This window comes from Nostoc sp. TCL26-01 (genome assembly GCF_013393945.1).
GTDB lineage: Bacteria > Cyanobacteriota > Cyanobacteriia > Cyanobacteriales > Nostocaceae > Trichormus.
The window spans coordinates 1,863,429-1,921,099 of record NZ_CP040297.1 but is presented as its reverse complement, the minus strand read 5'-3'; the positions used below and the strand labels follow the sequence as shown (position 1 = coordinate 1,921,099).

General features: G+C 42.3%; 49 protein-coding genes and 1 pseudogene (2 of these 50 cut by a window edge). 21 read left to right on the top strand and 29 right to left on the bottom strand.

All coding sequences use genetic code 11. From position 1 onward, the window contains the following. Window positions 1–937, top strand: partial view of an anthranilate synthase component I gene (gene trpE / locus FD725_RS08175; protein ID WP_179047662.1) — the 3' portion only. The gene continues 629 nt to the left of window position 1, outside the view; only the last 937 of its 1,566 coding nucleotides appear in the window; its start codon lies beyond the left edge, outside the window; it ends in the stop codon at window positions 935–937. Window positions 938–1,055: 118 nt separating this feature from the next. Here trpE and FD725_RS08170 read toward each other — a convergent pair whose 3' ends face one another. The 12 genes from FD725_RS08170 to FD725_RS08115 all read right to left on the bottom strand — a co-directional run bounded on the left by FD725_RS08170 (window position 1,056) and on the right by FD725_RS08115 (window position 17,835). Then, on the bottom strand, window positions 1,056–1,379 hold the full coding sequence (locus tag FD725_RS08170) for a hypothetical protein (protein ID WP_179047661.1): 324 nt from the start codon (window positions 1,377–1,379) through the stop codon (window positions 1,056–1,058). Between the two features lie 134 nt (window positions 1,380–1,513). Next, window positions 1,514–2,407 carry an alpha/beta fold hydrolase gene (locus FD725_RS08165; protein WP_179047660.1) on the bottom strand — a complete coding sequence of 298 codons (894 nt, stop codon included), beginning with the start codon at window positions 2,405–2,407 and terminating at the stop codon, window positions 1,514–1,516. A gap of 249 nt (window positions 2,408–2,656) precedes the next feature. Further along, complete coding sequence (locus tag FD725_RS08160) at window positions 2,657–2,920, bottom strand: hypothetical protein (RefSeq protein WP_179047659.1); 264 nt, start codon at window positions 2,918–2,920, stop codon at window positions 2,657–2,659. Between the two features lie 207 nt (window positions 2,921–3,127). Then, window positions 3,128–4,111, bottom strand: coding sequence for an SDR family NAD(P)-dependent oxidoreductase (locus tag FD725_RS08155; RefSeq protein ID WP_179051476.1), 984 nt, complete (start codon window positions 4,109–4,111; stop codon window positions 3,128–3,130). A 251-nt stretch (window positions 4,112–4,362) separates the two neighbouring features. After that, entirely contained in the window at window positions 4,363–5,178 is an 816-nt protein-coding gene (locus FD725_RS08150) for a DUF1838 domain-containing protein (protein WP_179047658.1), read from the bottom strand. Between the two features lie 100 nt (window positions 5,179–5,278). Continuing rightward, window positions 5,279–11,218, bottom strand: coding sequence for a choice-of-anchor I family protein (locus FD725_RS32380; protein WP_179047657.1), 5,940 nt, complete (start codon window positions 11,216–11,218; stop codon window positions 5,279–5,281). A gap of 1,357 nt (window positions 11,219–12,575) precedes the next feature. Next, complete coding sequence (locus tag FD725_RS08140; protein ID WP_179047656.1) at window positions 12,576–13,094, bottom strand: hypothetical protein; 519 nt, start codon at window positions 13,092–13,094, stop codon at window positions 12,576–12,578. Between the two features lie 138 nt (window positions 13,095–13,232). Continuing rightward, window positions 13,233–13,679, bottom strand: coding sequence for a hypothetical protein (locus FD725_RS08135; protein ID WP_179051475.1), 447 nt, complete (start codon window positions 13,677–13,679; stop codon window positions 13,233–13,235). Window positions 13,680–13,892: 213 nt separating this feature from the next. Continuing rightward, window positions 13,893–14,075 carry a CsbD family protein gene (locus tag FD725_RS08130; protein WP_179047655.1) on the bottom strand — a complete coding sequence of 61 codons (183 nt, stop codon included), beginning with the start codon at window positions 14,073–14,075 and terminating at the stop codon, window positions 13,893–13,895. A gap of 445 nt (window positions 14,076–14,520) precedes the next feature. Beyond that, window positions 14,521–15,414, bottom strand: coding sequence for an ABC transporter ATP-binding protein (locus tag FD725_RS08125; protein WP_179047654.1), 894 nt, complete (start codon window positions 15,412–15,414; stop codon window positions 14,521–14,523). A gap of 170 nt (window positions 15,415–15,584) precedes the next feature. Next, a complete protein-coding gene (locus tag FD725_RS08120; protein ID WP_179047653.1) occupies window positions 15,585–16,358 on the bottom strand; it encodes an ABC transporter permease in 774 nt (257 codons plus the stop codon). A gap of 1 nt (window position 16,359) precedes the next feature. After that, complete coding sequence (locus FD725_RS08115) at window positions 16,360–17,835, bottom strand: BamA/TamA family outer membrane protein (RefSeq protein WP_179047652.1); 1,476 nt, start codon at window positions 17,833–17,835, stop codon at window positions 16,360–16,362. 359 nt (window positions 17,836–18,194) lie between these two features. Between FD725_RS08115 and FD725_RS08110 the strand changes: the two genes are divergently transcribed. From FD725_RS08110 to FD725_RS08100, 3 genes are read left to right on the top strand one after another with little or no spacing between them, the layout of a single operon-like run. Then, the gene (locus FD725_RS08110; protein WP_179047651.1) at window positions 18,195–18,449 is read left to right on the top strand and encodes a hypothetical protein; all 255 of its coding nucleotides are present in this window, start codon (window positions 18,195–18,197) and stop codon (window positions 18,447–18,449) included. A 3-nt stretch (window positions 18,450–18,452) separates the two neighbouring features. Continuing rightward, window positions 18,453–19,685, top strand: coding sequence for a murein transglycosylase A (locus FD725_RS08105; RefSeq protein WP_179051474.1), 1,233 nt, complete (start codon window positions 18,453–18,455; stop codon window positions 19,683–19,685). Between the two features lie 53 nt (window positions 19,686–19,738). After that, the gene (locus FD725_RS08100) at window positions 19,739–19,993 is read left to right on the top strand and encodes a hypothetical protein (RefSeq protein ID WP_179047650.1); all 255 of its coding nucleotides are present in this window, start codon (window positions 19,739–19,741) and stop codon (window positions 19,991–19,993) included. A gap of 63 nt (window positions 19,994–20,056) precedes the next feature. Here the strand turns inward: FD725_RS08100 and FD725_RS08095 are convergent, their stop codons facing one another. Continuing rightward, window positions 20,057–20,800: a helix-turn-helix transcriptional regulator gene (locus tag FD725_RS08095; RefSeq protein WP_179047649.1), complete on the bottom strand. Its 744-nt coding sequence runs from the start codon at window positions 20,798–20,800 to the stop codon at window positions 20,057–20,059. Between the two features lie 88 nt (window positions 20,801–20,888). Between FD725_RS08095 and FD725_RS08090 the strand changes: the two genes are divergently transcribed. The 3 genes from FD725_RS08090 to FD725_RS08080 all read left to right on the top strand — a co-directional run bounded on the left by FD725_RS08090 (window position 20,889) and on the right by FD725_RS08080 (window position 26,309). Then, window positions 20,889–21,587 (top strand): DJ-1/PfpI family protein, encoded by a 699-nt coding sequence (locus FD725_RS08090; RefSeq protein ID WP_179047648.1) that lies wholly within the window; start codon window positions 20,889–20,891, stop codon window positions 21,585–21,587. Between the two features lie 352 nt (window positions 21,588–21,939). Beyond that, on the top strand, window positions 21,940–22,617 hold the full coding sequence (locus FD725_RS08085) for a DUF305 domain-containing protein (protein WP_179047647.1): 678 nt from the start codon (window positions 21,940–21,942) through the stop codon (window positions 22,615–22,617). Window positions 22,618–22,787: 170 nt separating this feature from the next. Beyond that, entirely contained in the window at window positions 22,788–26,309 is a 3,522-nt protein-coding gene (locus FD725_RS08080; RefSeq protein WP_218653158.1) for a filamentous hemagglutinin N-terminal domain-containing protein, read from the top strand. Between the two features lie 13 nt (window positions 26,310–26,322). Here the strand turns inward: FD725_RS08080 and FD725_RS08075 are convergent, their stop codons facing one another. The 3 genes from FD725_RS08075 to leuB form a co-directional block, all read right to left on the bottom strand. Then, window positions 26,323–27,129, bottom strand: coding sequence for an A24 family peptidase (locus FD725_RS08075; protein WP_179051473.1), 807 nt, complete (start codon window positions 27,127–27,129; stop codon window positions 26,323–26,325). A 148-nt stretch (window positions 27,130–27,277) separates the two neighbouring features. Beyond that, window positions 27,278–27,544, bottom strand: a complete 267-nt coding sequence (locus tag FD725_RS08070) for a hypothetical protein (protein WP_179047645.1) — start codon at window positions 27,542–27,544, stop codon at window positions 27,278–27,280. An 88-nt stretch (window positions 27,545–27,632) separates the two neighbouring features. Then, complete coding sequence (leuB, locus tag FD725_RS08065; RefSeq protein ID WP_179047644.1) at window positions 27,633–28,721, bottom strand: 3-isopropylmalate dehydrogenase; 1,089 nt, start codon at window positions 28,719–28,721, stop codon at window positions 27,633–27,635. Window positions 28,722–28,819: 98 nt separating this feature from the next. Here leuB and FD725_RS08060 point away from each other — a divergent pair, with 98 nt between their 5' ends. Then, complete coding sequence (locus FD725_RS08060; protein ID WP_179047643.1) at window positions 28,820–29,041, top strand: hypothetical protein; 222 nt, start codon at window positions 28,820–28,822, stop codon at window positions 29,039–29,041. A gap of 63 nt (window positions 29,042–29,104) precedes the next feature. Here the strand turns inward: FD725_RS08060 and FD725_RS08055 are convergent, their stop codons facing one another. Continuing rightward, the gene (locus FD725_RS08055) at window positions 29,105–29,743 is read right to left on the bottom strand and encodes a Uma2 family endonuclease (protein ID WP_179047642.1); all 639 of its coding nucleotides are present in this window, start codon (window positions 29,741–29,743) and stop codon (window positions 29,105–29,107) included. Next, window positions 29,740–30,381, bottom strand: a complete 642-nt coding sequence (locus FD725_RS08050) for a Uma2 family endonuclease (protein ID WP_179047641.1) — start codon at window positions 30,379–30,381, stop codon at window positions 29,740–29,742. Before FD725_RS08050 ends, FD725_RS08055 begins: the two co-directional genes overlap by 4 nt. Before the next feature lie 216 nt (window positions 30,382–30,597). Here FD725_RS08050 and FD725_RS08045 point away from each other — a divergent pair, with 216 nt between their 5' ends. Then, on the top strand, window positions 30,598–31,446 hold the full coding sequence (locus tag FD725_RS08045) for a mechanosensitive ion channel family protein (protein WP_179047640.1): 849 nt from the start codon (window positions 30,598–30,600) through the stop codon (window positions 31,444–31,446). Between the two features lie 275 nt (window positions 31,447–31,721). Here the strand turns inward: FD725_RS08045 and gatB are convergent, their stop codons facing one another. Continuing rightward, complete coding sequence (gene gatB, locus FD725_RS08040) at window positions 31,722–33,197, bottom strand: Asp-tRNA(Asn)/Glu-tRNA(Gln) amidotransferase subunit GatB (RefSeq protein WP_179047639.1); 1,476 nt, start codon at window positions 33,195–33,197, stop codon at window positions 31,722–31,724. Window positions 33,198–33,288: 91 nt separating this feature from the next. Between gatB and FD725_RS08035 the strand changes: the two genes are divergently transcribed. From FD725_RS08035 to FD725_RS08010, 6 genes are all read left to right on the top strand, one after another. Further along, window positions 33,289–33,474, top strand: coding sequence for a hypothetical protein (locus tag FD725_RS08035; protein ID WP_179047638.1), 186 nt, complete (start codon window positions 33,289–33,291; stop codon window positions 33,472–33,474). Between the two features lie 207 nt (window positions 33,475–33,681). Further along, window positions 33,682–34,689 (top strand): DUF2235 domain-containing protein, encoded by a 1,008-nt coding sequence (locus tag FD725_RS08030; protein ID WP_179047637.1) that lies wholly within the window; start codon window positions 33,682–33,684, stop codon window positions 34,687–34,689. A gap of 532 nt (window positions 34,690–35,221) precedes the next feature. Then, on the top strand, window positions 35,222–37,228 hold the full coding sequence (locus FD725_RS08025; RefSeq protein WP_179047636.1) for a lipoxygenase family protein: 2,007 nt from the start codon (window positions 35,222–35,224) through the stop codon (window positions 37,226–37,228). A gap of 238 nt (window positions 37,229–37,466) precedes the next feature. Next, on the top strand, window positions 37,467–38,744 hold the full coding sequence (locus tag FD725_RS08020; RefSeq protein ID WP_179047635.1) for a hypothetical protein: 1,278 nt from the start codon (window positions 37,467–37,469) through the stop codon (window positions 38,742–38,744). A gap of 297 nt (window positions 38,745–39,041) precedes the next feature. After that, window positions 39,042–39,560 carry a DNA topology modulation protein gene (locus FD725_RS08015; RefSeq protein WP_179047634.1) on the top strand — a complete coding sequence of 173 codons (519 nt, stop codon included), beginning with the start codon at window positions 39,042–39,044 and terminating at the stop codon, window positions 39,558–39,560. A gap of 138 nt (window positions 39,561–39,698) precedes the next feature. Further along, window positions 39,699–39,983: a hypothetical protein gene (locus FD725_RS08010; protein WP_179047633.1), complete on the top strand. Its 285-nt coding sequence runs from the start codon at window positions 39,699–39,701 to the stop codon at window positions 39,981–39,983. Window positions 39,984–40,040: 57 nt separating this feature from the next. Here the strand turns inward: FD725_RS08010 and FD725_RS08005 are convergent. Then, window positions 40,041–40,256, bottom strand: a pseudogene (locus FD725_RS08005) (ABC transporter ATP-binding protein); the annotation flags it as partial. Between the two features lie 636 nt (window positions 40,257–40,892). Next, entirely contained in the window at window positions 40,893–42,803 is a 1,911-nt protein-coding gene (gene shc, locus FD725_RS08000; protein ID WP_179047632.1) for a squalene--hopene cyclase, read from the bottom strand. 210 nt (window positions 42,804–43,013) lie between these two features. Here shc and FD725_RS07995 point away from each other — a divergent pair, with 210 nt between their 5' ends. After that, the gene (locus FD725_RS07995) at window positions 43,014–44,309 is read left to right on the top strand and encodes a glycosyltransferase (RefSeq protein ID WP_179047631.1); all 1,296 of its coding nucleotides are present in this window, start codon (window positions 43,014–43,016) and stop codon (window positions 44,307–44,309) included. 235 nt (window positions 44,310–44,544) lie between these two features. On the opposite strand, the gene FD725_RS07990 is transcribed toward FD725_RS07995, so the two are convergent. Beyond that, on the bottom strand, window positions 44,545–45,450 hold the full coding sequence (locus FD725_RS07990) for a CoB--CoM heterodisulfide reductase iron-sulfur subunit B family protein (protein ID WP_179047630.1): 906 nt from the start codon (window positions 45,448–45,450) through the stop codon (window positions 44,545–44,547). A gap of 264 nt (window positions 45,451–45,714) precedes the next feature. Between FD725_RS07990 and acpP the strand changes: the two genes are divergently transcribed. From acpP to tkt, 3 genes are all read left to right on the top strand, one after another. Beyond that, window positions 45,715–45,966 carry an acyl carrier protein gene (gene acpP / locus FD725_RS07985; RefSeq protein ID WP_179047629.1) on the top strand — a complete coding sequence of 84 codons (252 nt, stop codon included), beginning with the start codon at window positions 45,715–45,717 and terminating at the stop codon, window positions 45,964–45,966. Window positions 45,967–46,135: 169 nt separating this feature from the next. Continuing rightward, a complete protein-coding gene (fabF, locus tag FD725_RS07980; RefSeq protein ID WP_179047628.1) occupies window positions 46,136–47,386 on the top strand; it encodes a beta-ketoacyl-ACP synthase II in 1,251 nt (416 codons plus the stop codon). A 363-nt stretch (window positions 47,387–47,749) separates the two neighbouring features. Next, complete coding sequence (gene tkt / locus FD725_RS07975) at window positions 47,750–49,762, top strand: transketolase (protein ID WP_179047627.1); 2,013 nt, start codon at window positions 47,750–47,752, stop codon at window positions 49,760–49,762. A 504-nt stretch (window positions 49,763–50,266) separates the two neighbouring features. Here the strand turns inward: tkt and FD725_RS07970 are convergent. The 4 genes from FD725_RS07970 to FD725_RS07955 form a co-directional block, all read right to left on the bottom strand. Continuing rightward, window positions 50,267–50,719, bottom strand: a complete 453-nt coding sequence (locus FD725_RS07970; protein WP_218653157.1) for a response regulator transcription factor — start codon at window positions 50,717–50,719, stop codon at window positions 50,267–50,269. A 626-nt stretch (window positions 50,720–51,345) separates the two neighbouring features. Then, window positions 51,346–52,104: an amidohydrolase family protein gene (locus FD725_RS07965; protein WP_179047626.1), complete on the bottom strand. Its 759-nt coding sequence runs from the start codon at window positions 52,102–52,104 to the stop codon at window positions 51,346–51,348. Continuing rightward, window positions 52,101–53,540, bottom strand: a complete 1,440-nt coding sequence (locus tag FD725_RS07960) for a dipeptidase (protein ID WP_179047625.1) — start codon at window positions 53,538–53,540, stop codon at window positions 52,101–52,103. Before FD725_RS07960 ends, FD725_RS07965 begins: the two co-directional genes overlap by 4 nt. Before the next feature lie 87 nt (window positions 53,541–53,627). Next, the gene (locus FD725_RS07955; protein ID WP_179047624.1) at window positions 53,628–54,062 is read right to left on the bottom strand and encodes a hypothetical protein; all 435 of its coding nucleotides are present in this window, start codon (window positions 54,060–54,062) and stop codon (window positions 53,628–53,630) included. A gap of 102 nt (window positions 54,063–54,164) precedes the next feature. Between FD725_RS07955 and FD725_RS07950 the strand changes: the two genes are divergently transcribed. Further along, on the top strand, window positions 54,165–54,797 hold the full coding sequence (locus FD725_RS07950) for a Uma2 family endonuclease (RefSeq protein WP_179047623.1): 633 nt from the start codon (window positions 54,165–54,167) through the stop codon (window positions 54,795–54,797). Between the two features lie 21 nt (window positions 54,798–54,818). Here the strand turns inward: FD725_RS07950 and FD725_RS07945 are convergent, their stop codons facing one another. Both FD725_RS07945 and FD725_RS07940 read right to left on the bottom strand, forming a co-directional pair. Then, window positions 54,819–55,382 carry a Uma2 family endonuclease gene (locus tag FD725_RS07945; RefSeq protein ID WP_179047622.1) on the bottom strand — a complete coding sequence of 188 codons (564 nt, stop codon included), beginning with the start codon at window positions 55,380–55,382 and terminating at the stop codon, window positions 54,819–54,821. A gap of 22 nt (window positions 55,383–55,404) precedes the next feature. After that, the gene (locus FD725_RS07940) at window positions 55,405–56,040 is read right to left on the bottom strand and encodes a Uma2 family endonuclease (RefSeq protein WP_179051471.1); all 636 of its coding nucleotides are present in this window, start codon (window positions 56,038–56,040) and stop codon (window positions 55,405–55,407) included. A 130-nt stretch (window positions 56,041–56,170) separates the two neighbouring features. Between FD725_RS07940 and FD725_RS07935 the strand changes: the two genes are divergently transcribed. Then, a complete protein-coding gene (locus tag FD725_RS07935) occupies window positions 56,171–56,809 on the top strand; it encodes a type I restriction endonuclease subunit R (RefSeq protein ID WP_179047621.1) in 639 nt (212 codons plus the stop codon). A gap of 32 nt (window positions 56,810–56,841) precedes the next feature. Here FD725_RS07935 and FD725_RS07930 read toward each other — a convergent pair whose 3' ends face one another. Next, window positions 56,842–57,671 carry the 3' portion of a hypothetical protein gene (locus tag FD725_RS07930; protein ID WP_179047620.1) on the bottom strand. Its footprint extends 307 nt past the window's final position, so the window shows 830 of its 1,137 coding nt (coding positions 308–1,137); its start codon lies beyond the right edge, outside the window — the gene reads right to left on this strand; it ends in the stop codon at window positions 56,842–56,844.

Genomic DNA, 57,671 nt, shown 5'->3' with positions numbered 1-57,671 from the left:
AGACAAATTATCATTACCCCTATCGCCGCAAAAAACCATCTTAGAATGGACACCCCCCAGCAATACTAAAATCGGGGAAACACAAGCATATAACAGCAACTTCACACGCACAGAATTTTGTACCAGTGTAGAAAAGGCTAAAGCCTACATCAAAGCAGGTGATATCTTTCAAGTAGTCATTTCCCAACAACTCTCAACTCAGTACAACGGCGATCCTTTTGCGCTGTACCGTTCTCTACGTCAGATTAATCCTTCGCCTTACATGGCTTACTTTAACTTCCAGGATTGGCAAATCATCGGTTCTAGTCCGGAAGTCATGGTGAAAGCCGAACGGGATACAGAAGGAGAAGTAATCGCCACAGTGCGCCCCATCGCGGGGACACGTCCACGGGGAAAAACAGCCAGAGAAGATGCAGCTTTTGCTACCGATTTATTAGCAGATCCCAAGGAAATCGCCGAACACGTCATGTTGGTCGATTTGGGACGCAATGATTTAGGACGTGTTTGTGCTAGTGGAAGTGTTAAGGTTGATGAATTAATGGTAGTTGAGCGCTACTCTCATGTTATGCACATTGTTAGTAATGTGGTGGGTAAATTAGCCGCCGATAAGACTGCCTGGGATTTATTAAAAGCTTGTTTTCCCGCAGGTACGGTTAGCGGCGCACCCAAAATTCGAGCAATGGAAATTATTAATGAGTTAGAACCGAGTCGCCGGGGTGTGTATTCTGGTGTGTATGGATATTACGATTTTGAAGGACAATTAAATAGTGCGATCGCTATTCGCACAATGGTCGTGAGAAACAATACAGTTACTGTACAAGCCGGTGCAGGGTTAGTAGCCGATTCTGAACCAGAAAAGGAATATGAAGAGACGCTGAATAAAGCTAGAGGGTTGTTAATAGCTATTCGCTGTTTACAGGCTGAAGATAGGGAATAGGCAATAGGCAATAGGCAATAGGTAAGAAGTTTCTCCACTGGTGCTGATTTTTTTCAATAATCAAATACTAGTGCTATGGACTACGCCAACAAAAATCAAATAGGCATCCTCTAGAAATTCATTTAGCAATATCTTCAAAATCAGTTAAAGCAAAAGCAAACTCTCGAAAAGCTGTTTTAATTAAATCTTCTTTCGTATTCCGATTTAAAGCAGAATCACGGATGAGGTCAGCTAACTCTATAAATAGTAGAGAAAAGATAAATCTATCTTGGCGATCAACTTGTTTTAAACAAGATAGTATGAATTCATACATTTCTGTTTTTCTAGGTTTGCTTTGTTCTTCCCAAATTTGCAACCCAAGACGAAATGTTTTTAAGCGTATCTCATTGATATTGTAGGATACGTCCTTGTAGCGAACCGATACGCGCTGAGGCATTTCCATAGCTTGAACATATATATTCACTGTATAGTAATTATTCAGCTATATCTAATTGCATCCGGAAGAATATGTTTTCAGAAACAGCTTTTTGGTTTTTAAAAACAGTTATTAATCTGCTAGTTGCTGTATCAAGTCATTTAGACTGAAGAGCGAAAATTGAGAATATGTTGCGATGTAATTTGTGGTTGTTCTAAATGGGGAATATGACCACAATTTTCAATCCAGATAAGTTGACTCTGAGGAATTGCCCGGTTAAATCTTTTACCATCTTCAGTCCCCAAAATCTTATCAGCATCACCCCACAAAATTAACGTTGGTGAGACAATTTCGGCAAGTTTTGTAAATCGAAAAGCTGTATAACCACCACTTTTAGTAAAGGCAATTAAAGCCTCACTCCAACTAGAACTTTCTAAATGTAAAGCCCCACAGTATAAAGCATCAACAGTAGCAAAACTGGGGTTTTTATAAGCAGCACGAGCAACGAAATCGCGTACTTTAGGACTACGCAAAAACTGAGATGCTAAATAACCCAATGGGGGAAACATGAACTTACTTAAAGGTGAACCCCCTTTCAACCCAGCACTGTCAATTAACACCAATTTGTGTACAACTTCGGGATAGGTGAGAGTGAAATCAATAGCTGCTGCACCTCCCATCGATGCACCTACTAAAATCACAGGTTGGTTAATCAGAGTTTTCCAGAAATAATATAGGTGGGTTTTAATGGCAACAGGACTAAATTGTATCCCTGAAAGCCTCTGTGTAAATCCAAAACCCAACAAATCCACTGCCCAAGTTTCGTTTTCTAGGGCTAGGAGTGGCAAAAGACGACGGTATTCTAATACAGAACTATCAAAACCGTGAATTAATAAAATTGGTACACCACCACTACCTTGACACACATAGGTTGTAGTGATTAATTGATTACTCAAAGGCGTAGCGATCGCCTGAGTTTGGATACTCTGAGCTAGAGCGATCGACTCTGATTCAGTAAGTTGCCCAACGGTGGCAGGTAAAAAGCTAGGAAACATGAAGTGTATTGTATCACTAATTAGTCAATGGTCAATAGTCATTGGTCATTAGTCATTAGTCATTAGCAATTCTTACTCCCTCACTAGCTCCCTCACTCCCCCACTCCCTCATACCAATTTCCTTTAAATGTGAAACAGTAGAGACGTTGCAATGCAACGTCTCTACATAATTCATGTGTATCATGATTAACGTGAAATGGTATCACTCCCTCACTCCCCCACTCATCACTCAGCACTCAGCACTCATCATTAAGATACTTTCGACTGCTGCCACAAAATGAGTTGCAATTGAGAGCAATAGCAAGTCCCATTACTCATTTCTGGTTCATTGTTAGCTATCCAATCATAAATTTGTGCAGCTTTGGCAAATGCTACGCTTTCTGAACGATAAAGCCGAGGGGTAGGACAGAAAGCTTCGCCGTTGATGTGTATAGCGACAATCTGCCAATAGTCACTCTCTGGTACAACTTCCAAAAACCCGTTACTGTAAGGCTCAATTATTCCTATGTTCATCTACAACCATCGAACTTTAAATTAAGGCACAACATTAGATCCCAGCTAATTCTTGCAAGGAAAAACTGGAATCAAGAGGGAATACAGTAGCAACCCTCGTTAATGATTGTGTGTTTGTGGTCGATAGAAATCTGAATAATAGGTCACTTTTCTGGTTAATCTTAGGACTCTTTGTGTCTTTGTGTCTTTGTGGTTAAACAAAGCTCATCAAATCTTGGGTGATTTTAGCAAACTGAGTAGCAACAATGACCAAGGTATTTTCATATCGGGTACGAGCCAAGAATATTTTCTTAGTCCAGGTATGCTAAATGGTACTAGAAAGCGCAGGGAACGCAATGATACGGGTAGATTGCCATCTTGATCTACTAGTCCGTATTTTTGAGCTATTTCGGCAACAATTTGGACTTTGCCTGTACGCTGGATGATATTTGGTTCTGCGGCTAGCTTGGCGATCGCTCTACCTGTGAGTAGGGGAGTTTCCCAATTATATCGTTCAGCGATCGCAGAATTTCTTTGGTTGGTCAAATCATTTTCATTCATTGCCTCAGCGAGGCGAGAAATATGTTCAGTCCCAACAATACCTGGCCAAATAGAAACAGATGCCACATTGTAGGGTTTTAATTCTACTGCCATATCAGCTGCCAGGCGATCGCATCCTGCCTTACCTGCACCATAAGCTGTACCAAATATATATGACATTCCGCCCCAAGAAGAAATATGACAAATCAATCCTTTTTGGCGTTTAGTCATGATTTGGGCAGCATAAATACTCGCAACATAGTGACTACGCAACCCAACATGATTACAAGCGTCCCACAAACTCGAATCAAAATCCCAAAAGGGATGCTCTTGGGCATCACTTAAGGCTTGGACTCCAGCAAAAGCATTATTCACAAGTAAGTCTAGATTGCCATTTTGTTCATCTTGGATACGTGCAAAAAGCGATCGCACCTGCTCATCATCACTCTGGTCAACCTGTACAGGAATACACACACCACCTGCGGCTTCTACGGCTAATTTTGTTTCACTCAAACTTCCAGAAACATCATCACCAGAAACCCCATCATTATTGAGTCTGCGTCCTGTAACATAGACAGTAGCACCAGCTTCACCAAGAGCGATCGCAATCCCTTTACCAATCCCTCGTGTAGCACCTGTGACTAGTGCCACTTTTCCCTCAAGATGTTTTATGTTAGTCATTGGTCAATGGTCAATGGTCAATGGTCAATAGTCATTAGTCATTAGTCATTAGTCATTAGTCATTAGTCATTAGTCATTAGTCACTAGTCATTAATCACTATTTTACTAATCCCTCACTCCCTCACTCCCTCACTCCCTCACTCCCTCACTCCCTCACTCCCTCACTCCCCCACTCCCCCCACTCAGCACTCCCCCACTCCCTACTCAGCACTCAGCACTCAGCACTCATCACTCAGCACTCATCACTCATCACTCACTGCCGGTAGGGGGAAGATTTCACCGGCTAAGTAGGACTGAAAGTGTTTTTGGAAATATAGCCAAGATGTCATGTCTTCACCTTCTATAAATGCTTTTGGGGCTTGTTTGTATAAAGGAACGCGAGTATTTATTTCATCTTGGAGTAACTGGGGTAAATCTGTTAGACCTTTAACTTTACTACCAAAAGCACTATAGATTAAATTGCCGGGGCGATCGCTCATTTTCATCCAAGGTAGCCATTGACCGATTCTATCCCAACTGAGTTTTAGCTCAGAGACTGAGAGCAAGTCTGAGTTAAATAAGTCTGCGGTGGGTACGCTGAGTTTAAATAATTCGGCGGCTTGATAAGTTGGATAGGGGCTATATTCAGCAAAGTTAGCATCTTCAGCTAAGGGATTAGGATATGTCGGAAAAATATCAAAGACAAAAGTGGTTGTATCTCCCTCTATTTGGGCAGGAAATTTACCTTGAAAATGTCCTTGCACGGGATTGTTAGCCACATGAATGACTGGGACTATCTGGCCTGTCCAAGGATTTTCCCATTTACGTAAAATTTCGTCGTTTTCTGGGTTTAAATAATATGTTAACTCTCTGGAGGTAAAATCCCAGCTACCTTCTTCTGTGGGAATACAGCGACTGACGCTTACACCCAGCATTTTAAATAGTAGTTTTCTTTTTTCACCGGGAATAAAGGCATAAATTTTACCTGTCCAAGTGAGAAATGTGGATTGATTTGGATCAAGGGAAGAACGAGTTTTCACCCACTGCACAGCATCTAATTCTTGATTTTGGGCAACCATCTATAAAATATCCTCTAACCAACCACTGATATAGCAATCCTAAATCATTCATGGACAACAAGAAACCCGACTTCTTTCTTCAACAAGTCGGGTTTCTTACTTACCCTTCGGAAATGAAAGTAAAATTGGTATTAGATAAAGCCACACGATTAGAAAACAAAGCAATTTGCACCTGTGCAGTCGCACCACTACCATCAGAGTCAAAAGACAAAGCACCAGTAGCTTGATTGTAGATGAAGCGTTGAGTAGAGTTATCAGCCGTACTCCCCAAACGGAATAAACTAGCATCCATTGTCCCAGCTTGACTCAAGCCAAACTCAGAACCCGACAAAAGTACAGTCTCACCAGCTTGGAAATCCAAGATAGTATCAAAAGCACTCAAACTAGCAGTCAAATCAAAAGTATCGACACCACTACCACCAACAAGGGTGTCATTCCCTGAACCACCAACAAGGGTGTCATTTCCCCCTTCACCAGAGAGATAGTCATTACCAATCAAGCCAGTCAGAGTATTATTACTACCATTACCAACTAAACGATTGCTGACATCATTCCCAGTACCATTGAGATTGGCAGTTCCCACCAAAGTTAAATTCTCAAAATTGACGGCTAAAGTTAACTCCACACTAGAGATGACAGTATCTGTACCCTCATTGGCAGCTTCTGTAATCACATCATTAACACTATCTATCTCATAGATATCATCGCCAGCACCACCATTAAAGTTATCATTACCCTTACCACCATCAAGTCGGTCATTGCCAGCACCACCAATCAGGGTATCATCACCATCTTGTCCGACTAACCAGTCATTACCATCACCACCATCGAGGGTATTGCTGGCATCATTGCCGAAGATTTGGTTATTGAGGCTATTACCAGTACCGTTGATAGCAGCGCGACCAATCAAAGTGAGGTTTTCCAGGTTTTCTCCCAGCGTCCAAGTGATAGAAGAGTTGACTTTATCTCTAGTTCCGCCTGTGGCAGTTTCGGTAATGTTATCGTTCAAGCTATCGACAGTGTAAGTGTCGTTGCCGTTGCCGCCAATGAGAGTGTCATTACCAGGGCCACCGTCGAGGTTATCGTTACCTTCACCACCATTGAGAGTATCGTTACCTTCATTACCGTAGAGTAAATCATTGCCATCATTACCGTTGATGGTGTCATCGCCTGCACCACCAAATCCGTAGTCGTTGCCTGTGCCACAGTTGAGGGTGTCATTGCCGGCATTGCCGATGAGGTAGTCATTACCTTCTAAGCCGTTGATGGTGTCGTTGCCATTTGTGCCTGTGAGGATGTCGTTGCCTGATGTACCTGTAATGGGTGGTGTGTCGTTGTCAGTAATATTGACAGTAATGAGAGGAATGATCAGGCTATCGTAGTTAGTACCGCTATTAGCGATCGCATGAGTAATCGTAGCAGTGTGACTACCTTCTACAACTGTGTCATCTACCGCAGTCACAGTTACTGTCTGTTCTACATTCCAGTTGTTAGCGGTGAAGGTGAGGGTATTAGTGCTAGTTGTGAGTTGATTACCTGGATTAATGCTAATAGTGACAACTCCTGTGGGTTGACTATCCAACTTCACTGTGTAAGTATCAGTTGCACCCCCTTCGGCTACATTTGTACTGCCACCAGATTCGGTAATAGTTACACCTGGTAGGTTAATGGCAAATACTGCAACCGTTCTGCTAACTTCATTGGCAGTGACTAACAGAGGTCTGCCAGTGGGACTGTCGGCAGCAGAAATAAAAGTCAATCCTTCCGGGGCAATATCTTCAGGTGTATTAATATACTGAATAAATTGTGGTTGGTTGGGATTGGTGACATCATAAACCATGACATCACCTGTGCGTTCTAAACCGATAAAGGCATAGGTGCGGTTATTGATGACTCCAACGGTAACACCTTCTGGTTCTGGGCCTTTGTTGTCACTGCGGGTATCAAAGGTAGCGGCTGCACCATCGGAGTTAAATAAGGTTGGTGTTTTAGCGGCGGTGATTTGTTCGAGTTGATCACCACTATCAAATACTTGAGTGCCGTTTGAGTTCCAGATGGAGAAAGAACGCGCGCCAAATGCCTCTATCCGATCAATATCTCCGTCTCCGTCAGTGTCCCCTGTGGCGTTTGTTAGTTGTAGCCTTCCCAAGTTGGTGTTTTGCTTGAGGAGAGTGGCATTGGGGAAAGCAGTTGGATCTAAAACATAGCTGGCATTACCAACGCGAACTTCTTCGTTAAATCCTGTGTAGTTACGGGAATCACCTTCGTTAGCAGTGATGTAGTAGGTTTGTCCACTAACTGTGAAGCTGGCGATCGCATCTGGTTGATATAATCCAAATATCGGCCAATTGCGAATATTAATCCCACCATCTTGATCACTGGCATCTAGACCATTACCGGGGAGATTATGATTTTTCGCACCCAAAGGCAAAATTTGAGTGATGGTGGCACTGGCAATATCGAGAATTGCCACCGCATTATTTTCTTGTAAAGTTATCCGCGCTGTTAAACCATCGGCAGCGACAGCAATGTATTCTGGTTCTACATCCTGGGCAACTGTTGCACCAGGGCCAATAATTCTCACCCCAGCTGCTTTGAGAGATGCAATCTGACTGTTAAAGCTAGTGAAAGTGGCAGTTTGCACTGTGGCATTGGCTACACCACCTGAAATATCAATAATACTAACAGAACCTTCTGGATCAACCGAGTTTCCTTGACCATAGCTGTTGGGTTCTCCCTCATTGGCTACCAATACCTTTGTGCCATCGGGTGTAAATGTCAGCATATCAGGCAATACACCCACGAACACAGCGTTTAATGATGTGCCATTAGCAGCATCGTAGAAACTCACCTGTCCTGTGAGTTGTGCGCCTGTGGTGGTGTTCCGAATCGCTTCAGCAACAGCGACAACACCATTTTTTACAGCTACGCTATTAGGAATTAATTCTATACCAGGAGGAGGAACGAGCGTAGGAGTCAAGCTACCAGCCGCAGTCAGAGTACCTGTATTGCTGACGGTATAAATTTCAACTGTATTGCCAGCAACGACGAATAGGCGATCGCTCACAGGATCAAAGGCGGGAATTTCTGCCCCGTTAGCACTGGTAGCACTACCAACTTTAATTAAAAAGCTGGTGTCATTGTTAGTAATACTGATATTTTGGGAAGTCGTCGTACCTAAACTTATACCTGCCGAGGGATTCGAGATAGTTAAGATTGCGGTTTCTGTGCCTTCAGCGATCGCATCATCGGCAACAATAAAGGAGACAGAACCAGAGGTTTGTCCATTGGCAATAGTAATTGTAGGATTGCTCAGGTAGTAATCACTGGCTGTAATTCCAGTTCCCGATACTCCTAAGTTCACAGTTTGATTACCAGACACCGCACTAGCAGCAGTAGCGGTGACGGTGATGATTGTTGTTCCTGCTTCTGTACCAGCGTTGGTATTTACAGATAAGTTAACTGGGGGTGGTGTGTCGTTGTCAGTGATGGTGATATTTTGAGTAGTGGTACTGCCTAATGTGATATTTGCAGAAGGATTACGAATAGTTAATGTAGCGGTTTCTGTGCCTTCAAATACAGCATCATCAACAACTGTAAAGGTGACTGAACCTGTGGTTTGTCCGCTAGGAATAGTAATTGTCGTATTGCTGAGGATGTAATCGCTGGCTGTAATTCCAGTTCCCGTTACAGCCAAATTAACTGTCTTGCTACCAGAAATAGAGTTGGAAGCAGTTGCCGTGACAGTAATTACCGTTGTCCCAGCTTCTGAACCTGTATTAGAACTAACTGATAAGTTGACTGTAGGCGCAGGATTCACTGTCACGTTGGAAGTACTAATTGAGTTATTAGCTTCGTTGCTTTCTGTAATCGTGTTGTTAGGATCAGCAACTAACGTACTAGTACCAAGAGTACCTGCTTGTGTGGGTGTCACATTCACATTAATTTGAGCAAAACTACCCGCGTTAATGCTTCCACCTGTAAAAGTTAGAGTAGAACCGGAAACAGTCAGGTTACTAAACCCCCCTCCTAAAATATTCGCTGAATTATAGGTGAGGTTGGCAGGTAGGGTAAATCTGAGTTCTATGCCACTAGCATTGGCAGTACCGTTATTTTGGACATTTAATGTGTAATTAAAGGGAGTACCAACATAAAGTGGACCCGGAGTAATAATACCGACGTTTAAATCTGGTCGGGGAGGAACATTTACTGTCGTGGCGATCGCCGCCGCACTATTATTACTCTCGTTACTTTCAGTGATAGTATTATTAGGATCAACTATTGCCGTACCGCTAGTTAAAGTCCCTGGGGTGTTGGGGGTAACTTGCACTGTTAAGGTGGCGCTACTACTCGTATTGATATTACCACCACTAAATTTAGCTACTCCACCTGTAGTTCCTGCGTAGGTAAAACCGTTAGAAACTCCAGGAACTCCCACTACAGAAAGTCCAGATGGTAAGGTGAAATCCACTGCCACACCTGAAGCATTCGCCGCGCCACTATTGTTGACGGTGAGGGTGTAGGTGAGATTGTTGCCGACAGTAACGGGGTCTGGGGAATCAGATAAACTGATGGTGAGGTCGGACAGGGGTGGCGGAGTTGGTGCAAATGCTACACCCCGGAAGGATGTATTTGCTGGGGCAGTTGCTAAGGTTGTAAATGAACCAGAAATGTCAGCATCAAAAGCTGTGGTATCTGTAAACTTCAATAGACTATTGCTCTCAAAGTCGGTCGCATATAAATCAACACTACTGCCGTTAATAACTCCAGTTAATCCTGTCAGACTTCCATCAATACTACCTCTGTCAGTCCAGTTTGTGCCGTCGAAAGAGAATTTTAATAAACCAGAAAATAGATCAGCAGCATATAAGGTATCAAGTCCTGGTACACCAGGATTACGGTCTAATATAGTGTAGGCGCTCAATTCCCCAAAAGAAGAAACTACCTCAGTAGTTATCTGACCACTGGTAGTTGGCAGTCCAGAACCAACAGTGTCGATGGTGTTGAAATAAGAAGTATAAAGCTGTCCGTTAAAAATACTAACAAATGTGGCTTCTACTACACTAATTTGTTGATTTGTACTACTACCAAGGATTGTGTAACTAATACCACTAGTATTATTGCCATTGTAAGCACTACCCGTCCAGAATCTTGTGCCATCATCAGTTACAGCACTAAAAATTGGAGTGTTATTACTAAAAGTAGTAGTAGTATCAATCACACCATTAAAATCTACTCTGGCAACAACTCTTTGAATCCTAGAGTTCTCAGTAATATTAGCTGTTCCAGGAGCAGCATCATAACCAGCTAAAGTTAAATAGCGCCTATTCGTCGAAAGATTCAGCCCCCCTTCTGAAAATGAATAATTACTCAGAGTAAAGGTTTGATTCCTACCACTATCACTGGTTGGTAGATTGATTGATTGAAGTGCTGTTTGCCCTGTGTTAGTTGTATTATATTCATCTAAAAATACTGCTGAAGCTGTGTCGAATTCTTCATTATTCACTCTCACGACAACTAAATTCCCAGCCGTAAAAGGTGCGAGAACTGAATTATAAGCTGCCATTGCCCCAATTTGAAACGCTAGAGGGGCAGTAATCGTGCCAGTAGAATATTCTAAATCCCAATCTCCACCTAAAACTACACTACCAGTAGCATCATCAGAAGCGGCTATATCTGCACCTGTGACTTGATGTAGCTGCTGCACAAAGTTTTGACCTGCATTCCCTTGAGCGACATTACAACCATACAGCAGAATATCTGCCCCTGGCGCTAGATAATTTGACCATTGCCCAAGCAGATGACTATAAGTAGGCACAGTCGCCGCATTTAACTGCGCTGTTCCTAGTTGTAAATTGCCTTGTGTACCGTGAGAAACAATGTGTACAGTATCAAAAATGCCTGATTTTAACGCTTCAGTAATTTGTAATATCCCGTCCTGATTTGGGTCAAGTATTACGACTTGAGTATCAGCATTTAACCCTTGAATCAGGTTTTGATAATTGGGAACTGTAGAATCAACAAATAAAATGCCATTCATAGAAAAACACCTCTGGGAATTTTAAAGTTATCGAACAGAATTCAGGAGTCAGAATTCAGTTGGCTATTCTGTACGACTGGTGGATGTAGCTTGTTTCTCCGTTGGCGAAGCCTCTCGTAGAGAAGGAGTTTATAGCAATGTGTAGGGGCAATTCATAAATTGCCCCTACGGGTGTACCTCACGTGAACGAGAACCGCTATAATTGGGTTTAAGATCCCTACCAAATTGAAAATTTGATGGTCTACCCTTCTCTTCTCTACGAGAGGCTGTGCCAACCAGACGCTACGCGAACGAGAGCGCCAAAGGCGTACAATCAGTCGCAAAAATAAAAATTCAGAAATTTTAGGTAAGCCAATAACAGCAGAGAATAGAAAAAAGAGTGGAATTTGTATTGCATAATCCCACTTAGTTATAGTCTTGACTTATTCATAATGACAAGTGGTTCTTGTTAAAAGTAGTTGGCTGTGATTTGAGAGGTTGTTTAAAAAGTCAAAAATTATACTAGAAATTCCTCTACGTAGAGCGTTTGCGTAGCGTGTGCTTTGCACTCAGCGCTTCTCGTAGAGTACTTCTCACGCCAGTTGCTACAACGGGGAAAAAAAATACGCAACGCACTGGCTCCCCGACACGGAGAGAGGCTTTGAAACCCTTATTTTCTTGTTCCCCTTCCCTAGTAGGGATGGGGGAAGGGGTTAGGTTTTTGAGATTTTGGTGTTATACCAATTCACAAAAATCCTGATACATATAGCTTACTCGTTGGGTATTGTCCGCCCACCGTTAAAACGGTGGTCTCATAGCTTAAGTCCATTAAAATGGACTCTGATATTCAGTCCTCTTGAGAGGACTTTAGCTATGAGACAGGGATTTACAATCCCTGACGGACTGACGGACTCACGTATTTGTATCATTATTAAAGTGAAATGGTATTACGCATGATACTTTTCAAACTCATATCTTGCACCAGGCGACTGGAAGTCGCGGCTACACAGGCAAAACCCGCCTGCGCGGGTTTCAAACCCTTGATTTTGTGTTAGTCCGCGTAGGCGGTGAGACCAGTCCTGTAGGCGGGTCTCCCGCCGTAGGGAACTGGCGTTAGCGTAGCGGTAGCGAGCTTGTGAGCGTCAGGGACTTTGTTTGTATAGCCGCGATTTCTAATCGCTAGGGCTAGGTGCAAGATGTGAGCAAACAAAGTTAAGGGACTAAACAAGTAGTTTGAAAACACGTTTCATCAAAAAAGGTGGGTTTAACCCACCTCGTAATTTATAAAAAAGTAAAAGGTCAAAACCGGACTAGGCTAAACTAATTCCCTTTTAGACAAGGTAATTTTCCCTATCCCCTATCCCTTATCTCCTGTTCCCTATTTCCTACTACCCAACCATTTGGCGGCGGCTATACCGATAATTCCTGCGACTACAGGATTGCTGAGAAATTTAATAATTCCTGGTTGTTCTGCTAACACTTCTCGGAAAATGTCAGGGTGGTTGTGGTAAGTAAATGATGCTAGTTTGCTGACATCATCAGCGTTCATCCGGTTGGGATTGTGAGTAGAAAGGCCTAATTGCTGCTCTAGGTGGCGATCTTCTAATCCCCGTTGTTTTAAATGTTTAAAGAAAGCACGAGCGACATCATCCCGTTCATTGGGTTTAATTTGGGCGATCGCTTTTTGCAATTCCGGCTCCATTTGACTGGAGGGAATTTGGTCTGGATGCAAGGAACGACTAAACAACTGACGACGTTGATCTGGAGTTGTCCGTTGAGCGAAATCGTCAAAAGTTTCGTACTCATTTCCTGTGGTGGAAGTGTCATCTAGAGATTCGACATTTCCTTGAGCCAAATCCTGCATGATTTGTCTTCTGTATTCTTCACTGCTTGTCACTTTTCTCTTCTCCTTGTATCAGTACAATTAGAGGCAATAGGAAATAGGCAATAGGCAATAGTAAGATGGCTCTTAGATTGAAGATTTATAGCTGTCTCAATCCCCAATCCCTAATCCCCAATCCCCAATCCCCAATCCTTAGGTATACTGAATCTGGTTAGTTTGAACGTCGTAATTCGCCTTCAAAATTAGTTTTTTATCAGGCCCGTAAACCAACACAGTCAAGTCTTGATTGGGAAAATTCTTGCGAAAACCTTGTGCTAAAGATTTTGCTAATGGGCGCACTTCGTTGGGGCGTACTTGACGTGAAATCACAACTCCTAACTTGTTGTTGTCACGTACATAAGCATCTTGAACTAAGCCTTCAGATGTCTGCACCACCCAATTACCAAAACTTTGCCCTGTGGGAGTGTTACCCCTTTCTAGTTCCGAATAGGTAACATTTCTCCCGATAGCTGATGGTGTAGTTGTGGTTGGGCGATCGCTTTGAGCCACATTTCCACTACTACAAGCAGTAGTAATCATCAATGCTAAAATCAAGACAGCAGTGGTCAAGATTTTTCGCCCCTGCTGAAGCAGAATCATCATTTATACCTCCTATTTCTGTACATTTAATAAGTGCTAATTTATTGTTTAAAATTAATAGCAAATCATATTGAGAAAAAATGTAGAGATATGATTGATCACATCTCTACAAAAACCTAATAACTGACCTCCATCTCCCAAACTAAAGCCTCTATCATTAGGCTCCTAAAAATTATTCAAGACTGGCAAATGTCATCTACATGAAAAGTAGATTTAGTCAATATTTTTCTTGACGTTATCTTTGACATCTTCGATACCGTGGCGGACTTGGCTTTCGGCTTGTTTTGCTTTGCCTTCTGCTTTATCTTCAGGATCACCAGTCACGTTACCTAAAGCCTCTTGAGCTTTACCTTCAATATTTTTAGCGGTTGCTTTAGCGCGATCTTCTAAGCTCATTTTTGACTCCTATATTTTATTGATTTCAGTTCAAAGTTTTATGTGACTTTGAGTTTTTTCTTACTCTTGTAATCTAGCTTGAATATTTTCTCCAAGCCTTCTGTCACAGGGTATATTAGTTATCTATGCAAAAAGAGTGAACTTTTCGGCGAATCTGCTAATTATCAAAAAAGAATTCAGGAGTCAGAATTCAGCATGAATTCTGTACGACTAGCGGATGTAGCTTGCTTCTCCGTAGGAGTATAAGTGGGTTTAAGACCCCCGCTAAATCGTTCGCGTAGCGTCTCTGAAAGAGAAGATTTAGCAGTCTTCAATTAGCGGCTCTTCTGAATCCCCCACTAATTGATTCTGACTCCTGAATTCTGGCTTCTGAATTCTTCTTCAACAAATATCCATATGAAATTAGCCCCCGAATTCGTAAATAAGCTGGGTAGAGAAAGATTGATTAATTATTTTGTGTTACTTCCAAATAAATATGCTCTAAACGCACAGGTTGACGAGCAATTGCCTCAATATTTATCCCAGCAAACCGGGCAAGAATTTCTGTTAATTCCAATTGTTCTGGTAACCAAAAAGCTAACTCATTCCCATAACGCCTATGAGTGAAGCCGTAAGATTGTGCGCGGGCGATCGCTGCTGCTGCTTGTGTAGTTTGGATGACTAAAATTTCTGACGCGGGAATTAAATTGCGTAACTCAGTTATACTACCTTCAACTAAAATTCTTCCATGTTTGAGAATGCCAATTTTTTGACATAAACGTTCAGCTTCATCTAATAAATGAGTTGTCAATAAAACTGTAATTCCTTGATGTTTCAGTTGCCGAATTAATTCCCAAACTTCATATCTAGCCTCAATATCTAAACCTGTAGTTGGTTCATCAAGAATTACTAACTTTGGTTGATGTACTAATGCCACAGCAATATTTAATCGTCGCTGCATCCCCCCACTCAAGGTTTCTACAGGACTTTTTGCTCTATCCATAAGATTGACAGCTGCTAGAGTTTCTGGCACTTGCTTTTTGCGTGTTTCTCTACTTAAACCGTAAATCTCAGCAAAAAAATGCAAATTCTCTTCACAGGTTAAAGTTTTATATAATAAATTCTCTTGAGGCGCAATACCAATTAATTTTTTAGTAGCTGGTGAAATCGGCTGCTGATTGAGTTTCACCTCACCACCATCAGCTTTTAGCAGATTACAGATAATATTAATAGTTGTAGTTTTCCCGGCTCCATTTGCCCCCAATAAACCATAAATTTCGCCATCAGGAATATGCAAATTTAAACCGTGAATAACTTGGCGATCGCCGTAAGATTTACTTAAGTTATTAATTGTCAACATAGCTTATAATAATTCGTAATTCGTAATTAATAATTTCAGATTATTGGTATTAATGAGTTACTAATTTCCGGCTATGAAATTTTACTTTTGCTCTCTGTGGCTTTATGTCTCTGTGGTTAACCATCATTTATTTAACCACAAAGGCACGAATATATCGTGAGCGAGAAATGCTATAATCTCCTCTCAATTATTAACATTCTTTGATAAGATAACCAACCACCAATCACCATAATTAAGGCAAACCAAAATAGAAAGCTAAAACTTGACATAATTTTCTCAACTCCTTCCCCCTTGGAAGAAACAGCTACCAGCGCTTCATTCATATGATAGATGGGATTATATTTAGCTAGATTTAAGAGAGTTTTGGGAAATAAAGCAGTGGGTAAAAATGCTCCACCCAGAATTAATAAAGGCACACCAAAAGCAGCCACCAAAGAATTCACATCCTCAATGCGGCGTGCCAATTGTGTACCTAAAATAAAACCTAAGCCAACATAAGCAGCAATACTCAAAAGAATAATGATCAATCCTAATAAAATAGAACCTTTAAATGTTGCCCCCCAAAATCCAGCAATGATATATATCAATAATGCTTGACCAATGCCAATGCAACTATGAGCTAGAAAAATTCCTAGAAAATAAGATACACCACTTAAAGGAGAGAGAAACAGCCTTTTTAGGGTTTGCTGTTCTCTTTCAGCCACCACAGTCGCTACAGTTCCACCCAAACAGCTAAAAAACAGCGCCGCGCCTACTAAAGTTGAGGGTGCAGCATAAGCAAAAGCATCAGCTATGGGAAGTTGCGCCCGTTCTGCTAAGATATACCCGCTTAAAGTTAAGACAGAAATCGGAAAAATACTCCAAAAAATTAAACTGCGGCGGCGGCGTAATAGTTCAATTAAAATCCGTCTGCTAATTGCGATCGCTTCACGCCAATACTTCATATTAAAATCTTTGTCCAGTGCTAAGTTCAAATCTAATTTCCCCTTGGTCGCTAACGCCTAAGTCGCCGCGAAATAAGCCAAAAGGTGAGTTTAATCGGACTCCCACACCATAACCGAAGCCGCTTCCCGGTTTACCTCGGACTACCCCAGGTTCCCCAATTACCGTTTTACCAGAACCGAAATCAGAGGCAAAGTCAGTAAACACAACTCCGCCAATTGACTCAATAATCGGGAAGCGATATTCAACAGAAGCCAAGCCATAACTGCGACCACTGGCAACTTTCCCAGAACCATAACCCCGTACAGAATTTAATCCCCCCAGGTTAAAGGCATCAGCCGGAGGAAAATCGCCGATAATTGTGCCTAGTTGCAAATTAACAGCCACCATTTCGGGATTATCGCTGATTTTTTCCTTACCTATCCAGCTGACTGGTAGATACTGAACATAGTTTCCTTGGAGGCGGTTACTAGCAATATTGCCCAGTCCAATAGGGAGTGCTTGTTCACTGCTGAAAGTGAGAATAGAACCTTGGGTAGGATTGTTGCGGCGATCGCGCTCATCTTTACTCACAGCCAAGGATAATGTTAATAAGTCATCAATCCCTGTACCACTAGCAGAAAGGGGATTACCAAATTCATCAGTTTGCACAACGTTGTAATTGCGATTACGCAAACTAATTCTGGTATAGTTGAGTCCCAAAGCTGTATCCCAGTCATCGAAGGAACGTAACACAGCCACAGAACCACCAAATCTGCCTTCCCGGACGCGATCGCCATTCGCTAGTCTGATATCATCATCAAAGGTAGGAGATATTTGGCGATCGCGGAAAGCTTTGACAGTATAACCCAGGCGGTTGGGTTCTCCAGGACGATAGGGACTAGTAAACTGACTAGTAAACTGGATATCCTTACCACTAACTTGAACCGTTGTCAATAATTGGTCATTGAGTCCACTAATATTTGCATCTCGATAACTCACCTGACCATACAAACCTACATCATCATTACTACCTGCACCAAAGTTGAGTGTAGGAAAGCGGCGTTCTCTGATGTCATAAATAATATTCACCCCATTGCCATTTTCTTCAAAAAAGGCCGTGACATCACTCAAAGAATCCAGTTTTCGCAATCGGCGTAAGTCAGCCTGTAGTGTTTCATCCCGAAAAACCTCACCAGGCTGCAATTTCAAAAAACCCAACAGAAAATCTTTTTGTGTGCGTCCAACAATCGGCTGTCCTTGGTCATCCACTGACTGATTTCTGTCATTAATAAACCGAATTTGGATATTCTGGACAATTTTTTGAGAATATTCCCCAGTTTGGGTAACTCCCACATAATCCCCATACATAGCGTATCCGTCAGTGATCACACCATCCACTAAATCTGGCGTATCGGCTGGAGAATTAGCTAACACTGACTCAGATTTCCCACTCACTAACAGCCCCACCACCAAAAACACAACTATTGCAACACGCATATCGGCAACCAGTTAGTGTTCTTAATTTTGCCTTATTTAGTCAGTGTAAGCAACTATGAGTGCTGAGTGCTGTTAGCGGTAGCGGGGCGTTTAGCCCGTGCTGAGTGATGAGGGGATGGGGAGAAACTTCATCTCCTTGTCCCCTTGTCCCCTTCCTTATCTTGCCAAATTTTCGGGAACTGTCTTCTGATGAGTCGCCGTCATAGGCGAAAAGTGAAATAAGAGTTAGGAGTCATCGTTATGAGTTGCTAATTCTAGTCTCTCCTGGGAAGTGGATCTTGCTCCCGTATGCTTACCCTTTTCATTCTGGGGTGAGGTGGTTAACAATGGGTTGAACATATTTTGAGAGATTCAACTTTATGCCGAGAACTCCAAATGAATACGCTGTTTACCTGATGCTAGAAAGTGGTCATCGTGAGGAAGTGCGGTTTCCCACGATTCAGGACTTCCAAAAATGGTATAGTGGTGAACTTGTACCTAAATCTGCTTCCAGCGACTTTATTAGCGTACCGATCAAGAATATCCAGGGCGAGTATATGGTGATCAGACCATCTCGAATTGTGGCCATCCGGGTAGAACCGGTCTTTAGTTCTAGTGTTGAACGATTCAACTAAATGATGAGAAAAACCCTTGCTTTAATTTCCTTGAGTCTGGGAATTGCTTTTGTCAATACGATCGCAGTAGCTCAGGTGATTAATGTTCCGTCACCAATCCGCAAAAGTCCTGAGCTACCACCAACTGAGGTTCAGCCTCCACTCAAACTAGTGGCAATTGGTAATGGCTGTGTTAACCGCAATCCTTGTTTAGGTTGGGATGAGCAACTTTTTGGTAGTGTGGGTAAACCAGGCGATCGCCGAGCATTGCTAGCAGCAATTGACAACAGTTTACGTTATTTGTCAACTGGTACTGCCAGCCGAGTGTATCAAAATTATCCAGTTAAAGGTATTACATTGGCTCGTGTGCGTCGGAGTTTAGTCCGTTTCCGGCAATTAGTTGTCAATTCTCAATCTACTGCTCAACTACAAGCTGCTGTTCGACGAGAGTTTGCTTTTTACCAGTCTGTAGGTAATGATGGCAAGGGTACGGTGAAGTTTACTTCTTACTACGAGCCTGTTTATAACGCTAGTCGGATTAAAACTTCCGTATATAAATATCCCTTATATCGACTACCACCTGATTTAAACACATGGTCAAAGCCTCACCCAACAAGGCTAGATTTAGAAGGGCAAGATGGCTTGCTGACAGATAAAAGCCCTTTACGTGGTTTAGAGTTGTTGTGGTTTAGCGATCGCCTAGATGCGTACATGATCCACATTCAAGGTTCTGCCCAAATTCAGTTAGCAAATGGTCAAAGAACTGCCATTGGCTACGCCGGCGCAACAGATTATCCTTGGACTAGTATCGGGCGAGAACTGGCAAAAGACGGCAAACTCCCACTAGCCGGGATGACTTTACCGAAGATGATTAGTTATTTCCGCGAACAACCGCAGGAATTAGATAATTACTTGCCACGCTGGGAAAGGTTTGTCTTCTTTCAAGAAACTGGTAGTAGACCGGCGACTGGTAGTATTAATGTGCCAGTCACCCCAGAACGTTCCATTGCTACAGATAAATCTCTCATGCCTCCAGGCGCTCTTGCCTTAGTTTATACCTCACTCCCCTATCCCACCCCTGGCGGTAATCTAGAATATCGCACCGTCAGCCGTTATGTGTTGGATCAAGATACAGGCAGCGCCATCAAAGGCCCAGGCAGAGTAGACTATTTTATGGGAACTGGTAAACTCGCAGGCGATCGCGCTGGTGTTACAGGCGGCAATGGTTCACTGTATTATTTATTGTTGAAGAAATAGTCAGTTGTCAGTTGTCAGTGGTAAAACACAAACAACTGACGACAACTGAACTAATGACCAAAAACAGAGTTTTCATCTGCACCCTTTTAGCCCTATCATCTGGTTTTTTTGGTGGTTACGTCGGTGGACAAATCACCTTGATGCTGCATAGCCAAAAGTGTCAAAACCAACCTTGGGGCATGAAAGAATTATGTAACGCTTGGGTAAGTCCAGGTGCAATCTGGCAAGGTAGTACAACCGGCATATGGACAGGGACAATTTTGGGAGCGTTTGCCGGTGGTTTAGTCATACGAAGCGATCGCCATTAGATATATAATCATCTTGCTATGAGGTACAGCCATACTTACTTGCGTAGTGCGCAATAGTATCAGTTATGAGTATAGCGATCGCTCAAATCTTTCATACTGCTTTAGCTGCAATCGTGCTACCATTTCTGCCCTTGCAGATACGCCAAGCTTACGAAAAATCCGTTTGAGAGTCTGCTTAACTGTATTTTGACTAATCCACAATTGGGCAGCAATTTGTGCATTTGTGCAACCTTGTGCGACTAAGGCGGCCATTTGCAATTCCCTGGGAGTTAAATATATCTTGTTGTTATAGAAATCTAACTCTGGCTGAAAGCGCAACAGTGCTAATTTGGCAGAAATATGCGCACAGATGGCACTTAATTGTAGTAAATCTTGCGTATTATATGCAGAGGTTCCACTGGTGCGGGCAAATTGCACTGTACCGATTAACTTGCCTTCCCCAACAATCGGCCCAGTCATGATATGCTCATGGTCATAAATTTTGCCACAACCAATTTGATATAATTCACTCTGCTTCCAAGCTTCTTCCGTAAAAATAATTTGTTCGTGGGCTGGTGCATGATGGGAAACCACATACTCCATTACTTTATCTATGGTTGCACCAAGCGTAGAGTAATAATCGATAAAACTGTCGGGTAAGCCTTGGAGATAAATACTACCCCGTTGTCCTTGTTTGTCTTGTATGTGAATACCCCAGTGTTGGCTAGCAAATAACTCTCCGGCTACATCCATATAATGACAGCATAATTGCTTTTCTGATGGAGCGATCGCTATTTTCTCAAACAACGTTTGTAAAGTGTGAGACATGATGCAAAATGTACTCAACTGGGTAATTGGCAGCCAATAGATTCAATTCTAGGATAGCTGTATTAGCGACAGCATCAGGAATTTAAGTATGACAAGTCAAATCAAATATACGATTGGGTTAGTAATTTATCCTGATATGACCCAGTTAGATATTACTGGGCCACATCAAGTTTTTTCATCAATGCCGAATACGCAAGTTTTGCTATTGTGGAAAACTCTAGAACCTGTTGTCAGCAACGGTGGGCTGACAATTTTACCGACTACTACCTTTGATGAATGTCCCCAATTGGATGTGGTGTGTGTCTCTGGCGGTGTCTTTGGCGCAGTGGAGATGATGCAAGATATTCAGGTGTTAACATTTTTGCAACAGCAAGCACAATCAGTTAAGTATGTCACGGCTGTGTGTACTGGTTCTCTCATCTTAGCGGCTGCGGGATTACTGCGTGGATATCGTGCAGCTTGTCATTGGGCATTTCGGGAACACCTACAATTAATGGGTGTACAAGTAAGTAACGAACGAGTTGTAGTTGATGGCGATCGTATCACTGGCGGTGGCATAACAGCTGGTATTGATTTTGCCTTAACTATTGCAGCTTTGTTGTGTGGAGAAGATACTGCTAAATTTATAGAATTAATGTTGGAGTATAATCCTGCTCCACCTTTTGGCGTTGGTTCACCTGAAAAAGCTGGTTCTTCCTTGGTAGCAGCCGTTTTAGATGTAGCACAACCTTTAATTGCCGCATCAAATGCAGCTAGTAAACAAGCGGCTACTGTTTTAGGTGACTGAGAATTTCATGATGGGGCAAGTTGCATATAGCGGTATTCACTTGAATGATACCAATTTCCTTTAAATGTGAACAGTAGAGACGTTGCAATGCAACGTCTCTACATAATTTATGTGTATCATGATTAACGTGAAATGGTATGAGATACAGAATTGACCACAAAATTCATACACTAATAGACTTTCAACCCTGTTACCTGTTACCTATTACCTGTTACCTGCTATAAATATGGATTTCATACTGATTTCATGTTCGTCTGCAAAACTTAGTAATGAAACTCATGTGAAGTATTGACTCTCTACTAAAGTGGAGAGTCCACAATGGAATCAGAAAACTGTTTTGGAGATGATATCTATGCAACTCCCATCCTTAAAAAATAGCTTTGTAGCGTTGAGCTTTATAGCGTTGACATCTTTAACTGCTTGTTCTCCCAGTTCTCAAGCCCAAAATCAAGACCCCAAACCTACTACCAATTCTAGCAATCAGCCGCAGATGAATCACGGTGGTGGCATGAATCACCACATGAATATGGATTTAGGCCCAGCCGATGCTAATTATGATTTGCGGTTCATTGATGCTATGATGATGCACCATCAAGGGGCAGTAGACATGGCAAATGTCGCCCTGCAAAAATCTCAACGCCCGGAAATCAAAAAACTAGCAGCCAATATTATCAAATCTCAAAAGCAAGAAATTTCTCAGATGCAGCAGTGGCGAACAGCTTGGTATCCCAATGTCGGCAATCAACCAATGGCATATCATACCCAAATGGGTCACATGATGGAGATGACACCTGAGCAAAAGCAAGCGATGATGATGAGCATGGATTTAGGCAAGGCTGATGGTGAATTTGACTTACGCTTTATCAACGCCATGATTCCCCATCATGAAGGCGCTGTAGTTATGGCTAAAGATGCTTTGAATAAGTCTCAGCACTCGGAAATCAAGAAGTTATCCCAAGCAATTATCCAGGCACAAGCAGCAGAGATTCAGCAAATGCAACAGTGGCGCAAAGCTTGGTATAACCAGTAGTGATGGTTTGAGCGATCGCCTAAATCTACACCAATACAGAAGATAATCTTGTTAAATGTTGTTGCAGTTATGATTGCCATCATCTTGTTAGGTTCCTCTCAGTGGAAAAAATGTGTAATTATTACTAACTGTAAGAGACATTTCTAACCATAAGAGTAAACTAGGTGTTGATGCACCATCTACCACAACCAACGAAACAGAACTGTCATGGTATCACAGCCGCAATTTCTGTGATCTTCGGGATAGGTGCGATAATTAGCACTGTTAATCCGACCCATGCTCAAGTTATTCAGGATGGCACGCTACCAAACAATACCAATGTCACAGCCGTCACGGATAAAGCCGGTGATGTTACCTTCTCTATCGATGGTGGAACATCAGTAGGTAAAAATCTCTTTCACAGTTTTACCGAGTTTTCCTTACTTAAAGGTCAAACTGCTATATTTATCAATCCTCGACAAGTTGAAAATGTTTTTAGTAGAGTTACTGGTGGCAAAGCATCTAATATTGATGGTCTAATCCAATCCAACAGTCGAATTAATCTATTTCTCATTAATCCCAACGGCATTATCTTCGGTTCTCATGCCAGTTTAAATATCGGTGGTTCTTTTATTGCCACTACTGCCAATAGTATCAAATTTGATCATGATGTAGAGTTTAGTGCTAAACCCACAGACAGCACATCTCTACTCAGAGTCACAACTCCACTTGGTTTGCAGTATGGAGCTAATGCTGGCAAAATTCAAGCCCAAGGAGAATCAGTATTTAACCCTCTGTATTTCCAGGTTGCCACCAATCAAACTTTCGCATTGATTGGTGGCAACATAGTTTTAGAAAACCTCAATATCAATACTATAGACTATGGTGGCAACATCGAGTTAGGTAGTATAGCCTCGGCTGGTTTTGTGGGTTTGATTCCTACAGACCAAGGTTTTACATTTAATTATTCAAATATACCTGAATTTGGCGATATACAAATATTATCTGGGGCTAATATTAGTAGTCTCGGTGATGTGCAACTGACAGGTAAAAATATCCTGCTCCAAGATGGAATTGTTCGTGGATTCAATAATTTTCTAGTCAATGCTACAGAAAATATCCAACTCATTGGGAAAAGTGAAATTACTATTCCTGATTTACTAGGAACGTCGGGAAATTTAATTGTTAATAGCCGCAATTTACGTTTGCAAGACCAGTCTAGCGTGGGAGTAAGTGGTGGTAATTTAACCATCAATGCCTCAGAGAATGTAGAACTCAAAGGTAATGTTAATCCCCGAAGTTTGTTTGCTAGTCGCATTTATGCTACAGCCTCAGAAAAGCGTATAGACACGGGTAATTTAACAATTAATACCCGTAATTTATCAGTTCAAGATGGGTCACAAATTGTAGCTAATTCTTCTGGTAATGTGCAAACATTCAGTCTGTTTAGTTCTGGTACAAGAGCCAATCTCACTATCAATGCTGCTGAGTCGGTGACATTATCCGGTAGCTTATCTGATGAAATATATCCTAGTGGTTTGTTTACGAAAACTTATGAAGATGGCAATGCCGGAACCCTGACAATTAACACAGGGGTATTACGAATTGACAAAGGCGCTCAGGTGATTGTCAGAAATTTAAGTACAGGTAAAAGTGGCAATTTAAATATCAATGCTACCAAAAAAGTCCAACTGATTGGGACATCTTCTACTGGGTTAATTTCTATTAATGCCAAAGAGATTTCCAACGTAGATGAACCAATATTTGAAACTTCTCTCACACCACAACTGCTGATGCTAGGAATCAGACGCAACAATACTTTACCCAGTGGCTTATTTACTGATACTATCACTCTGGGAGATGCTAGTAGTATCACGATTAATACTCGTGAATTTTTAGCCCAAAATGGCGGGCGAATTAGTGCTGATACTTTTGCTCAAGGGCGGGGTGGTGATTTGACTATCAATGCTGTTGAGAACGTGCAATTAATCGGTACTTCTGCTAATGGAATTGCTAGTGGTTTATTTACTAGAGCCAACCCCAAAATCACTGGCGATGCCGGAAATTTAGCAATTTTCACCGGGGCTTTACTAGTGCAAGATGGCGCACAAATAAGTACTAGTACCTTGGGTGTAGGTAAAGGCGGTAACTTGAGTGTGCAAGCGACTCAGGGCATCAAACTCATCGGCGTTTCTGACCATAGTCTACCTAGTGGTTTGTTTGCACAAACTAACCGTGAAGCCACAGGAGATGCGGGAGATTTAACTATAGATACGACTAGCTTGTTAGTTCAGGATGGCGCACAGGTGAGTGCTAGTACTTTTGGTGTTGGGAAAGGGGGAAATTTGCGCGTACAAGCTACTGAGGGGATAAAACTCATTGGTGTTGCCGATGAAAATCTGGCTAGTGGCTTGTTTACTCAAACTAACCGTGAGGCGACAGGCGATGCAGGAGATTTAACCATAGATACTTCTAGCTTGTTAGTCCAGGATGGCGCGCAGGTAAGTGCTAGTACTTTTGGTGTTGGTCAGGGCGGAAATTTGCGCGTCAACGCGGCTGAAGGTATAGAACTGATTGGTACTGCACCTGATGCGTTGTTTCCTAGTGGTTTGTTTGCTGTGGCTACCACTGGTTCCACAGGAAATGCCGGCAATTTGTTCATCGATACACAGAATTTATTGGTGCGTGATGGGGCGCAAGTATCTGTGGGGACGAATGGAGGTGGTGCAGGTGGGAATTTAACTGTAAAAGCGACCGAGAGAGTACAGTTGATTGGTACTGCCGACAATGGGGCGTTTCCCAGTGGTTTATTTGCCACAGCCACATCAAGCTCGACAGGAGCAGCAGGTAACTTGATACTAAGTACAGATATCTTGCAAATTGAGCAGGGTGCTGGGGTAGCTGTACGCAGTCGCGGGCAGGGGAGTGCAGGCAACTTAGAGATTAATGCTCGGCAAATTCGGTTAGATAATCAAGCTTTTCTGAATGCAGACACTCGTGATAATCGTACTAATCCTAACCTGTCACAGGCAAATATTTATGTGCGATCGCCCAATTTAACTTTACTCAATGGTAGCAGCATCACCACCAACGCCACAGGTAAAAATGTCATTGGTGGCAATATTGATATAGACACTAACACTCTAATAGCTGTCCAAAATAGTGATATTAGTGCCAACTCAGCTAACTTTCAAGGTGGCAAGGTAAAAATCAACGCTCAAACTATTGTCGGTACAAGGTTCCGGAATGCCCTCACCCCAGAAAGCGATATCACTGCCACAGGTGCAACTCCCGAATTGAGTGGTAGCGTAGAAATTACCAGTCCAGAAGTAAATCCCAGTCAAGGTTTAATCCAACTACCAGCAAATGTCATTGACGCATCAACTCAAATCTATCAAAAATGCCGTAGTGCTGGAGCCATAGCCCAAAACCAAAATCAATTTATTATCACCGGACGTGGTGGTATACCCACAAATCCTTACGAAACTTTAGATACAGATTCTGTCATTGCCAATTGGGTAACAATTAATGATGCTAACACGGTGACTCAAAATGCTCCTAATCTGCCAAAGATGACTAATAATTCTGCCCATACCATTGTAGAAGCGCAAGCTTGGGTGGTTGATCATCAAGGTAATGTCATTTTGACAGCCCAAGCACCACAAGTTACACCTCACAGTCCCGCTTTGACGAATGCTGTTTGTGCTGGCTAAAAGTACGTGAGTGCTAAGAAAATAACCCCAGGTAAGCAGAAAGAATTGGTTTGCCGCCAAATATGGTGATAATCGATCCTAATGCCAGAAAAGGGCCGAAAGGAATTTTTTGTCCCCATTTGCGTTGTGAGAGGAGAATAGCACCTATGCCTACCAATGCGCCAATTGTACAGGCTACAAATCCGGCTAGAAGTAAATATCGCCAACCCAACCAAGCACCCATCATGGCAGCGAGTTTGGCATCACCTGCACCCATAGCCTCTTTTTGTAGGAAAATTCCCAGAATAGCGATCGCATCAAATAACCATAGACCCAATACAGCCCCGACTATGCCTATAATTAGGTGTCTAGCTAATCCTGCCCAGCTAGCATCGGTATATCCGACGATCATTTGAAAGATTAACCCCAACACTAACCCGGATTTAGTTAAGGGATTGGGTAATGTCATGGTATCTAAATCAATCAGGGATAATGCCAGTAACCAGCTACAAAATGCCCAGTAACCTAACGTAATAATAGAAAATGGAAATAACCAAAATATTAAGAGAAACATGATACCTGTGATTGCTTCTACCACAGGGTAGCGCCAAGAAATATGACTTTGACAATAACGACATCGACCTTTCAACCATAGCCAACCCAATACCGGGACATTATCATAAGCCTGGAGTTGGTTTAAGCAATGGGGACAACGAGAAGGCGGCCACAACAGAGACAATTTCGCCGGTAATCGATACACTACCACATTAATAAAGCTGCCTATAGACGCACCCAAGGCGAACACAAACATACTCGCCAGGGTTACTATCAAAGTATCCATATAATCATATGTCACAAGTCCTGTGTCATTTGTCGCTGATCTTTTCTCGATTGTCGATAGTAACTTGACTATTAACTAATGACCAATGACCAATGATTTTTGTACAGACGTTTGATTTTTGTACAGACGTTGCAGTGCAACGTCTCTACTAATACATATGAGATTCAATTTGACTCAATGGCACAAAACATTCTTGGGGTAGCAAAACTGGTTGATTTGTAAAAATTACTTTACCGCGATGTGTCAAACGATTGATAGCCACACCTGAAGGCTGTCCGGCTATTTCCGGGTGTACCTCACAGTGAGTATAGTAAATTTGCCCCGCAGCTCTGATGACAGCAGGATCAATCAGAGGGGACTGGTTCTTCGGGGCAGTGAAGTTAACTTTTCCTTGTCCTTGTTTTAAAGCGTACACTATGCTGTTATGTGATTGCTAGATTTTGCTTACAGTTTAGCCGAAACATCCACAGACGGTTGCCAAATTGCCCGTTTTTTTGGAAAAATTACTGTTTTTCTAACGCTTTGATGAGAGAGTCACCCATAGCACGGCAACCCAAGAGATTCATACCCACAGACATTATATCGCCTGTGCGATCGCCTTGCTCTAAAACTTGCAATACAGCTTGTTCTATTTTGTCGGCGGCCTGGGGTTGGTTTAAGCCATAGCGTAGCATCATCGCAGCACTCAAAACTTGAGCTAGGGGATTAGCTTTATCAAGTCCGGCGATATCTGGGGCTGAACCGTGGACAGGTTCAAACACACCAGGGCCAGAAGCGCCGAGACTAGCAGAGGGCAACATCCCAATACTACCAGTCAGCATCGCAGCTGCATCTGAGAGAATATCCCCAAATAAATTACCTGTGACAATAGTATCAAACTGCTTAGGAGCGCGGACTAGTTGCATGGCTGCATTATCTACATATAAATGAGAGAGTTCCACATCTGGGTATTCTTCAGACAATTTGGTGATGCGATCGCGCCATAATTGAGATACTTCTAACACATTGGCTTTATCAACAGAGCAAAGTTTACCCCCACGTTTTTGGGCTGCTGCAAAAGCGACTCTACCAATACGATCAATTTCAGATTCAGTGTACACCATTGTATTGACCCCGCGTTTCTCACCAGTCTCGGTCGTAAAAATGCCTTTGGGTTTACCAAAATAAATCCCCCCAGTCAGTTCCCGCACCACCATAATATCCACACCTTCCACAACTTCCCGCTTCAAAGTTGAGGCATCAATTAACTGGGGGAGAATTTGAGCCGGACGTAAATTAGCAAAGAGTTCCAAGCCAGCCCGTAGTCCCAGCAAACCCGCTTCTGGGCGTTGATGCGATGGTAAAGTATCCCACTTATAACCACCAATGGCAGCAAGCAACACAGCATCACTATTGCGGCAAGTCTCTAGAGTCGCAGCTGGTAGGGGTTCGCCTGTAGCGTCAATGGCTGCACCACCAATCAAAGCTTCTGAAAAATCAAACTGGATATCAAATTGCTTGCCTACAACCTTTAGCACATCTACCGCCACTGCCATAATTTCAGGGCCAATGCCATCGCCAGGGAGTAAGGTAATTCGGTAGTTCTGAGTCATAGCTGGGTTTCACTCGGTAAATGCTTGCAGATTAAATATCATACCGAGCAAGATGTACTTATGGAATGTTTAATTTATTTAGATATTGGGGGTAATAGATGCTAGACGTGACTAAGTTGACTCAATCTGAAATTAGAAGGTTAGGAATAGAAGCATTGACTCAAGCTCTTGGCCCTGCCGGTATGGCACGATTTATGCAGCAATATGAAAAAGGCAGTGGAGATTACACAAATGATAGAGACGAAATATTGGGAAACCCAACTATCGATGAAATATTTGCTCGAATTGAAGAACGAAGAAAACAACAAGATGAGAGCTAAAAGTAGTAAATCTTAAAAAATTATCTATACGAAGGAAAATTATCGCTTTAATTATGACGTGAGCTAAAATCGACTTTCTATGATTGTATTTCCATCTGGAAAAATCTGTGCTGCAGTTAAAGTCAATTCTGGGAAAGTTGGTGATTGAATGCGTTCTTGATTTTGGAATTGCTGGAGTTGGTATTCATCTTCCACTAATGAATAAACTGAGATAGTTGGTTGTTTAGGATTACCAATAAACCGCTTACCACCTAACGCGGCATAATCGACAATCCAGTATTCAGGAATGCCCATCTCTTCATATTTACTCAATTTGCTGAAATAATCATCGCGCCAATTAGTGCTGACAACTTCAATTACCAAAGGAATTGATGCAGATTGAGTCACAGTTGATGCTTTTTTCCACAGTGCTTCGTTGACTAAATTGGGACGATTTAACAATAGTATATCTGGAGAATAAGCTACTTCATTTTCCTGTGGTTTAACTAATACTGTTTTGGGTATGAAATAGGGAAGATTTAATTTAATACACTCCCTAGTAATTTCAAAACCTAAGAATCCTACTACCTCCTCATGATCACCTGTTGGTTGGGGCATTTCGACTACTACTCCATCATGCAGTTCATAACGTTTCCCTGTACCATCAGGATATTTGGTAACAAATTCATCGAATGTAACTAGTTTACTTAAGGTTTGAGTCATGTTGGTTTGCTCCAGTCTTGATTGTTGCCAGCTAGAAAAATCTGTGCTGCAGTTAAAGTCAATTCTGGGAAAGTTGGTGATTGAATGCGTTCTTGATTTTGGAATTGCTGGAGTTGGTATTCATCTTCCACTAATGAATAAACTGAGATAGTTGGTTGTTTAGGATTACCAATAAACCGCTTACCACCTAACGCGGCATAATCAACAATCCAGTATTCAGGAATGCCCATTTCCTCATATTTACTCAATTTGCTGAAATAATCATCGCGCCAATTAGTGCTGACAACTTCAATTACCAAAGGAATTGATGCAGATTGAGTCACAGTTGATGCTTTTTTCCACAGTGCTTCGTTGACTAAATTGGGACGATTTAACAATAGTATATCTGGAGAATAAGCTACTTCATTTTCCTGTGGTTTAACTAATACTGTTTTAGGAATGCCATAAGGGAGACGAAGGCGACTGTATTCTAAAGTCAGTTGCTCGACTAAATATAGAATAATCTCTTCATGATCACCTGTTGGTTGGGGCATTTCGACTACTACTCCGTCATGCAATTCATAACGTTTCCCTGTACCATCAGGATATTTAGTAACAAATTCATCGAATGTAACTAGTTTACTTAAGGTTTGAGTCATGTTAGTTTGCTCCAGTCTTGATTGTTGCTAGCTAGAAAAATCTGTGCCGCAGTTAAAGTCAATTCTGGGAAAGTTGCTGAAAGACGGTACGGACAGCATAGCAGGAGTGAGTTTGTACTCAGTCCAAAGTAGGAAATCTTAAAAAAAAGTATCTATACGCTGTTTATCTTGAATTTCCGGTATGTTTTTTGATAAACACCAAAATTAGATACAGTTATGAATTTTCAACAAATTGGACAAACTGCTGTCCAACTTTTAACACAGTTTGGACTAAAAGTTGTAGGTGCGATCGCTTTATGGTTGATTGCCCAAAAGTTAATTGATTTTGCTCTCAGGTTAGTCCGGCGTGCTTTCCGGGGTCAAAATGTTGAGCCGACACTAATTACCTATTTGCTAAATATTATTAGTGTCACACTGAGAATTGTTTTGATTGTGGCAATTCTCGGTTTCTTCGGCGTTGAAACTACCTCCTTTGCAGCCTTGCTGGCGGCAGCTGGTGTGGCAATTGGGGCTGCCTGGGGTGGACTTTTGGCTAACTTTGCAGCTGGTGCTTTTTTAATTATCTTTCGTCCTTTTAAGCTTGGTGACTTCATCACTGCCGGCGGTGTGACAGGAACAGTTACAGAAATTGGACTGTTCACGACAAATATCAACACGCCTGACAATGTGTTGACAATTGTTGCCAATAACAAAATCTTTGCTGATAATATCCAAAACTTCTCTGCTAACCCCTACCGTCGTGTTGATCTGTTAGCACAACTACATCATGAAGTTGATCATAACCAAGCGATCGCACTTTTAAGAGCGAGAATTAGCCAAATTCCCAATGTCTTAGATAACCCTGCACCAGATGTAGAAATTCTCACTTTCAATCTAGCAGGGCCAGTATTAGCAGTACGTCCCTACTGCGATAATGAACACTATTGGCAAGTTTATTTCGACACCAATAGAACCATCCGCGAAACTTTCGGCGAAGCCGGTTATCCAGTCCCCGAACAACGCTATGGATTGAATGTTCCAGCTGACAATGGCACAAGTTCTGTCATTCCTTCACCTGTGATTTAGTAACGAGTCATGAGTGCTGAGTGCTGAGTCATGAGTGCTAAGTGCTAAGTGCTGAGTGCTGAGTGCTGAGTCATGAGTAACGAGTAACGAGTAATAGAAATCTGGTGAAAATGAATGTAGAGACGTTGCACTGCAACGTCTCTACAAGGATTTCGGGCAACGCAGAATTAATTCCTGGAGATGTCCAATGCGTAACGAGTAACGAGTAATGAGTTTTCCTATCTCCCTCACTCATCACTCAGCACTCTCTCACTCCCTCACTCAGCACTCATCACTCACTCATTCAACTTCTGATCTACCAATTCATTGGTAAGCTTAGGATCAGCACGTTTGTTGGTTTTTTTCAAGACTTGACCGACAAAAAAGCCTTTAAGATTGACGTTACCGTTGCGATACTTTTCTAGTTCTTTGGGGTTAGCGGCGATTACTTCGTCTACAATGGGCGCTAAAACGCTGGGATCTGTAATCAATTCTTGCCCAGCGAAGGCTGTTTCTGGAGACACCCCTGTAAGTAAGTCTGGTAATTTTTGTTTAGCTTGGGCGTTGCTAATTTTACCAGTTTCAATGCGTGTAATCACATCAGCCAGATTAGCGGGAGTTAAGCCAATTTCAGTGATGTGGAGTTTTTGCTTATTGAGGTAGCCGGCGATATCTTGAGTAATCCAGTTGGCTGCGGCTTTGGGACTTGCGCCAGATGCGATCGCTGCTTCAAAATAGACTGATACAGCAACTTCTTCTGTCAACACTCGTGTGTCGTAGGCTGAAAGTCCTAACTCGTTTTCATAACGATGGCGTTTTTGGGCTGGTAGTTCTGGTAATTCACTGCGCCAATGATTTAGTTGCTCATCTGACACTTCAATAGGTGCTAAATCTGGTTCGGGGAAATAGCGGTAATCGCTGGAACCTTCCTTTACCCGCATACTAATTGTGCGTTGTGTTCCTTCTTCCCACAACCGTGTTTCTTGAATGATGGGTTCCCCAGCTTCGACGGCGGCGATTTGTCGTTCAATTTCGTATTCAATTGCCCGTTGAATGGCGTTGAAGGAGTTCATGTTTTTAATCTCTACCTTCGTGCCAAACTTTTCTTGTCCCACAGGACGCACAGAAATGTTGACATCGCAACGCAGAGAACCTTCTTGCATATTGCCATCACTTACACCGAGATAACGCATAATCCGGCGTAATTCTTGAGCATATTCGGCAGCTTCTTGTCCAGAACGAATATCTGGTTCCGAGACAATTTCGACTAATGGCACACCTGCACGATTGTAGTCTACCAAAGAATAGGTAGAACCGGCGAGGCGATCGCTACCCGCGTGTACTAGTTTGCCTGCGTCTTCTTCCATGTGCAAGCGTGTCACACCGATACGTTTGCGCGTGGGATTACCCTCAGCATCTAACAATTCAATTTCTATCCATCCATGCTCGGCTATGGGTAGGTCATATTGAGAAATTTGATAATTTTTCGGTAAATCCGGATAAAAATACTGTTTACGGTCAAATTTGCTATATCTAGCGATTTGACAATTCAGTGCCAAACCTGCTTTCACAGCGTATTCTAAGACTTTTTCGTTAAGTACAGGCAGAACACCGGGTAAACCCATACACACGGGGTCAATGTTAGTATTGGGGTCTGCCCCGAAAGCTGTAGAACTATTAGAGAAAATCTTAGTATTGGTAGCTAGTTGACAGTGAGTTTCTAGACCAATAATCGCTTCATACTCAGTTTTTACAGTTGTAGCAGCACTCATACAATCACTATTTGGGCATAATCCTGACTCCAGGCTACTATTGTAGACTGCTATTGACCAGTTTCCCAAAAGACCTAGCATTCCGACGTTTGTGATTACCGCTAGCGGAGTCAAACCTAATATTTTTCAGACTTTGTTGAGTGGTGCGATCGCACTCACCCAATATACTTTGCTATTTTCCTCTTATGTCAAATATCCAGACTTGTCAGCACCTCTAAATCCCCTGCTGAGTCATCAGCAAGAAAAGTTAAATTTTATATACCGTATATGGGTATAAACTAGTTCAGAAGTTACGCTAATAATTGCTAAACAAGCGTAATAATTAAATCTTTCGATACAAATGCGCTTAAACCCAGAAAAATACTGAATATTTAACTATCAAGAGTTAATTTTGCCATTATTTTAGCTATGGCGAAATTTCTGGCATCGATACTAATCAAACACTCAATATCAAATCCACGTAGTTAACTGGAGGCTAGAAAATATGAAGCGCCTGGTTGTTTGCTGTGATGGAACTTGGCAAGATTTGAAGAGTTCTTGCCCCAGCAATATAGTCAAGCTAGCTCAAGCTGTGAAACCTGCATCTGATGATGGCATTCCCCAAATCGTGTTTTATGACCAAGGGATTGGGACAGAGACACAGAAGCTTTTAGGGGGAGCGATGGGAACTGGTATAGATTTAAACATCCAAGATGCCTATCGGTTTCTCTGTCTTAACTATGTTTCTGGTGACGAAATATATCTATTTGGCTTCAGTCGTGGAGCTTACACAGTCAGAAGTTTAGCAGGGATGATTTATTGTTCTGGTCTGCTAGAGCGTAGTCATATTAATAGAGCGCCAGAAGCCTATGAACTTTATCGCAACCGGGGTGTGAAACCAAAAGATAAAGAAGCAGTTGAATATCGGGATACATATGGCGATCGCGTTCCCATTACTTTGCTTGGTTGTTTCGACACTGTTGGAGCTTTAGGTATTCCTAAGTTAGGTGCTTTCAAACAGTTTGAAGATCGCATTAATCAGCGATATAAATTCCACGACACCACTTTGAACAAATCCGTTCAGAATGCCTTACACGCTATGGCAATTGACGAAATCCGCGCCCTGTTTGAAGTAACCCCCATGAAAAAGAATCCTGATGCGGAAAATCAGAGGTTAATTCAAAGATGGTTCCCTGGTGAGCATGGTTGTGTTGGTGGTGGCACAGAAGAACACCGAGGCTTATCTGATGGTGTCTTGCAATGGGTGATCAATTCCATCAGCGACTTAGGTTTAGGCCTAGACTTTAATATCGATGCTATTCCATCAGGTATCAGACCAGATTATGACTGTAACTTTAAAAATGATCCAGGCCTGTTTAAATTGGCAGGAACTAAGTTGCGGGACATCGGAGACGCAATTGAAGAGATTCACGAAACTGCCATCAAGCGTTTGCAAAGTCGCCAAGACTACCGACCCAAGAATCTGGAAAAAGTGCTACCCAAAATCAAATAGATTTGTATCTGGGAGTTCTGGCATTTTCCCCAGCCCGTAGACTACTTACAAAAGTCGGTAAAAACAGCAATGAGTCTTTCTCGACCTACATAATTTTTGTAAGAAGTCTATATTTACAGCTTGTCTCGCTGGAGTGAGGTACATTTCGTTGAAGACTGTACCTCACATAATCGAGAACTGCTATGGCGATTTTCATGCCGATGAAGTACACCTGTCTAGTCCAGAGGTTGTAGGGGCGGGTTAACAGATATGCTGACATGATTCACCAATATCTCACTTAACCCGCCCCTACGGCTTGTGAGAAATGCCGATAGCCTCTGTTGACTAAAAATATGTACCTCACTTAACTGAGAAACGCTATATATCGGACTCTTATTTAATTAATCTCTGAATTAGACATACAAGAGCCACCCTCTAGTCAATCTAGAGGAGTTTTCTGATTTGGCTCATGTTCACTCTATCCAGATGTAGGTAAGCATTGACGTAATTTTGCCAAAAAAATCATATTCGTTCAGAGGATGGATTGATTGATATGTCAAAGACCAAAACGATTCTTGATGAATTAAAAGCTGTGGTGTTGATGAAATTGCTCAACACCCCACTTGGACAAAGTTTAATTGAAGAAAAAGCTGAAAGAAAAATTTCTCAATCTCAAGAAGAGAAGCCCACAAAACCCATTGAGCAGTTACACAAAGCTACAGGTCAGTTGGTCTTTAGCGATACTAAAAAGCCATTACACAACATTGGGTTGGAACTTTGGGATCGGGATATTGGCACACCTGGAGACTATCTAGGTAAAGGTGCAACAGATAAAAATGGTCGCTTTGAAATCTACTACGATCCTGAAAAAGCGGGGGCTAAAGATGCACCTGATTTAGAATTAAGAGTCATAGAAAACCGTGTAACCTTCAATTCCCAAAATCAGCCAGTCTATACAAATCGCATTGCCTACACCATTAAAGGCCCAGACAATGTGACACAAAAACAATATGATTTTGGTACTTGTACTGTGCCTTATTGGCTCTACAAACCGGATAGCCCCTTTGCGCGCATATTGCTGACCGATTTAGAAGACACTCCTGATGATTATTCAGTTGGTCGCAAACTCCAAGGCTATGATGCGGCTAATAGTCTAGTTCCTGTTAAAGCCAGACATATCATTGCTAATACAATCAACCCCAATCAATTCTCCCTGGCAGAAATCCAAGCTGCTTATCCCCCGAATTTGACGATTAAATTAGACAAAAAAAATCCGGGGTATAGCAGAAGCGATGAATACTTCGTTTTACGGATTCTCAATGGGATGAATCCCTGTTTGCTCAAGCGTCATAAAAGCAACCCCAATCTATTTAAGGCTGTTTTTGATTGGAATAGCTATGAAAAAGATGATAACCACGATCTCAATAACGTGGAAGCCTTCTTGGAGTTGCAGAACGGTAAGCTCATCCCTACAGCTATTACTGTTAAAAGTCGCCATCCCAACTCTTTCGCCCCCTATTCGGCGCTTAAAGACCCTGTCACCGTTACACCTAATGATGGGGACAAATGGTTACAAGCAAAACGTATTTTCCGCGTCAATGCCTTCTTTGCGGCTGAATTGATTGAGCATTATATTAAAGCTCATTTACAGATGGAGCAGTACGCTATTGCGATTTTCCGTAACTTACGGAAAAATCCTGTGCGTTTGGTGTTAGTTCCTCACATGAAAAGCCTAATTAACATCAATCGACGTGCTGATGATGTTTTGGTATCACCGACTGTTGGTGTAGTCACCACCACGGGGCCGTTGACCCCAGCAGCTGTAGTCCAAGTATGTCAGGAGACAATGGCGAGTTATGATTGGCAAGGTTGGCAACCTCGTCAGCCTGTGTCTGAAGAGCATACATTTGCCAAAATCTGTAATCTCTACTGGCAGGTTTTAACTGAATACATTGACGAATTTTTCCAAAAGCATCAAGAGGAAATTGTTAATAATTGGCAAGAAATTCGTCATTTATCTGATGATTTAGTAGAGCATAGTGTGGCTTATCAACCACCCCAAGGAATCATCAGTAACACGGATAGTGATTACGACTGGTACGACAAGAATGAACTAGACAAACCAGAGATTCCTAGAGTCACTATCAATGGTCAAGTTAAAGCCACTAGACCGATTACGATCTCAGATACACCCAGTTCGCAAGATATCGCCAAATTAAAAGAGTTTAGCCGTTTTGTGATCTTTCACATGACCTTATGGCATTCTTGGGTCAACGATGGTCAAGCTGATGAGGGAGGAGAAGTTTTCTATAGCTCAATGTCATTACGTAATGGCAGCTTTGGCAGTGAAGATGATCCAAAGATCGCACCAGATAGTCTAGATGCGACAAATATGCTCTATATGGTCAACGTCTTAACTGCGATTCAATATGGCTATATTCTCAAGAACGAAGACGATGATATCCCAGAAGAATTGAGAATAATTCTAGCTCGCCACAAAAAAGACTTTGCTGACCTCGGTTATGAGATTGGCAACATCAGAACTTTGGTCAATATTTGACAATTTGAGCGTAACTAGCGATCGCCTACAACAACACTTTACTCCGTGGAGGCCAAATCAGTTATCAGTTAACAGTTATCAGTTAATAATTCTAACTGGTCACTGTTCACTGTTTACTTGCCCTATGGCACTACATATTTAGTGTCTGTTAATACTTAGCCACTAAGGACAAATATTCCCAATGAACTTGAAATCCTTTCTATCTACTCTGTTACACAGAATAGTGATAGTTACACTTGTGACAATCACCTTCGTTTTTACAAATCTAACTCAACCAGCTTTGGCTGACACTTCAACCAATCCCAAGCAACAACTCTTCAACGAACTGAGTTTATCTTCTGATCAGATAGCAAAAACAAAAGACGATCTCAAGCAGCAAATAGATGATCTCTCTAAAGCCAAGGACTTGCGTGAGGGTAGCGCCTGTGACAAGTTAGATGCCCTGTGGTCGGTAATTTACGCAACGCGGGAGCCAGCCGATAATCTAGTTCCCTTTGGACAAGAAAAAGCTGAAGTCAAAGCGTTTATAGTTGGAACACCACATCGCTTTTGGAACAACTTTGCTAGCGATTCAGATATCGTTCCTGAAGATTATATGCGTCTGACTCATCGGCATGGTGCATTCGTCCAAGCTCGCTTAGTAATTGAACCAGAATTTCAAAAAGCCTACACTGGACTGTTGAAAGGATCTGATTGTGTTTTAGGCAGGTTCTCTGTAGGAGTTAGTCCTGGAAGACTCACAAACCGTTTCATCCCTGGCTTTGCTGCCAAATTCTTTGTTGACGGCAAACAAGCAAGCCAAAATCTGATTGTTCAAAATTCGGTTGCGGGTCAAGGTAGCAATATGAACTACTATGAAAACCCCTTGTCAAACAAACTGAAATTTAGTGAAAACAAACCAGAAGGTATTGCAGCATTTTCGCGCTTCCACAACACAATTCAAGAATACCTGAAAGAAAATTCTGGTCTGGCAATGGTTGATGCTCGTGAGTTGTCAGTAGAACACCTTGCAAGTGCCAAGCTCAATGGCAAAAAAGTGACTAATCCGAAATTTCCACGTTTCATTTTTCTGGTGGCTCCGGAAGGACGCACTTTTTCCACAGAAATACACGATTATCGGACAGACCTCTTGGCTCTGAATGCTAATATTCCGGCGGATAAAGATGGACGTGTACAAAAAGGTATTCGGCTATTTGATGTGTATGTAGCCGAAAAGTTCACAGACAATCCCAAAGTAGAAGCTAAACGCATTGGCTATTTTGAGTCGAAATCTCAGATTGTGGCTTCAGATACGGCTGATATGCGTGTGTTCTTCCAGCACTCGATTACACCACGAGAAGCTCAGGATTATCCAGGTGAATATCCCAAGTCTACATACAATGATGAGAGCTTCACAGCTTTATGTTCAGACTTTGGCGCGGCGTTAGCTGATATGCAACCGAATCCCCAAGATCCTTCAGGGAACACCAGCGTTTTCTTCCAAAACTATCTCAAGCGTAACTGCGGCAAATCTTGAGGATCTAAAATTTCGTCATCAGTGCTGAGTGAAGGAGTGCTGAGTGCTGAGTGAGGGAGATAGGAAAACTCCTTACTCATTACTCGTTACTCAGCACTCATTATTTATTACTCAGCACGCTTCATTGTTTGAGGCGATCGCTTGTTTCACATGGGAGCATCCCACTTTTTTTCTATGTCATTGCGACGTAAGGAAGCAATCCCAGAGACTTTGCGATTGCTTCGCTTCGCTCGCAATGACTTTTATTCTCTTATTGAAAAATAAAAACTGGGATGCACCGATTTCACATTGTAGTTTATGCAAAAAATTTTGATTATTGGTTCTGGTGGTGCGGGTAAATCTACCTTAGCTAGAGAATTAAGCAAAATTTTGAAATTAGAGGTAATTCATTTAGATACTTTCTATTGGCAATCTGGTTGGGTAGAAACTTCTAAAACTGAATGGGAGAACATCATTCAAGATTTGATAATGCGAGAATCTTGGATTATGGATGGTAACTATAGTAATACTTTAGATATCCGATTATCTGTAGCAGATACAGTAATTTTTTTAGATTTTCCTCGCTTATTATGTCTATGGCGAATTATTCAGCGACGTTGGCAATATGCTCATAAATCTAGACCAGATATGGCATTAGGTTGTCCAGAAAGATTGAACTGGGAATTTTTAAAATATGTGTGGTCATACCCAATAATTCGTCGTCCGAAAATTTTAGACAAACTTCGTAAAGTTGCACCACATCAGCAAGTTTTTATTCTCCATCAACCAACAGAAGTTAAGGAGTTTTTACAAAAAATATCACAAACATTTATGTGAATTAACAGCATTGGGTCGATTTGAAGAGAGGGTGCATCCCAGTTTTTATTTTTCAATAAGAGAAGAAATGACATAGAAAAAAGTGGGATACTCCCTAAGTTATTATATATTGATGGTTGATTTGTGAAGATATAAAAAATGAATGATAGAATTGATGTAAAAACAGCCGTGAAGGCTGCCTATGAATACATAATATCTATACAAGATATGCTAGGCAATTCATTAAATGATTTGAGATTAGAAGAAGTTGAATTATCACCAGACCAACAATTCTGGTTAATAACATTAGGTTTTGATGTCTCAGAAAAAAGTCAACCCAGTCCGTTATTTAACTCTTCTGTAACTACTAAGCGAGTTTATAAACTATTTAAGGTTGACTCATTCACTGGTAAAGTAGAAGCTATGAAAATCAGGGAAGTATAAAAAATTGGATTAATTCTCTGCTGGGAATTTATCATCAAAGTAGAAAATTTTCAGAAATCAACTTGTGACTAAATACCCGTCTTCCATATTAACAATGCGATCGCCAATATCGAGAATGCGATGATCGTGAGTTACAAGCAAAATTGTACACCCCTGTTCTTTGGCTAACTTTTGCATTAAATTGACCACATCTCGACCAGATTTACTATCTAAAACGGCTGTTGGTTCATCAGCTAATACTAGTTTCGGATGATGCACTAAAGCACGAGCGATACCTGCGGCGGGCTACGCCTACGCTACTCTTTGCTTTTGTCCAGATGATAAATGGCTATGATCTATCTAATTAGCCATAAATAAAACCCCAGAAAGATAATTTTCTAGGGCTATCCTCGTGAACCACCGTTTTATTTTTAACCTAAAAACCTGAGAAAATCAAACTCTCATAAATATAAACTGATGGGTTAAAATTTTCGGACTGGATATATAAAATACACTTTCCAGAACAATTTTTAGTTGTTTTTAGAAGACTTGAATAAATGATACAGTAAATATTGTATGATTTTTAATTTATTTCTTAGACCTACACTTAATAGTTATGTCTAAAAACTTATTCAGAGCCACTTGATTTATATGAGTTATTCGTGAAAAATAAAATCAGCCTCTAGCAAATAGTAGGTCATCTTGATAATAACCTAACCTTATCCAATGTCCTTAGTCCGCGCAAGCGGATTTTTTTATCAAATTTTATTGAACAGAATTCAGAAGTCAGGAGTCAGAATTCAGCATGAATTGAAATCCAACTGGGTGGCGAATATTGGGTTAAAACCGTACTATGTCCCGCTACGCTAACACTAATCAAAGCGGATTCCTATGGATGATTTAAGGCGCATCACTCTGCGCCCATACTGCTCAAAATTGTATTGCTTGATAGCGACCAAGAGCAATTAAAGGAAAGTACTGCTGATAGAAGTGATACTTGAGATAGAAGTGTCCAGGGAAACCAGTGCCGGTAAAATCCGCCTCAAACCAAGTACCATCAGGTTGTTGAGTGGATATAAGGTAGTTAATTCCTTGCTCAATGGCATCACGCGCAAATTTACCGGTAGCTTCACCTGCGGCGATTAAACCAATTATTGCCCAAGCAGTTTGAGAGGCGGTACTGCGTCCTTGACCTTTCAGCCTAGGATCATTATAGCTGCGACAAGTTTCACCCCAACCACCATCAGAGTTTTGACAACTGACTAACCAACTCGCCCCTTGTGCGATATGGCGTTGATACTTGTGGGGATTAATTAAAGCCAAAGCCGAGAGAACGCCACTAGTACCATAAATATAATTGACTCCCCAACGACCAAACCAACAACCTTCTGCTTCTTGTTCATTGACAAGATAGGTAAGCGCCCGTTCTAAATTATGAGAGTCAATAGATAAATTACAAGCCCCCAACATTTCGATTACTCTAGCGGTGACATCAGCCGTATTCGGGTCAATCATGGCTTTCAAGTCACCATAGGGAATAGCGTTGAGCCAATCTTGATCATTGTCAAGATCAAACGCAGCCCAACCACCGGGTTGACACTGCATCGAAGCTACCCATTGGAGAGCGCGATCGCACGCCATCTGCTTTAATTTTTCATTAGGGAGTTTAGCTGCATACAGTGCCATCACCACCACAGCCGTATCATCGACATCTGGGTAAAAACGATTGTCAAACTCAAACGCCCAAGCCCCTGGTTTACCTTGGCGATTTTTTACCGTCCAATCACCATAATCGAGGATTTGCTTTTGTAATAACCATTCTCCAGCTTTGACTATTGCCGGATCATCAGGGGCAATGCCAGAATCGATCAAAGCACGTATCACCCAAGCCGTATCCCACACAGGTGATACACAAGGCTGGACTACATAACTATCTGCCGTTTCTATGGCAAAATTGTCAATAGCTTGTAACCCTCGTTCCACAATAGGATCATGACGGTCATAATTAAGAGAGCGTAGAGCTAGCATGGAATTGAGCATAGCAGGGATAATTCCCCCCCAGTCACCTGTAGCTTCTTGACGTTCTATAATCCATTTCTCAGCCGCTTTGATCCCTTCCTCTCGAAAAGGTACTAAATTGAGGCTTTCTGCCAGTTTAAACCCTTGATCTATAGTCAGAAATATATCCGTCCAATCACCATTTCGGGGTAATTCATAACGGACGTTCTCTACACCTTCAGCGTATAACTCGTCAAGATTGATGAGTGAGTCAGTGAGATAGACAGGTTTACTGTTAAAGACAATCAGCAGGGGGACAGTACTAGAACGCGCCCAACTGGACATTTCATAAATATTAACGGGAAACTCATTGGGTAAGAGCATTACCCACGGTGGTAGAGAAGGCAGACCACGCCAATCGTAACAACCAATCAAAGCCAAGTGAAACTTAGTAAAAATGCGAGTTTTGCTGATACCGCCACGTTGGAGAATAAAATCTCGCGCCTTTACCATTGCTGGGTCTGTTGCAGGGACACCCAGTAGTTTCAGCGCCATGTAAGCTTCAACCGATGTACTGAGTTCGCCGCCATCATCGTAAAATAATTCCCAACCACCATGTTGCCGTTGTTGTGAACGGAGATAAGTCTCCACCTTATGCAGAGGTCTAGTTTTGTCTGTTCCCCAAATTTTATGAAGTAAGACCACCTCAGCCGTGATGGTGACATTAGATTCCAACTCTGCCCACCAATAACCCGCCGGATTTTGCAACGATAGCAGATATTTTTGGCTGGAAGCGATCGCCTCTGTGATGGAATTGATTTGTACCCTGTCTTGTGTCTGCATCAAATACTACTCAACCTTCACACTCAACATCTAGTTATGAACACGGCAGTACGGTGAAAAAATTTTTTACCGCAATTAGCAAATATTGTATTGTGTTTGAGTCACAGAAAATCAGTCACAATTCAATCTATTGAAAAAAGCAAAAATTACACAATAACAGCAAAAGACTATCAATATTTTTCTCGATTTTGCATGGGAGTGCAGAGACTCATGGGTGCATTTTTTTTCGGGTTGTTAATTTTATCTTTATTGATATGGTTAGGATTATTGAGTTTACGAGGGCAGTTTTGGCGCTTAGACCAACAACTAGAAATAGGAGAAACGCAGTTACAATCTTTACCGACTTTACCGAGAGTTTGTGCCATAGTTCCGGCGCGAAATGAAGCTGAGTTATTGCCGATGACCTTGCGATCGCTCCTGCTCCAAGATTATCCTGGTAAATTCGATGTATTTTTAGTAGATGACCACAGTACAGATGGGACAGCCGCTTTTGCCGCAGGAGTCGCCCACGCCGTCGATAAAACCCAGCAATTACACATCATCTCTAGCTCATCCTTACCTCCTGGTTGGTCTGGTAAACTCTGGGCAATGGAACAAGGTATCCAAAAATCCCTAGAGACGTTGCATACAGAGTCTCTACCTGATTATTTTTTCCTCACCGATGCAGATATCGAACATGACGTAAGTAATCTCCGCCGCCTAGTCGCCAAAGCCGTCCAAGAAGATTTAGACTTAGCATCAGTCATGGTCAGACTCAGGTGTGAAAGCTTTTGGGAGAAATTTTTGATACCTGCTTTCGTCTTTTTCTTTCAAAAACTCTACCCTTTTCGTTGGGTAAATAACCCCAAAAACAAAACTGCTGCTGCGGCTGGTGGTTGTATCCTCATTCGTCGAGAAGCATTAGAGCAGATTGGCGGGATGCAAGTCATCCGTCAAGCCCTAATCGATGATTGTACTCTAGCGCAGGCTGTTAAGGGGAGTAGGACAATGAGACAAGGGGATAAGGGGACAATGAGACAAGGAGAAAATACTTGTATAGGTTCTTTCCCCCCATCTCCCCATCCCCCCATCTCCCCATCTCCCCATCCCCAGTCTAGAAAAATCTGGCTAGGCTTAAGTTCCCTAACTCGTAGCTTGCGTCCTTATCCATCTCTGCAAACTATTTGGGATATGGTAGCTCGAACTGCGTATACACAGTTAAATTATTCACCCTTGCTACTAGTAGGAACACTATTAGCGATGACTATAATTTATTTGTTGCCACCTGTAGGTATGATGATCGGTGTTTTATTGGGAAATTGGGCGATCGCTCTGACAGGTTTACTCACATGGCTATTGATGACTCTGGCTTATTTGCCGACGATTCACTTTTATCGCTGTTCTCCCTTACTAGCTTTGAGTTTACCAGCGATCGCCTTTCTCTACACCCTCATGACCATAGATTCAGCCCTCCGCCATTGGCAAGGACGAGGTGGTGCTTGGAAAGGTAGAGTTTATCCGGGATAATTCGTAATTCTTAATTAGGGCTTGCTGAAAAAGTCCTTTCGTGGAGGGAGGGAACAGGTAACAGTTTTTTCCGATTGAGTCCAATTTTTTAGAACCCAAAAAATTGGCCGTGCAAAGTTTTTCAGCCTGATAACTCTATTTTCTTGCACTTTTCTTTAACAAAAAAGAATGAACAGCTTTTTATATAAGACTTTTACAGCTATTCAGCAAGCCCTAATTACGAATTACGAATTGTTTATATACCCAGCTTTTCTAAAACTGGTTTGGTCGAGACAATATGCCGATCTAAACCCAATTCTTTGGGACTAATTCCTAATGCTAAAGCAATTAATTGGGGTAAATGTAACACAGGTAATCCCAATTTATGACCAATGACTTTTTCCACTTCTGGTTGGCGAGAATCTAAATTGAGATGACACAGAGGACAAGGAGTAACTAAACAATCTGCACCAGATTCTAAAGCTTCTTGGATGTGCATTCCTGCCATTTGAAAAGATTGAGTAGTCGCATAGCTAGACAAAGGCCATCCACAACATTGTGTCCGACCACGATAATAAATTGGTGTTGCTCCCACTGAGCGAAAAACATTTTCCATCGCTTCTGGGTTGTAAGGATCATCATAGGGCATGGATTTTTGAGCGCGGAGTAGATAACAGCCATAAAAAGCCGCACATTTTAATCCAGTCAGCTGGCGAGTGACACGTCTGGTAATCTCCTCCAAACCATAATCTGTTACCAAAGCGTAAAGGAGATGTTTAACGACTGTACTACCACGATAAGGTGAACAACCTTCTTTGTGTAACAGACCATTTACCTGTTCGACATAACCAGGGTTATTTGTCTGAGACTCTTGCAAACGCTCATTAACATGACCAATTACACCCTGACAGGTGCTGCAATGAGTTAATAATGGTAAATTTAATTCTTCTGCTAGAGCAATATTGCGCGCATTGACAGTATCTTCTAGCAGTTGAGAATCTTCTTTAAACGTTCCAGAACCGCAACAAGCTGCTTTTTTCAATTCAATCAGTTGAATATCCAAAGCTTTAGTCAGAGCTTGAGTGGACTGATACAATTCCCGACAAGCCCCTTGAGCAACACAACCAGGGAAGTAAGCGTATTTCAATGTTTGAGATAGCATAAAAATATGTTTATTTTAGGGCAACTGCCCCGATGATAACTGTTTTATCAAACAGAATTCAGGAGTCAGTCGTCAGAATTCAGGATGAATTCTGTCCGACTGGCAGGTATTTTTTTTGGACATTCACAAAAAATTTAGTAAAAATTGGTAGACAGCAAGACAAGGACGTATACGGACGATCCCGCTTTCCGATAAGATGTATATGCTCAAAACCATGTCGCCTATATAGAGCAGACAGTAGCAACTGGTCAAGGACTTTTATCTATGAGCCAAGCAGAAACTTTTGAAAAGGTTAAGAAAATTGTTGTCGAACAACTGAGTTTGGACGACGCTGACAAAGTAGTACCAGACGCTAGTTTTGCTAATGATTTAGGAGCTGATTCCCTAGATACAGTAGAACTAGTAATGGCTTTGGAAGAAGAATTTGATATTGAAATTCCCGATGAAGCCGCAGAAAAGATTACCACAGTTCAAGATGCGGTGGATTATATCAATAACCAAGTTGCCGCAGCTTAAGCAGCGATCAGGTACTGGGTACTGGGGATTGGGTACTGGGGATTGGGTACTGGGGATTGGGTAAATTTATTTTTCTCTGCTTCCTTTACCGTCCTTACTTCTTCCTAGTCCCCAGTCCCTCATCCCCAATCCCTAATTTTGCAGCTTTCTCGCCACCTTTTACTGAGTCATGACAGATTATAATCGTAAACGTGTTGTTGTCACTGGTGTTGGCGCAATTACACCGATTGGTAACACACCATCTGAATATTGGGAAGGATTGACAAGCGCACGCAATGGTATTGACTACATCACCCATTTTGATGCGTCTAGCCATGATTGTCGCATTGCTGGTGAAGTGAAAAACTTCGACCCCCATGAGTATTTGGAGCGCAAAGAAGCCAAGCGCATGGATCGATTTTCCCAATTTGGAGTGGCAGCAGCCAAACAAGCCCTTGCGGATTCTAAGTTAGTTATTAATGAGCTGAACGCCGAACAGGTAGGAGTTATTATCGGTTCTGGGGTAGGTGGACTTAAGGTCATGGAAGACCAGCAAACTATCTACCTCAATCGTGGCCCTGATCGCTGTAGTCCTTTCATGATTCCCATGATGATTGCCAATATGGCAGCAGGATTGACAGCAATTCACACTGGTGCTAAGGGGCCAAACACCTGTACTGTTACAGCTTGCGCCGCAGGTTCTAATGCTATTGGAGACGCTTTCCGCTTGGTACAAGCAGGTTATGCCCAAGCAATGATTTGCGGTGGATGTGAAGCAGCAATTACACCCTTGGGTTTAGCCGGGTTTGCATCGGCGCGGGCATTATCAACGCGCAATGATGACCCAGCACACGCTTGCCGTCCTTTTGACCGCGATCGCGATGGATTTGTCATGGGTGAAGGTGCGGGAATTCTGATTTTAGAAGAGCTGCAACACGCCATTAGTCGAGGCGCTCGCATTTATGCGGAAATTGTTGGTTATGGGATGACCTGTGATGCGTACCATATGACATCCCCAGTTCCCGGTGGTGAAGGAGCAGCTAGAGCCATTCAACTGGCACTTAAAGACGGGGGCATTACCCCTGAACAAGTCAGCTACATTAATGCTCACGGTACTAGTACCCCAGCTAACGATCCCACGGAAACCTCAGCGATTAAAAAAGCATTAGGTGATCATGCTTATAAAATAGCAGTCAGTTCCACTAAATCGATGACTGGTCATCTTTTAGGCGGTTCTGGCGGCATTGAAGCTGTAGCCACAGTACTCGCAACTGCTAATGACCAAATTCCACCTACAATTAATATTGAAAACCTTGACCCAGAGTGTGATCTAGATTACGTTCCTCACGCTAGCCGCGCTCAACAAGTCCTGGTGTCTCTATCCAATTCTTTTGGATTTGGTGGTCATAATGTCACGCTAGCCTTCAAAAAGTACGTGTGAAAAAGCCAGGAGGCAGAGAAGAAGGCACGGAGCAGGGGAGACAAGGAGACAAGAAGATAATTACTTTTTCGCCCATCCCCATTACCCCTTATCCCCAGAGGGGGCCCCGAGTTCCCCAATCCCCAGTCCCCACTTCTCGCTCTCCTGAAATTAACCAGCTAAAAGTATCATATATATCATTCCCACATCAACCAAGCGTTCAGCGTGACCTAATTCTTGGCTTGATAGATTACCACAAACTCAGGAGATCCCGCTTGTCCATAGACATTCGGGGATGGGATGATGAAGATACCGTAGGGGAATCGAAAAACCCCAGTAAGAGTAGCTCGAAGAGTGCTAACCCGTCGTTAAAAACAAGAGATTATGGCTGTTGCAACCCAATCCCTCGCAGAACTTTGTATTAACTCGATCCGCTTCTTGGCTGTTGATGCGATCGAAAAAGCCAAATCGGGACACCCAGGACTACCAATGGGCGCGGCTCCGATGGCTTTTGTGCTATGGGATCGCTTTATGCGGTATAACCCTAAAAATCCCAAGTGGTTCAACCGCGATCGCTTTGTTTTGTCTGCTGGTCACGGCTCAATGTTGCAGTACGCCCTGCTCTACCTGACAGGCTACGACAGCGTCAGTATTGAAGATATCAAGCAATTCCGGCAGTGGGAATCCAAAACCCCTGGACACCCGGAAAACTTTATGACTGCAGGCGTGGAAGTGACCACCGGGCCACTAGGTCAAGGTATTGCTAATGGTGTAGGTTTAGCGATCGCTGAAGCCCACCTGGCTGCTAAATTCAACAAACCCGATGCCCAAGTTGTTGACCATTATACCTATGTGATTTTAGGTGATGGTTGCAACATGGAAGGTGTTTCCGGTGAAGCTGCTTCTTTTGCTGGACACTTGGGATTAGGTAAACTGATCGCTCTGTATGACGACAACCACATCTCCATTGATGGTTCTACAGATGTAGCCTTCACTGAAGATGTTTCCAAGCGCTTTGAAGCTTATGGTTGGCACGTCCTCCATGTGGAAGAGGGCAACACCGATTTAGACGCAATTCACAAAGCGATCGAAGCAGCAAAAGCTGTCACTGATAAGCCTTCTTTCATTAAAGTTACCACCACTATCGGTTACGGTTCCCCGAATAAAGCCAACACAGCTGGTATTCACGGCGCAGCCTTGGGTGGAGACGAAGTTGCATTAACTCGGAAAAATTTGGGTTGGGAACACGAGCCATTTGTCGTTCCTCAAGATGTCCTCGACCATACCCGCAAAGCTGTAGAACGTGGCGCAGGCTATGAAGCTGATTGGAACCAAGCTTTAGCTGACTACAAAGCTAAATATCCCCAAGAAGCAGCAGAATTTGAGCGTTTCATCAGTGGTAAACTACCCGAAGGTTGGGATCAAGTACTACCCACCTACACCGCCGAAGACAAAGGCGTTCCCACCCGTAAGCACTCAGAAACCAGTCTCAACAAGCTAGCAGCTGTTTTACCAGAATTAATCGGTGGTTCAGCCGACCTGACCCACTCTAACTTGACCGAAATCAAGGGTAAAGGCGACTTCCAAAAAGGACAATACCAAAATCCTAACATCCACTTTGGTGTCCGGGAACACGCTATGGGCGCAATCTGTAATGGTATTGCCTTACATGGTTCAGGTTTAATCCCTTACGGTGCGACCTTCTTAATCTTCACTGATTATATGCGGGCAGCAATTCGCTTATCTGCATTGTCTCAAGCCGGTGCAATTTGGGTGATGACTCACGACTCCATCGGTCAAGGTGAAGACGGCCCCACCCACCAACCAATCGAAACATTAGCTTCTCTGCGCGCCATTCCCAACCTGACAGTGATTCGTCCGGCCGATGGTAACGAAACCTCTGGTGCTTACAAAGTAGCAATTGAAAGAGCAAAAGATAACGCTCCGACTTTGCTGGCATTTACTCGTCAAAACGTTCCTAACCTAGCTGGAACATCAGTTGAGGGTGTGGCTAAGGGTGGCTACATTGTTGTCGATTCTGATGGCACACCAGACTTAATCATCATTGGTACTGGTTCCGAATTGAGCCTCGCTGTCACCGCCGCCGAGAAACTCACCGCCGAAGGTAAAAAAGTCCGTGTTGTTTCCTTAACTGCTTGGGATTTATTTGAAGCACAGGATGCAGCTTACAAAGAATCAGTTCTACCGAAAGCTGTCACTAAGCGTTTAGCGGTGGAAGCTGCTAGTAGCTTCGGTTGGCACAAGTATATCGGTACTGAAGGTGATACTGTAACAATCGATCGCTTTGGTGCTTCGGCTCCTGGTGGTGTTTGTTTGGAGAAATTTGGTTTTAGCGTTGATAATGTGTTAGCAAAAGCTAAACAATTGTTGGGTTAATCGCAACAGAATATTCTCTTTAATTAGTCGGGGTGGGCATTTTATGTCTGCCCTTTTTTAATTCTTCGGTTACTTTTATTGCAACATTTTATACCATTTTATACCAATTTGAATAAAGAATGCGACAGATACACATCCTCAAAACCTTGTCCAGTCTGGATTCTTAATTTTGCGGAAAGTTGCGTGCGGAGAGAACTTGCGTGCGGTGGTTTCCCCCGTTGAGCAAAGTTCGGGGGGTTTCCCCCGCCCGGCAAACTTTCCAAGACGAATTTTGTTAGCGCAGCGTAAAGCCTTCTCTTTCAGAGACGCTAACGCGAACGGCATAGCTTCTCTAAGAGACGCTACGCGAACGCTTAGAGCGAGTCCGCGATAGCGCAGCGTTAGCGACGCAGGAGCGTCGCGTCATTTTGAATTTTGAATTGGTATTACTAAATGAATGATACAAATAATTTCTCCTCTGCCCCTCTGCTCCTCCGCTCCCCTGCTTGCCTAAATGTATCAACCTTAATGTGAACCGGTGTGAGTGTGGGGTCTGTCAAATTCACGTTGAATTAGGGAGGAGCAACGATAAACCATAGCTGCTCGGCTTCCTACACCTAGTTTCGTAAATATTCTGCGCAAGTGAGTAGAAACTGTCCATTCGCTGATATTTAATTGTTTGGCTATATGCTTGTTTTGTCTGCCTGATGCAATCAGAAGTGCTATTTGCAACTCCCTTTCAGTTAATATCTTGGTTAGATCAATTTCTTTGTTGCTTATTGCTTGCTCATGTTTTAGGGCTACATACATTTTTTGGTTGATTTCAAACCGACATATTTCTGTAAAATTTTCAGATTGTGCTTGATTACCTGAAAAATCTTTGATCATGGCGATCGGGTAAGACACATTATCTAAATAAAGTGTCCCAACTATATCTATAGAAATTGATAGGGCGGATGTTTGTAAATTTGTGTTCATATCAATCAACTCTATTATCCCAGTTTTGGTTTTAAGTTGAATGAAACACCTGTTAAAAAGAAACTCTTAATGTAACTAGATGAAGAAGTGTGAAGATATCAGAAAAGAAAGATCAATAAAATCCTATCCTCAATTTATCAAGGACAATTTTTGAAAACTTGACTCTTTGTTTAGCCTTTTCCAAAAAGAACAAGGCAGGAAATAAGGAAACACTTTGACTGATTGAGAATTTTCTCAGCAATTTTCAAAAATATGAAAAACCTCTATACCTTGACATCCACTTCTGGTAAGTGTTTCATTTGAACAAGTGTACCATTTGGTTTTAAGCTGTTGAGAATCGGTAACAGATTAAGCTGAACACGCACCAATATACTTTATTTAAAAAAGCCAAAAAATTTGTTACAAAATACAAAAATCTTGACTAACAGGAAATCAAAATTACTTTGATCTAGATAGCAAATTATTTTTCACCTGTTACCAATGAACAAAATCAATGAGAATAGTTTTCACAAAGAATTTAGATTTATTCTTAGCTTCTTTATTATGGCTAATTTTCGCTGTTTTTGTTTTATTATGGCGTTTTAATCATAGTGACATAATTACGCTTTAAAGCAGGTTAAATTTTATTAAAAATTAGCTTGCGCCAGCGATGGGATTTTAACACCTGCAATTAGCCGGAGTAAGTTTTTCCCCAACACTAGTGATTCTTGCTCAAAAGACAAATCTAACAGGTGGATTTTATAGAGTTCAACACCAGGATGTAACCAAGGGCCATCGGAGCCAAATAAAATCTTATGCACCCCTCCACGCTGAAAAGCTTGTACGAGATAATCAAATCGGCGCACTCCCGATGTATCTGTGTACACATTAGGGTAACGCGCAATCTGATCGATAACTCGCAGATGGGCGCGCCAATCATCGGCAAAGCTTCCCAAATGAGGAATGATGAAGTTCACATCGGGATATTCACTAGCCAAAAGTTCGACTAAATCTGTTTCTCCTACAGGATCATAAAGAATGGGCAGATGGAATCTCTGTGCAACTTCGCAGAGTTCGCGGGAGGCTGTACCATCCATGCGGTGAGCTTTAATCCCACAAAATCCCCATTGAGTAACCGCTTGTTTGATCAAACGATAAATTCTACCTTTGTCTCGTTGGGGATGGATAGTGGCAAAGCAGAGAAAGCGTCCAGGATATTGCTTGGCAATGCGGGCGGTATTGGCGTTGGCGTGTTCGTAGTTGCTGTGAAAGGGTGAGAAGATCACTGTTTTGTCAATACCTGCTGTTTTTGCCCGTTTGAGGTAAACTTCCATAGGTGCATTAGTATCCCAAGGCCCTGTGAGCAAGTCGCCTTTGCCTGCATGACAATGACAATCAATAATCATTTCCCGTACTCCGCCAAAAATTGAATAACTGTTTCAATACCACGAAAAAAGTTTGCTAGACTGAATTTTTCATTAGGGGCATGGACATTGTCGTCAGGGAGTCCAAAGCCCAAGAGAACGATCGCTACACCCAATTGTCGATATAATTGTTCTACTAAGGGAATTGTGCCACCACTGCGAGTAAATACAGGCGCGACTCCCCAAGTTTGTTTGACAGCTTTGACGGCTGCTGTCATCACCGGATGGTCTTTGGGTAAAAGCACAGGACGCGCACCGCTTGTAATTTTTAAATGACTGCGAACGGCTGGATGGGTGAGAGTTTGAATGTGATGCTGAATAAGTTGGGCGATTTGGGCGGGGTCTTGGTCAGGGACTAGGCGAATACTGAATCGTGCCAAACCTCGGTTGGGAATAACAGATTTGCTACCTGCCCCAGTATAGCCACCAGTGATGCCGTTGATGGTGAGAGCAGGACGAATTGTCATACGCTCATATAAACTGTAGCCGGGTTCGCCCCAACCTGTAGATAAGTCCAGGTCATCTAAGATTTGTTGGTCACGTTTGCAACAGCAGCGAATAGTTTGGCGTTCCGTGGGGGGTAATTGTTTCACTTGCTGATAAAAACCGGGAATGGCGACTCTACCTTTGCGGTCATGGAGTCCAGAAATTATGTCACTTAATGCTTGCAGGGGATTAAGCACAGCACCACCGTAACGTCCCGAATGGAGATCATGTTGGGGGCCTGTAACTGCTAATTCACAAGAGAGATTACCCCGTAAACCGTAGATAATAGATGGGCGATCGCGCTCTAACATTTCTGTATCAGATACTAGCACTGCATCAGCCTTAAACCGCGCCATTTCCCGCTTGAGAACAGTTGCTAGATTGGGGCTACCGATTTCTTCTTCTCCTTCCAACCACACCTTAATATTTAAAGGTAACTTGCCTGTAGTCCTCAAGTAACTTTCAATGGCTTTGAGGTGAATAAAAAATTGTCCTTTATCATCACTAGCGCCTCGTGCATAAAGATTGTCGCCGATGATAGTCGCTTGGAAGGGAGGAGTTTGCCAAGCTGGGAGAGGGTCAACAGGTTGGACATCATAGTGACCGTAAAGTAGGAGTGTGGGCTTTCCTGGTGCGGATAACCAATCTCCATAGACACTAGGTAAGCTACCCCTAATTCCCGGTAAAATTTGCACATGATGTAATCCCAGTTCTGCTAAATGCCTAGCTAACCATTGAGCGCAAGCTCTGATGTCGCGGTAGTGTTTTGGTTGGGCAGAAATGGTGGGGAAAGCAATCAGTTGTGTTAGTTGCGACAGCCAGCGCGATCGCTGTTGCTTGTGGCGACTGTAAGATAATGGTGCAGCCGTTGCAGATGTAAAACCCAGCATAAAATTTTTGATGCGAGCAGTGAAACAATAGAAAATAGACATCGACTGAATTTAATTCTGCGTCGCCCGAAATCCTTGTAGAGACGTTGCACTGCAACGTCTCTACATTCATTGTCACCAGATGTCTAATTACCAAACCTCGAACAAGTATTCCGATTCTCTTGGCTTCCCGCCGATTTGGTTTGTCATGGGAATTCTTCTTTTGATGGCATAACCGATAGATCCGTCCTGTCTTTTTAGCCGGGACTGCTTGCTGGTGATAGTTTGCGGTTTATCTTGTTTGTTTGTGACTAAGACTTGATATTTGTTGGGGTCAAGACCAAAACGACGGATATGTTGCACATGATGCTGTAATCTATCTTGCAAGTTTGCCGTCTCACCACTATATCGACCTGGGCGAGTGCAATTTTTATTCCATGTAATTATGTAATTTCCTCCTTTACCCCACAACTGATTATCCCTAGAGGCAGTCCATAGATTTCTGTAACCACCTGCTAATATGGGTGCGGCGGCAAAATCTGCGGGAGTAAATGGAGTTTCAAATAACCATTGTTGTTTTTGCATAATTTATACCTCAATGATCATGAGACTGGTCTGGGCGGTTATGCGATCGCTTTCCTGATGTCCATCCTTTAAAATAAAGCTATAAGATTTTCTGTTAAAGCCATGATTGCAACACTGCTGACACCACCGGATGAAATAATTCACCTATCGGGGATTAGCTGGAGTACCTACGAAACGCTGTTGGCAGAATTGAGCGATCGCCGTCTGCGTCTCACTTATAATCGTGGCAATCTAGAAATTATGGCTCCTTCCCCAGAACATGAATTTAATAAAACGCTGATGGGTCGCTTTGTCGAAACTCTGGCGGAAGAGTCACAAGTCAAGATTCATCCCTTGGGTTCAACCACGTTTAAACGCCCTAAACTAAGTGGTGCAGAACCAGATGAGTGTTTTTATATTCGCAATATTGCTTTGGTTCAGGGAAAAAGACGACTGGATTTAACAGAAGACCCTGCACCCGATTTAGTTGTGGAAATTGATGTCAGCAGCAGTTCTAACAATCGTCTCCAGGTTTATGCGGATTTGGGTGTGGCAGAAGTCTGGATTTATAATGGGGAATCTCTGGTGATTAAACAATTGCAAAATGGCATTTATATCACCTCTCGAACAAGTCAATTTTTTATCAATATCCCCATTCCAGAGATTGCTGGATTTTTGCAACAAGCGGGAACGATGGATTATCTGGAATTAGTGAAAGTATTTCGTACTTGGGTAAAAAGTCAGATTGATCAATAGGAATCCCATCTCAAGTCGGCATTACTTTCCCATTAATAGCCAATCAAAAACTCCATCTACGGTTAATTCTAGATCGATCCCTTCTAGCATGAGCAAGCGATCGCTCCCTTGCATTAATTCAGGTTGCCGATCGCTTAAGAATGTCAGTATATTGCGATCGTCTGGATCGATGAACCATCCTAATTTACATCCATATTTAAGACAGTAGAGAATATTGCCAATCACCTTGTTGGGTTTTTGATCGGGAGAGAGAATCTCAATTGTCCAGTCTGGTGGTAAATTAAAGTCATCCAAGATTTGCCCCTCAGCACTGAAGGGAATGTGTTGCCATTGAAATACTGCTACATCTGGGACAATTGAGCGATCGCCAAAAGTACACCTTAGTTCGGGAAATGCGTAGGCAGTTTTTTGAGTCTTTGCTATTTGATTAATATTGGTACAAAGCTCACTTTGCAAGCTGCTGTGTCTTCCCTTGGGCATTGGTTTTTGGATGATTTTACCGTCAATATATTCATTGGCTGGTTTTGTTTCAGGGAGTTTGAGAAACTCTTCGACAGTAATGGGTTTGGGTGTTGTGACAAGCATGGTTGTTTCTATCTTTGTTTATTCATAATTTATTTAAGTGTTGTTTCAGGTCGCGGATGGCAGCGCTAGTATTGCGATCGTAGGCAATTTGTACACAACGAGCAACCAAATTTGGCAAGTCAAAATCAGGAAAATAGCGGCTTTTGGTTTGCAGTTGGTAATCTGTGCCTTGTAATTGATAAATCAAGAGTTGCTGTTTCTTAAAAAACCACACTTCCGGCACACGGTACGGAAGATAATCCTGTACATCCGAATAACTAGTAACATCAATTTCAATCACTAAATCTGGTGGCGGATCTTGTTGCCAATCGATGCGTTTTTTACCAGACACCGCTTGCCAGTTGTCAATATAAAAACAATAATCTGGCTCAATTCCGCTTTCTTCTGGTAAGGTCATAGTCACAGGTGTAAATGCGTCATATTCCCGACCATCATGATCTAGAAGGGTTATGACAATATGGCCAAGTAAATGGGCATCTCGACCGTGTACTGGTAAAGGTGACATCAGCAATACTTCTCCATTGCGGTATTTTAGACGCGGAATTGATCCATCTCCTCGTTGGTCACATAAACGCTGATACTCTTGCCAAGTAGCAGGTAAGCGGAATACAGATCCAGGGGGCAATTGAGTTTTTTCTGGGGAAACCAGGGCAAACATGGCTTGAGCTTCCTTTTGTAACATCTGATTGTGATCATAACGAGGTTTGTGTGGGAGGCGATCGCTGTTCTGATAGTTGGTTTATAGTGTAGTGGGGGAGGATAGATTGTATAAAGTGAGTGGAGCATTCATGATCCAGACTTTGGCAATTTCTCAAGCTATTGGCAGTTTAGCTATTGTTGAGGAAAAATTTGGTCTTGTTGAAAGCTCAGATGAGCAATTTTGCACAGAATGGTGGCAAAACTTGCTGGAACTGAATGATGTTGAAAAACAAGCGCTGGATCGCCTGAAGCAAAGATTCGTGTCCCATAAAAAGCGGGGTCAATTATCAGAGGGGGCTGTAGATCGGCTGCTAGTATCGCCTTTGCTAGATTTAGCTGGGTTATATGAACCACGCTTTGTGATCGACACAGAAGCTTCCGTTGAAGTGCTGGCAGAAGACGAGGACGAACTCTATCGGGGAAGGATTGATGTTCTGGTTGTTGAACATCGATTGTGGGTGTTAGTTGTTGAAGAAAAAGCAACTCGGATTGATATGGAAACGGCACTGCCTCAAGCGTTGGCGTATATGGTAGCTAGTCCAAGTCTGGAAAAGCCTGTGTTTGGCTTGGCAACGAATGGAAACAGATTTGCATTCATTAAACTTCAACAGCGAGATCGGCGAGAATATGCTTTTTCTGATAGCTTTTCTCTGCTGTCTCACCAGAATAAACTCTATGATGTGTTGCAGATTCTCAAACATATTGGCAATCTCATCGTTGGTAATTGAGTGATTTGAGAGTTGAAGAGTGCGATCGCTATTTAGTTCAGCAACAGATTATCAAGATTGGGATAGTCTTGATTAAGATTCCATTTACAATGACCACGATAACAACCTGTTCCCTTCGCAATTAGCATACGCCGTTGCCGTCGTTCATCTGCCCACTTCCCAGCCCAACGGGCAGCCTCATCAGCTATTGCAACTAACTTCTCTTGCTCAGTAGATAACCCTTTAATTCGATCCATAAAAGCCCGCTCTTTTTCTGGACGAATACCATCCCCAGTATGTACATCAAAAATCATGCTTAGACCACGTATTGTTCGCAATCCTAGTTTTTTGGTAATTTTCAGGCTTGTTTTGATTCGAGCTTGAATGTCTTGTGTTTGCAGACGGCAGTAATCAGGATCTGCACAGAGGCGAAGAAATTGACTACGCCAACGAAAACATAATCGTTCATTAGTAGCTAAGTTGACTGCCTGCTTATTTGGCAGAGCAATCAGATTTTTCAACTTGTCAGTATCTGCCTCAAAGAAATCTCGTAAACGCCCAGTTTGATTCTCAAAATCCTTTAACATTTTTTGTAGAGTACCAGCCGCAAGATTCCATTGAATCATTCCCATAGAAATGCCATCAACTTGAGAGACACGACAACCAAATTCTTTATCATTTTCAAATCGCGTAGTCACTTTCAAAGCAGTCATCTCTGCCTCATTTAGCCCTGTAGGAGGTGGACACGCTACTTGTCCACCAACATTGCAATAAGGTGTACGCTTGCGTGGACTTTGTGCGATAAAGTTTGCCGCATCTCTCACTTGTCCTGTCTTTTGAAGATCGCCAATAGGTTTTGGCAATCGGCGAGTCACTACTACTG

Coding starts and splice junctions, on each gene's coding strand:
- FD725_RS08075 (WP_179051473.1), bottom strand. CDS start 27,129: ATGGATACTTTGATAGTAACCCTGGCGAGTATGTTTGTGTTCGCCTTG.
- FD725_RS08100 (WP_179047650.1), top strand. CDS start 19,739: ATGACCAAAAACAGAGTTTTCATCTGCACCCTTTTAGCCCTATCATCT.
- fabF (WP_179047628.1), top strand. CDS start 46,136: ATGACAGATTATAATCGTAAACGTGTTGTTGTCACTGGTGTTGGCGCA.
- FD725_RS08130 (WP_179047655.1), bottom strand. CDS start 14,075: ATGAGCTTAGAAGATCGCGCTAAAGCAACCGCTAAAAATATTGAAGGT.
- FD725_RS08080 (WP_218653158.1), top strand. CDS start 22,788: ATGCACCATCTACCACAACCAACGAAACAGAACTGTCATGGTATCACA.
- FD725_RS07945 (WP_179047622.1), bottom strand. CDS start 55,382: ATGCTTGTCACAACACCCAAACCCATTACTGTCGAAGAGTTTCTCAAA.
- FD725_RS08150 (WP_179047658.1), bottom strand. CDS start 5,178: ATGGTTGCCCAAAATCAAGAATTAGATGCTGTGCAGTGGGTGAAAACT.
- tkt (WP_179047627.1), top strand. CDS start 47,750: ATGGCTGTTGCAACCCAATCCCTCGCAGAACTTTGTATTAACTCGATC.
- FD725_RS32380 (WP_179047657.1), bottom strand. CDS start 11,218: ATGAATGGCATTTTATTTGTTGATTCTACAGTTCCCAATTATCAAAAC.
- leuB (WP_179047644.1), bottom strand. CDS start 28,721: ATGACTCAGAACTACCGAATTACCTTACTCCCTGGCGATGGCATTGGC.
- FD725_RS08060 (WP_179047643.1), top strand. CDS start 28,820: ATGCTAGACGTGACTAAGTTGACTCAATCTGAAATTAGAAGGTTAGGA.
- FD725_RS08030 (WP_179047637.1), top strand. CDS start 33,682: ATGAAGCGCCTGGTTGTTTGCTGTGATGGAACTTGGCAAGATTTGAAG.
- FD725_RS08010 (WP_179047633.1), top strand. CDS start 39,699: ATGAATGATAGAATTGATGTAAAAACAGCCGTGAAGGCTGCCTATGAA.
- FD725_RS08015 (WP_179047634.1), top strand. CDS start 39,042: ATGCAAAAAATTTTGATTATTGGTTCTGGTGGTGCGGGTAAATCTACC.
- acpP (WP_179047629.1), top strand. CDS start 45,715: ATGAGCCAAGCAGAAACTTTTGAAAAGGTTAAGAAAATTGTTGTCGAA.
- FD725_RS07995 (WP_179047631.1), top strand. CDS start 43,014: ATGGGTGCATTTTTTTTCGGGTTGTTAATTTTATCTTTATTGATATGG.
- FD725_RS07935 (WP_179047621.1), top strand. CDS start 56,171: ATGATCCAGACTTTGGCAATTTCTCAAGCTATTGGCAGTTTAGCTATT.
- FD725_RS07990 (WP_179047630.1), bottom strand. CDS start 45,450: ATGCTATCTCAAACATTGAAATACGCTTACTTCCCTGGTTGTGTTGCT.
- FD725_RS08125 (WP_179047654.1), bottom strand. CDS start 15,414: ATGTTGACAATTAATAACTTAAGTAAATCTTACGGCGATCGCCAAGTT.
- FD725_RS08095 (WP_179047649.1), bottom strand. CDS start 20,800: ATGTCTCACACTTTACAAACGTTGTTTGAGAAAATAGCGATCGCTCCA.
- FD725_RS08090 (WP_179047648.1), top strand. CDS start 20,889: ATGACAAGTCAAATCAAATATACGATTGGGTTAGTAATTTATCCTGAT.
- FD725_RS08135 (WP_179051475.1), bottom strand. CDS start 13,679: ATGATTCTGCTTCAGCAGGGGCGAAAAATCTTGACCACTGCTGTCTTG.
- FD725_RS07950 (WP_179047623.1), top strand. CDS start 54,165: ATGATTGCAACACTGCTGACACCACCGGATGAAATAATTCACCTATCG.
- FD725_RS08050 (WP_179047641.1), bottom strand. CDS start 30,381: ATGACTCAAACCTTAAGTAAACTAGTTACATTCGATGAATTTGTTACT.
- FD725_RS07960 (WP_179047625.1), bottom strand. CDS start 53,540: ATGTCTATTTTCTATTGTTTCACTGCTCGCATCAAAAATTTTATGCTG.
- FD725_RS07955 (WP_179047624.1), bottom strand. CDS start 54,062: ATGCAAAAACAACAATGGTTATTTGAAACTCCATTTACTCCCGCAGAT.
- FD725_RS08165 (WP_179047660.1), bottom strand. CDS start 2,407: ATGTTTCCTAGCTTTTTACCTGCCACCGTTGGGCAACTTACTGAATCA.
- FD725_RS08115 (WP_179047652.1), bottom strand. CDS start 17,835: ATGCGTGTTGCAATAGTTGTGTTTTTGGTGGTGGGGCTGTTAGTGAGT.
- FD725_RS08055 (WP_179047642.1), bottom strand. CDS start 29,743: ATGACTCAAACCTTAAGTAAACTAGTTACATTCGATGAATTTGTTACC.
- gatB (WP_179047639.1), bottom strand. CDS start 33,197: ATGAGTGCTGCTACAACTGTAAAAACTGAGTATGAAGCGATTATTGGT.
- FD725_RS07970 (WP_218653157.1), bottom strand. CDS start 50,719: ATGAACACAAATTTACAAACATCCGCCCTATCAATTTCTATAGATATA.
- FD725_RS08085 (WP_179047647.1), top strand. CDS start 21,940: ATGCAACTCCCATCCTTAAAAAATAGCTTTGTAGCGTTGAGCTTTATA.
- FD725_RS07965 (WP_179047626.1), bottom strand. CDS start 52,104: ATGATTATTGATTGTCATTGTCATGCAGGCAAAGGCGACTTGCTCACA.
- FD725_RS08170 (WP_179047661.1), bottom strand. CDS start 1,379: ATGGAAATGCCTCAGCGCGTATCGGTTCGCTACAAGGACGTATCCTAC.
- shc (WP_179047632.1), bottom strand. CDS start 42,803: ATGCAGACACAAGACAGGGTACAAATCAATTCCATCACAGAGGCGATC.
- FD725_RS08160 (WP_179047659.1), bottom strand. CDS start 2,920: ATGAACATAGGAATAATTGAGCCTTACAGTAACGGGTTTTTGGAAGTT.
- FD725_RS08105 (WP_179051474.1), top strand. CDS start 18,453: ATGAGAAAAACCCTTGCTTTAATTTCCTTGAGTCTGGGAATTGCTTTT.
- FD725_RS08110 (WP_179047651.1), top strand. CDS start 18,195: ATGCCGAGAACTCCAAATGAATACGCTGTTTACCTGATGCTAGAAAGT.
- FD725_RS07940 (WP_179051471.1), bottom strand. CDS start 56,040: ATGTTTGCCCTGGTTTCCCCAGAAAAAACTCAATTGCCCCCTGGATCT.
- FD725_RS08025 (WP_179047636.1), top strand. CDS start 35,222: ATGTCAAAGACCAAAACGATTCTTGATGAATTAAAAGCTGTGGTGTTG.
- FD725_RS08120 (WP_179047653.1), bottom strand. CDS start 16,358: ATGAAGTATTGGCGTGAAGCGATCGCAATTAGCAGACGGATTTTAATT.
- FD725_RS08045 (WP_179047640.1), top strand. CDS start 30,598: ATGAATTTTCAACAAATTGGACAAACTGCTGTCCAACTTTTAACACAG.